Genomic DNA, 55,657 nt, shown 5'->3' with positions numbered 1-55,657 from the left:
AGCGGCGATCTCCATCATCTCATCGAACTTGCCGTTGCAATGAAGCACGACGTCGCAGCCCGCGGCATAGGCGGCGCGCGCGCGCTCCCCCAGGGAGCCGGCCAGCGCGTTCATCGACAGGTCGTCGGTCATCACCAGCCCGTCATAGCCGATCAGGCCGCGCACCACCTCCTGCATCACTATGCGCGACGTGGTCGCCGGGCGGCGAGGGTCGATCGCGGTGTAGACCACGTGCGCGGTCATCGCGAGCGGCATGTCGGTCAGAGTCCGGAACGGCAGGAAGTCCGATGCCGCCAATGCCTCCATGGGCGCATCGACGACGGGCAGATCCTTGTGGCTGTCGGCCCCTGCCCGGCCGTGGCCGGGAATGTGCTTCACCACCGGCAGGACACCGCCTGCAAGAAGCCCTTCAGCGGCGGCGCGACCGTGGTTCGCAACCTCCCGCGGGTCGAGCGAAAAGGCGCGGTCGCCGATGACGTCATGGGCGCCCGCGACGGGCACGTCGAGCACCGGCGCGCAGTCCACGGTGATACCGAGCGCGCGCAGGTCGTGAGCCATCAGGCGCGCCCCAAGCCGCGCCATCTCACGGCCGACGAAGGGGTCGTTGGCAGCGATCTGCGAGAAAGCCCGGGCGGGAGGATATTTCGGCCAGTTCGGCGGACCGAGGCGCTGCACGCGTCCGCCCTCCTGGTCGATCAGCACCGGGGCGTCCGACCGTCCGACAGACGAGCGGAAATCGCCGGTGAGCCTGCGGACCTGATCGGCGTCCAGGCAGTTGCGCCGGAACAGGATCAGCCCCCAGGGATCCAGGTCGCGGAAGAAGGCCGTCTCGTCAGCCGTCAGCTGCGCGCCAGCGCAGCCGAGGATCAGCGCCTGAACGCCCATCGGTCAGTTGAGGACGCAGGAACCGCCGGCCGTCTTCAGCCGCTGGCAGAAGCTCTGGGCCTCCTCGCGCGAGAAGGGGCCAACCCTGAGGCGATGCCAGGTGCCACGCCCCGGGATCTCCGCGATGCGGATATTCGGCGCCTGACCCTGCAGCATTGGGAAGCGACGCTGCGCCGACGAGAAGGCCGAGCGCGCCTCGGCATCGGTCTGATGCGACGAAATCTGCACGAAGGTGCCGCCGGTTGCGCTGGCAGCGCCTCGCACCGAGGCGGTGCGCTGCGGACCGAGGTCGAGCGGCTGCGGCGCGGTGGCGCCACGTGAAGCCGGCCGCGCCGGCTCGGCGGCGGGCTCGGCGCGCGCCACGCGCAGGGTCGGGGCGGGACGGGGGGCGGGAACGGGAGCAGCGCGCGACTCGGCAGCGGCGAGAGCGGCGGGCGGCGCCGAGGCGGCCGGAGCTGGTGTCGCCGGAACCACGGAAAGCGGGGACTGCGACGACACGGCCGGAGCCGGCATGAGGGGTGCGGGAGCCGAAAGCGGCGCGCCATCCGGACCGACCTGGACGGTGCGAACCCAGCGCGGCTCCTCCACCACCCTCGCCGGCGCGGCTGCCTGGACAGGTGCGCGAGACGCCTGAGGCGCGAGCGGCAGGCCGCCGCCGGCTGCCACCGGAATTGTGCTGACGGTACGCACCGGCGGCTGGCCGGGATCGGTAACGACGCCCGCCGGGGCCGTCGGCGCCGGAATCAGGGGAATGACGCGCGCCGGCGTTGGCGGTACCTGAACCTGGGCCGCCTGTTCGCGCAGACTGACGGGCCGCTCCTCACGGGAGACGACACGGTCGCCGCCGGGGACGCGGTCGGTCACCGGCTTGGCGTCCTGCGCCTGCTGGACAGCCACCCGCACGGGAGACGTGTCGGCACGAACCACCCGCGGCTCGCCGCCTGCTCCCGCCGTTCCGTTCAGCGAGCGATAGGCGTAGACACCACCGCCACCGAGTACGGCCAACCCGAGGACGGCCGCAATGGCGGTCACGCCCCCGCGGCGCCGACGCGGCGGTGCCTCTTCGGCATAGTCGTCGAGGAAAGACGGGTCCGCCGCCGGATAGGTCTCGGCGCCAGCGGAGCGGGCGTGGTCGCCGCGCTCACCACCGGCTCCCTGACGGGACCTCATCGCCCACGTCGCGGCTGCGCCGGCCGCAGCGGCGGCCACGGCAGCGCCGTAGGCCCCGGTCGGATCGGAACTGTCACGCGATCCCGTCGCATCACGGCTGTCACCGTAAGACCGCTCGAACTCTGCCGCAAACTGGCGCTCCAGATCGTCATCGCGCGAACCCGAGGCATCCCAGTCGTGATGACCGTCCCGCAATTCGTCGGCATGCGCCAAATCTTCGGCCTCGGCGCCGTCGGCAGTTTGCCGGTAGTGCGCGAGCTCGGCCTCAAGATCGTCCCAGTCCACGCCGTCGGCGTGCAAACCTGCACGCAGGTTCATCGCGGGGATGTCGATATGCTCGTCCTCGTGACGATCGGCCAGTTCGGGCTCCTGCGGGGCCGCGTCACCCCGGGTCCGCGCCACCGTCTTCAGCAGATCGGCATAGGTCTCGTCCTGCCCCATGATGCGGGCCAGATCGGCAAGCGGGTTGCCCTCGCCGTGACCGCGCACGACGGGCTCCGCCTCGCGGGCGTCCCGGTCGTAAGCGTCGTAGTCACGGTAGCTACGCAGACTGTTGTCGTTGGCCATGGGCCCCGCCGTCGGTGGGCGCCGCTAACGATACGCGCGGCGCGATCAACGCATTTCTTCGACGGCCTCGACACCGAGGATCGCAAGACCCGATCTGAGAACGGTCACGATACCCTGGACCAGCGCAAGGCGCGCCGACGTCATTTGTCGATCATTTTCCATAATGAAGCGTAAATGCGGCGAATCTTTCCCCCGATTCCACTGCGAATGGAAGTCGGATGCAAGCTCGTACAGGAAGAAGGCGACGCGGTGCGGCTCATGGGCCTGGGCGGCTGCCTCGATCAGGCGCGGATACTGGGCGAGCCGCTGGATGATCGCGCGTTCGCCCTCGTCGTCGAGCCGGTCCATCGGCGCCGACAACAGGGCGGCGGACGACAGGTCGAGGTCCGACATCGCCGCCTGCGCATTCCGCAGGATCGACCGGCAACGAGCATGGGCATACTGGACGTAGAAGACGGGGTTGTCCTTCGACTGCTCCTTCACCTTCGCCAGATCGAAGTCGAGCGTCGCGTCGTTCTTGCGGTAGAGCATCATGAAGCGGACGGCATCGGGCCCGACCTCGTCGACGACCTCTCGCAGGGTGACGAAATCGCCGGAGCGCTTCGACATGCGCACAGGCTCGCCGTCGCGGAACAGCCGCACGAGTTGCACGAGCTTCACATCCAGCGCCGCGCGGCCGCCGGTGATCGCCTTCAGCGCGGCCTGCATGCGCTTGACGTAGCCGCCGTGATCGGCGCCCCAGACGTCGATCTGCTCGAGGAAGCCGCGGTCGGCCTTGTCCTTGTGGTAGGCGATGTCGGAGGCGAAGTAGGTATAGCTGCCGTCCGACTTCATCAGGGGACGGTCCACGTCATCCCCGAAGGCGGTGGAGCGGAACAGCGTCTGCTCGCGCTCCTCCCACTCGTCGTCATCGGCCCCCTTCGGCCGCTCCAGAACGCCCTCGTAGATGTTGCCCTGCGCCCGCAGGGTCTCGATTGCCGCCCGCACCTTGTCGACCGGCGCCTGCAGCGTCCTCTCCGAGAAGAAAACCGCGTGCCTGACATTCAGCGCCGCGAGATCGCCGCGGATCTCCTCCATCATGGCGTCGATGGCGGCGTCGCGGCAGATCGCCAGGCGCTCGGCCTCCGGCGCGCTGCGCAGGCCCGGACCATACTTTGCCGCCAGCGCCTGCCCGACCGGCTTCAGGTAGTCGCCAGGATAGAGCCCCTCGGGGATGACGATCGTCTCGCCGAGCGCCTCGCAGTAGCGAAGGTAAGCCGAGCGCCCCAGCACCTGCACCTGCGCGCCGGCATCGTTGATATAATATTCACGCGTGACGTCGTAGCCGGCGACATCGAGCAGGTTGGCTAGCGCGTCGCCGAAAACGGCCCCGCGGCAATGGCCGACATGCATGGGGCCGGTCGGATTGGCCGAAACATATTCGACGTTCACCTTGGCGCCGCCGCCCATGGCAGCCCGGCCGAAGGCGTCCCCTTCGGCGACGGCAGCATTCAGCACCTTGGGCCAGATCGAGGCCGCGACCGCAAGATTGATGAAGCCGGGGCCGGCAATATCCACGCGCACGACATCGTCGAGGCGCGATAGTTGCGCAGCGATCTTCTCGGCGAGATCGCGCGGCTTCAGTCCGGCATCCTTCGACAGGACCATGGCGGCGTTGGTGGCGAGGTCGCCGTGCGTCGGATCGCGCGGCGCCTCGACCACGATGCGGTCGAGCGAGGCCTCCGGCAGGACGATGCCGTCCGAGGCGAGCGCGGAGACCGCCGCGCGCACATGCTGGGTGAAGACTGCGAAAATGTTCATGCCGATGACCTGACCAGAAGCGGTCGCCTCTAGCGCAGATCGGGAGTGTGGGCAAACAGGCGGCGGTGCTCGTCAAGGGCGAAACGGTCGGTCATGCCGGCGATGTAGTCAGCGACGCGCCGGGCGCGCCGGGCCTCGTCGAGTTGGGCGACGCCCGCCGACCATTGCGGCGGCATGGCCTCGGGGTTTACGAAAAGGGCAGCGAACAGGTCGCGGACGACGGCGGCGGCATTGGCCCGGATCGGCACCACCTCCGCGTGGCGATAGACGTTTGTGAAGAGGAAGGCCTTGATGCCTGCGTCATAGGCCTGCATGGCCGGGGAGAACTGGATCAGCGTCCGACCGCAGCGACGAATGGCATCGGCATCGGCCGGGGCCACCTCGCCGATGGCCCGCGAGGCCTCGGCGATCACGTCCTCGACGAGGCGCGTGATGACACGGCGCGTCAGTTCGTTGATCTCGCGCCCCTTCTCCAGCGTCGGATAGCGGCGGCGGATTTCGGCGAGGAACTCGCGCGCCATTGGCACCGCGTCGCCGAGATCGTCGAGGGTGAAGAGCCCTGCCCTCAGGCCGTCGTCGATGTCGGCGGCGTCATAGGCGATGTCGTCGGAGATGGCGGCGGCCTGTGCCTCGGCGCTGGCATGGGTGGCGAGGTCGAGCGGTTGCAACGCGTCATATTCGAGAATGGCGACCGGGATGCCGCGGGTACTGTAGCGCGCCGTGGGGCTGCCGTCGGATTCGAGCAGCGGGCCGTTGTGCTTGACCAGCCCCTCGAGCGTCTCCCAGCAGAGATTAAGGCCGTCGAAGCCGGCATAGCGCCTCTCCAGCCGGGTGACGATGCGCAGCGACTGGGCATTATGGTCGAAGCCGCCATAGGGCCGCATCACCTCGTCGAGGGCGTCCTCGCCGGTATGTCCGAACGGGGTGTGGCCAAGGTCGTGGGCGAGCGCCAGCGTCTCGGCCAGATCCTCGTCGAGCCCGAGCGCACGCGCGAGAGACCGGGCGATCTGTGCGACCTCGATCGTGTGGGTCAGGCGAGTGCGGTAGTGATCGCCCTCGGGCGAGACGAAGACCTGCGTCTTGTGCTTCAGGCGCCGGAAGGCCGTGGCATGGACGATACGGTCGCGGTCGCGGTGGAACTCGGTGCGGGTCGGCGAGGCCGGCTCGGGCACGAGACGGCCGCGGCTGAGGCGGGCATCGCAGGCAAAGGGCGCCAGCGGCGGATAGAAATAGCTCGCGACCGCCATGCCGGCCCCCGATCGCCACGCCGGCCGGCGAATGCGACCGCGCGAGGCTCATTCAAGAAAACGTCGGGCCTCGGCCGATTGACCGGGCCCCATGGCGCACATACCTATGGGGCAAGCCTGCCGCAAGGCGACGCCCTTCCCCATTTGTGTGTTTCCGGCCTTGAACCGGGGAGACATCCAGCATGACCGCAGACACAGACACCCTCGCACCCCCCGTCGGCATCACCGACAGGGCGGCAGCCCGCATCGCCAGGGTCATGGCGACCGAGCCCCCCGGCTCCATGCTGCGCATTTCGGTCGAGGGCGGGGGCTGTTCCGGCTTCCAGTACCGCTTCGGCTTCACGACGGAACGCAATGCCGACGACTTCGCCATCGAGAAGGCCGGCGCCACCGTTCTCATCGACGAGGTGTCCCTGCCCTACATGACCGGTACGCAGCTCGACTGGGTCGACGACCTTATTGGATCGTCCTTCAAGCTCAGCAATCCTAACGCAGTCGCCAACTGCGGCTGCGGGACGAGCTTCTCGATCTGATCAGTAGAGCGTCGCGGCGAGCCGCGCCGGCAGCGCCTTGTCGTAGGCCTCGGCGTCGAGGCCCGCCTTGGCGCCTTTCAGCATCTGGCCGGGGGTCGGCAGTTCCGAGCGGTCGCGCTGCGCCGCCGGATCCCACAGCCGCGAACGCACCAGCGCCTTGGCGCACTGGAAATAGACGCTCTCGACGGTGATGACGAGGCCGGTGACCGGCACCTTGCCGTCCATGGCCGCCGGCATCAGCAGCGCCGGGTCGGTGGTGATGCGGCCGCGGCCGTTGGCCCGCAGCGTCTCCGACACCCCCGGCACCAGGATCAGGAGCGCGACGCGCGGGTCCCGCACGATGTTAAGGAGGCTATCGATGCGGTTGTTGCCGCGCCGGTCCGGGATCACCAGCGTCTTGTCGTCGAGTACGCGGTGAAACCCGGCGGATCGCCGCGGGGCGTGGCATCGAGCCCCCCGGGCCCGGAGGTGGCGAGGACGCAGAAGGGTGAAGCTTCGATCAGTGCGCGATACTGCGGCGTCAGCGCCGGAACCTCCTTTGCGAGCGAGGCTTCGCCGGCCGGGCCGTAGAGCGCCCTCAGCGCCTCTTCGCTTTCGATCCACATGAGACCCGTCTCCCGTCGGCTGCTGTCGTGTTGGGGGCGACCGCGTGGCAGGCTGACGCTAGATTGCACCCGGCCAGAATCGCAGGACCCGTCATGATCGTCGCCACGTGGAACGTCAATTCCGTCAAGATCAGGGTGGAGAACACGCTCGCCTGGCTGAAGGAGCGCGATCCCGACGTCGTCTGCCTGCAGGAGCTGAAATGCGTCGACGAGGCCTTCCCGCGCGAGGTCTTCGAGAGCGCCGGCTACAATGTCGCGACCCACGGCCAGAAGACCTACAACGGCGTCGCCATCCTGTCGAAACTGCCGCTGGAGGATGTCACGGCCCGCCTTCCCGGCGACGAGACGGACGAACAGGCGCGCTATCTGGAAGCCGTCGTGTCGACTGCCAGCGGCGCCGTCCGGATCGCCAGCCTCTATCTGCCCAACGGCAATCCGATCGGTACCGAGAAATTCACCTACAAGCTCGCCTGGATAGACCGGCTGATCCGCCACGCAAGGGACCGCCTCGCGCTGGAGGAGCCCTTCCTGCTCTGCGGCGACTATAACGTCATCCCCATGCCGGAGGACGCGAAGAACCCGAAAGACTGGGTGAACGACGCGCTGTTCCAGCCGGAGTCGCGGGGCAAGCTGCGCGAGCTCGCAGCCCTCGGCTTCACCGACGCGCTCCGGGCCTGCGACGATTCAACCGGCCTCTACTCGTTCTGGGACTACCAGGCCGGTGCCTGGCCGCGGAGCAACGGCATCCGCATCGACCACCTGATGCTCTCGCCGCAGGCGACGGACAGGCTGGTGACGGCCGGCATCGACAGGCATGTGCGCGGCTGGGAGAAGCCGAGCGATCACGTGCCGGTATGGTGCGAGATCCGCGTCTGACGCGGCTCGACCGTCATCGGCATTCCGCCGTCCGGCCTGAGCGTAAGGCGCACGTTCGGCATCGGCCGGTGTCCGGGCAGCGGAACGAACCGGACATCGCGGATGACAGTTGCGAGAATCGCGGCAGCCTCGGCGAGGGCGAAAGCCGCACCGATGCAGATGCGCGGGCCGGCCCCAAAAGGCAGATAGGCGCCGCGGTGCATTGTCCGGGCGCGCTCTGGTGCGAAGCGATCGGGGTCGAAGGCGTCCGGAGCCTGCCAGATCAACTGGTGGCGGTGGACCGCATAGACCGGGACATAGACCGGCGTGCCTTTGCGGATGGTCTCGCCGCCGAGTTGCACGTCCTCGGCGGCGATGCGGGGAATGAGCGGCGCTGGCGGATAGAGGCGCATCGCCTCCTGAACCACCTGTTTTGCATAGACGAGCTGGTCGATGTGGCCGGCTTCCACAGGCCCGTCGCCGACGACGCGCGTCACTTCGTCCAGAAGCCGCGCCTCGACGTCCGGAGCATTGGCGACCAGCCAGAAGGCCCAGGTCAGCGCGAGGGCGGTCGTCTCGTGGCCGGCGACCACGAAGGTGAGGAGATTGTCCGCGAGTTCGGCATCGGTCATCGCCCTGCCCGTCTCCGGATCGCTGGCAGCGATGAGGAAGTCGAGGAGATCAGGCACGTCGCCCGGTCGCGCCCGTCGTTCGGCGATGACGCGCGCCATTTCCTGCCGGAGGAAGCGATTGCCGGCCATGGCGCCGCGCCGGCCGGGATAGGGCAGCCAGGCCGGCAGCCTGAGCGTCGCCCATGCCGCCATCCACCCGACGGTGTCGAAATAGCGCGATATTTCCCGGCCGAACCGGCGGGTGTCGAAGCTCGCATGCCCGGAGAGCATGGTCTCGACGATCACGTCGAAGGTCGTCTCCATCATGACCTCGGAGACGTCGACTGTCTCGCCGGCCTGGTGGGTGAGGCGCGCCACGGTGCGCCCGGCTGCGGCGGAGAAGGTCGGCACGAAACCGAGGATGGTGCCGTGCCGGAAGGATGGCGCGGCGGCGCGTCGCTGCCAGCGCCAGGCTGCACCTTCGGCCGTGAAGATTGAATCGTTACCCACCGCCGGCCCGATCGTGCGGCGGATGATGGGCGCCTTGGGAAAGACAGCGGCCTTGCCGACGAGAACCTCGTCGATGAGGGCCGGATCCATGACGAAGAGCAGGGGCCGGCCTGCGAAGGAGAGCCAGCAGGTCGGATCCTCGAAGACCGCCTGCGGCCAGGTCGCAAGCGGATTGCGGACCAGCGTGCGGAGGAAGGCGAGCGTCCCCAACGGTTCGGCGGGTTGAGCGAGGACTGCTGGCGTGAACAGGGCGCTGTCGACCATGGTCATCGCCGCGGCCCCGTCATCGGCGGACCGTCTTGATCCAGTTCTCGACCATGCGCAGCGCGACGCCGCGCTCGTCGTCGGAGGCCTGCCGCATCGCCTCCTCGTACATTTCGCTGATCCAGGCCTCGTTGTCGCTGGCGGCTTCCTTGGCCAGCGTCAGGAACATCAGGCCGCGGGGCGCGGCGCGCGGCACGTCACGCCCGGTGAACAGCATATGGCCGAGAACCGCCTGCGCCTGGTGGTGGCTCTTCTGCGCTGCAAGCTGCAGCCAACGGGCGGCCTGCCGCGGATCGCGCGGGGCGCCCTTGCCTTCCAGCAGCATACGGCCGAGCCGGAACTGGCCATCCGCGTCGCCGAAGGTGGAGGCCGCGTAGAAATAGAGTTCGACCGCCTTGCCCGGGTCGGGGCGTACATAGCTGTTGGGAATGCCCTCGACGAGGTAGTTGCCCATGGCGACGAAGGCGGAGGAGATGAAACGCGCGTCGGGTGAGTTGGGACCCTCTTCGCGCCGCGTGATGGTGATCTGGCGGAACGTCTCGAAGGCCTTCAGATCCGACCGGGCGACCCCCTCGCCTTCCATGTACATGCGGCCGAGCCGCCAGGCGGAAGCGGCGTGGCCACCGCTCGCCGCATATTGCAACGCGGAGACGGCCTCGTCGGTCCGGCCGTCGCGCAGCGCGCGGCCGTAGGCGCGGAAGGCGTCGAGCGCCGAACGGGCGTCCCCCGCCGGCTGGCCGTCGAGCGCCACGGCGCCGCCCGCCGGCAGGACCGCCGTCAGAACCAGCGCAACGAATGCGACACGCACCCTCATGACATCAGATATCCGCATAGACGTGCTTTTCCCCAGCACCGCCCGGATGGGTCACGGCACCGTCAACCGCAGGTCCGACCTGCTGGGCGTATTTCCAGATGGCGCCCGAACCGAACTCGGTAGGCTTCGGGCCTTTCCAGTCCTTCTTACGCGCCCGCAATTCGGCGGCCGTAAGGCGAACTTTGAGCGTTCCCTTGACGGCGTCGATCTCGATTATGTCCCCATCGCGAACATGGGCGATGGGGCCGCCGACCTGGGCTTCCGGTCCGACATGGCCGATGCAGAAGCCGCGCGTGGCGCCCGAGAAGCGGCCGTCGGTGATCAGGGCCACCTTATCGCCCATGCCCTGACCGTAGAGCGCGGCGGTGGTCGCCAGCATCTCGCGCATGCCGGGGCCGCCCTTGGGCCCCTCGTAGCGGATGACGATGACCTCGCCGTCCCGGATGGTGCGCTCGGTAACGGCCTTGAAGCACTCTTCCTCGCGGTCGAAACAGCGGGCCGGTCCCTTGAACTTCAGCGTCTTCATGCCGGCGACCTTCACGATCGCCCCGTCCGGGGCCAGATTGCCCCTGAGACCGACGACACCGCCGGTCTTGGTGATCGGCCTGGAGGTCGGATAAACGACATCCTGGTCGGGGTTCCAGCGCACCTTCTCGAGGTTCTCCGCCATCGTGCGGCTGGTCACGGTCATGCAGTCGCCGTGCAGGTAGCCGCCGTCGAGCAGCGCCTTCATAAGGAGCGGGATCCCCCCGGCCTCGAACATGTCCTTGGCGACATATTTCCCGCCGGGCTTCAGGTCGGCGATGTAGGGCGTCTTCTTGAAGATCTCGGCGACATCGAACAGGTCGAACTTGATGCCGCATTCATGCGCCATGGCCGGCAGATGAAGGGCCGCATTGGTGGAGCCACCCGACGCGGCGACCACTGTCGCGGCATTCTCCAGCGCCTTGCGGGTGACGATGTCGCGCGGGCGGATGCCCTTCGCGATCAGTTCCATCACCTTCTCGCCGGCGGCGTAGCAGAAGGCGTCGCGGATGTCGTAGGGCGCCGGGGCGCCGGCCGAATAAGGCAGCGCCAGGCCGATGGCCTCAGACACGGTCGCCATGGTGTTGGCGGTGAACTGGGCGCCACAGGCGCCGGCAGAGGGCGCCCCCACCCGCTCCAACTCGTCAAGGTCCTCGTCGCTCATCGCGCCGACCGAATGCTGACCGACCGCCTCGAACAGGTCCTGAACCGTCACCTGCCGGCCGCGGAACGTGCCCGGCAGGATCGAGCCGCCATAGATGAAGATGGACGGCACGTTGAGACGCACCATGGCCATCATCATGCCGGGCAGCGACTTGTCGCAGCCGGCGAGGCCGACCAGCGCGTCATAGGCGTGGCCGCGCATGGACAGCTCGACGGAGTCGGCGATGATCTCGCGCGACGGCAGCGAGGACTTCATGCCGGCATGGCCCATGGCGATGCCGTCGGTGACCGTAATGGTGCAGAATTCGCGCGGGGTCCCTTGAGCCGACTCCACGCCCTTCTTGACCGCCTGGGCCTGACGCATCAGCGCGATGTTGCAGGGGGCGGCCTCGTTCCAGCAGGTGGCGACACCGACGAAGGGCTGGTGGATCTGCTTCGTCGTCAGACCCATCGCATAGAGATAGGAGCGATGCGGGGCGCGGGACGGCCCTTCGGTGACGTGACGGCTCGGCAGCCTGGACTTGTCGAAGGTGGCCCCGCTCATGTCGCTGCTCCGATACGGCTATCCGCGCCCTGATCGAAGGCAGGGCGACACGCAACCGAATGAAACGAACAACGGGACAGCATGAACGCGGCGGCCATTCGAGCGGATCGCAGATCATTTGACCTGCAAGAAGGAAATTTGTCGGTAGATTTCTGCGCTTGGGGCTGTGGCGGGATTGCGGCGAAAAATGGTGAACGGATCGTGCCGATGCGAGCCGTTCCAGGCTGTTGCGGAAATGACACGAAAACACCGGCGGGCTGGCGCCACGCCGGTGTCAAAGCATGAGACAGATGAGGACGCTGCGCCTCTGGCGCGGGCTCACACGAGAGCGGCGAGCCTCGCCAGTGCCGCCTCGATACTCGCCTTGCGCTCGACCGCCTCGGCGCGCTTCTCGTGCTGCTCGGCGACGACGTCCTCGGCGGCGCGGGCCATGAAGTTGGGGTTGCCGAGCTTGGCGTCGCATCGGGCGATGTCGGCCTCGGCTTCCTTCAGCGCCTTGGCGAGACGGGTGCGCTCGGCGGCGACATCGATCAGGCCGGCCATGGGAAGCGCCAGCGTCTCACCGCGGACGACGATCTGCACCGATCCTGTCGGCGCCCCGGACGCCGCCGTGATCCCCGCCAACCTCGCAAGCCGGTTGAGAAGATCGCCGTATTGTTCTGCAAGTGCTTTTGTTTTGTCGGAAACACCCAGAAGCACGAGCGGCACCTGCGTGCCCGGAGCGACGTTCATCTCGGCGCGAACGGACCGGATCGCCGTGATGGCATCGACCAGCCAGCCGATCTCGGCTTCCGCAGACCCGTCGCCGAGCCCGTCGAGCTTCGGCCAGGAGCTGAGCGCCAGCACGCCCGCGCGCGCGGGACCGGTCTCTCCTGTCACCGTCCACAGCTCCTCGGTGATGAAGGGCATGAACGGATGCAGGAGCTTCAGGATCTGGTCCAGCGTCCAGGCGGTCGCGGCGCGCACCTCGGCCTTCGCCGCCTCGTCGGAGCCGGTGAAGATGGGCTTGGCGAACTCGAGGAACCAGTCGCAGAAGATGTTCCACACGAAGCGATAGGCCGCGCCGGCCGCGTCGTTGTATCTGTAGGCCTGAATGGCGGCCTCGATGTCGGCCGCGGCCCTCGCCGTCTCGCCGACGATCCACTTGGCCAGCGTCGTCTTCACGGCGGCCGGGTCGAACTCGGCGGTCCGGCGGCACTCGTTCATCTCAGCGAAGCGGGCGGCGTTCCACAGCTTGGTCGCGAAGTTGCGATAGCCCTCGACGCGCGAGCGGGCGAACTTCACGTCCGAGCCCTGGCTCGCCTGCGCCACCAGCGCGAAGCGCAGCGCGTCGGCGCCGAACTCGTCGATGAGGCCGAGCGGATCGACGACGTTGCCAAGCGTCTTCGACATCTTGCGACCCTTGTCGTCGCGCACGAGGCCATGGATGACGACGTCGGAAAAGGGCTTCTCCTCCATGAAGTGCAGGCCCAGCATCATCATGCGGGCGACCCAGAAGAAGATGATGTCGAAGCCGGTGACGAGGGTCGAGGTCGGGTAGAAGCGCTTCAGCTCGGCCGTGTCGTCCGGCCAGCCGAGAGTCGAGAACGGCCAGAGACCGGACGAGAACCAGGTGTCGAGCACGTCGGGATCGCGGGTGAGCGGCACCCCTGCCCGGTCGAAATGCGCATCGGCGAGGACCTGCGCCTCGGCCTCGCTGGCCGCAACGAAGACCTCGCCATCCTCGGCGTACCAGGCCGGGATCTGGTGACCCCACCAGAGCTGGCGCGAGATGCACCAGGGCTGGATGTTCTCCAGCCAACGGAAGTAGTCACCGGCGAAGCGCTCCGGCACGAAGCGCGTCTCGCCCTTGCGGACCGCTTCGAGAGCGGGCTTCGCCAGCGTCGCGGCGTCGACATACCATTGCTCGGTGAGCCAGGGCTCGACGACGGCGCCGCCGCGCTGGGCATGCGGCACCATGTGGGTGTGCGGTTCGATCTTGTCGACGAGGCCAAGGGCCTCTAGGTCGGCGACAACCTTCTTGCGCGCCTCGAAGCGGGGCAGGCCACGATAGGCCTCCGGAGCGTTCTCGTTCACCACCGCAGAGGCGTCGAAGATGTTGATGAGCTCGAGGTTGTGCCGCTTGCCGACCTCGAAGTCGTTGAAGTCGTGGGCAGGCGTGATCTTCACCGCGCCCGAGCCCTTCTCGGGATCGGAATAGGTGTCGCCGACGATCGGAATATCGCGACCCACCAGCGGCAGCACCACCGTCTTGCCGATCAGATGCCGGTAGCGCTCGTCCTCCGGATGGACGGCGACGGCCGTATCGCCCAGCATCGTCTCCGGGCGCGTCGTCGCGACGACGATGTACTCGCCGGGATTGTCCTTCAGCGGATACTTGAAGTGCCAGAGGTTGCCCCGAACCTCGAGGCTGTCGACCTCGAGGTCGGAGATCGCCGACTGGAACTCCGGATCCCAGTTCACCAGCCGCTTGTCGCGATAGATCAGGCCAGCCCTGTGCAGATCGACGAAGACCTTGGTGACGGCGCGGACCATCTGGTCGGAGGCCTCGCCCCTCGCGCCCATGGTGAAACGCTCGCGCGACCAGTCGCAGGAGGCGCCGAGGCGCTTCAGCTGGTTGAAGATCGTGCCGCCGCTCTCCGCCTTCCATTCCCAGACCTTGTCGATGAATTTCTCGCGGCCGAGGTCGCGCATCTGGATCTGCTTCTCGGCGAGTTGGCGCGAGACGACGAGTTGCGTCGCGATGCCGGCGTGGTCGGTGCCCGGCTGCCAGAGCACATCCTTGCCGAGCATGCGCTGGTAGCGGCACAGGACGTCCTGCAGCGTGTTGTTGAGGGCGTGGCCCATGTGCAGCGATCCCGTGACGTTCGGCGGCGGGATCATGATGGAATAGGTTTCGGCGCTCGCGCGCTCGGGCCGTCCGGCGCGGAAGGCGCCGGCCTCGTCCCATGCGGCCGCGATGCGGGCCTCGATATCCTTGGGCGAATAGGTCTTCTCGAGCATGACAGTCCGGCGGCTGAGCGGCAGTGGGAGCGCACCAAAGCCGCGCCCGGACCGAGAAGTCAACATTTCTGCCATGCGAAGCCGTGACTTGCCGCAGTGCGGGAACAGGGCACATAGGCTGTTGATGAGTTCTCCCGCCGACGACGCCCTGCCTCCCGACGCCGTCCCATGGCGGGCGCTGTTCATCCTCGGCTTGGCGAGCTTCGCCTCCTCGGCAGCTCTACGCTTCTGCGACCCGCTGCTGCCGAAGCTCGCCAATGCCTTCGGGACAACGCCGGGTGCCGCCGCTATCGTGGTGACGACCTATTCCGTCGCCTATGGCGGCTTCCAGCTCATCACCGGCCCCCTCGGGGACCGCTACGGCAAGGTGCGGATGGTGGCGCTGGGCGCGACGCTCTGCGGGCTTTTCACGCTGGCCTGCGCCTTCGCCACCAGCATCGACCAGATCGCCATCCTGCGCCTGCTGGCCGGGCTCACCGGCGCGGCGATCATCCCCAACTGCCTCGCCTTCATCGGCGACACCATTCCGATGGGCCAGCGCCAGGCGGTCCTTGCCCGCTACATGATCTTCATGAGCGCCGGTGCGGTCAGCGGTCAGGCGATCGGCGGCATCCTCGCCGACGCCTTCGGCTGGCAGGCCGTCTTCGTTATGGTAGGGGCCTTCCTCATTGCCGCGGGCACGACCCTGTCAGTGCAGTTGCGGACCAATGCGGTGCTGTCGCGGCGCTCGGCGATTCCGGAGGGCGGGCTGATCGGCTCGTTCCGCCAGATCGCGGCCAGCGGGCGCTCGCCCCTCGGCCGGCTGGTGCTGGCCACTGTCTTTCTGGAGGCCGCCATCTTCTTCGGGGCCTTCACCTTTGTGGGAGCCTATCTGCACACGGCCTTTCGCATCAGCTTCACGGCCATCGGCGCCCTGACGGCGCTCAGCGCCCTCGGCGCGGTCGGTTATTCGTGGTTCGCACCGACGCTGCTCGCGCGCTTCTCGCAGGGCACCCTGATCATCTTTTCGACGACTGCCTTCCTGCTCTGTTTTGCGCTGATTGCAGTCTCGCCATGGCTCTGGCTCGTCGCCATCGCCATTGCCATCGGCGGCGGCGGCTTCGCGCTGTTCCACAATTCGCTGCAGATCCTGGCAACGCAGATCAACCCCGAGGCCAGAGGTGCCGCCATCGCCACCTTCGCCTGCTGCTTCTTCGCGGGTCAGACGGTCGGCGTCTTCGCCACCAGCCTCGTCTACGACGCCTTCGGCGCCCAGCCGCTGTTCATCGCGGCGGCGGTCCTGATGCCGATCATGACATTGTGGTTCCGCGCCCGGCTCGACCGCCTCAGTGCGCAATAGTCCGGGGTCAGCGTCCGGGACCGCGCGAGACCCGTTCGATCTCGGCGCGAACGAGCCTCTCCACCAGTTGCGGCAGGTTGTCGTCGAGCCATGTCTTGAGCATGGGACGCAGCATGTCCTTCAACAGGTCCTCGATCGTCCGGTTTCCCACCAGCATCGAGCTGGCAAGCGAACCGAAGGCTGCACCCACGGCGGCATGGGCTTCCGCCGACAGAAGCGCCGGAGCGGCTGCAGCCGGCGGCGCAGGATGAGGCATCCGCACCGGCTCCGGAGCCGACACCATCTCCATGAACTCGATATCGGCGCGCTGGTTGATCGGCTTGATCAGGCCCATGCGTTCCGGGACGGCGTCGGCCTTGCTGAGATCGAAGATGTCGGGCTCGGGCGCCGTCACTTTCGGGGCGGGCGGAGGTGGAGGCGGCGGAGGCTCGGGCTCCGCATCCATCTCGTCGAAACCGGCGAGCAGCGCGTCGATGTCGTCCTGGGACTTCGGCGCTTCCTCGGCCTTCGGCTCGGGAGCCGGGGGCGGTTCGGGGGCCGGCGCAGGCGCCTTTGCGGCCGGCTTGGCGGGCTCGTCGTCGGCGATGATCCGGCGAATCGACGCGAGGATTTCCTCCATCGACGGTTCGTTGGCCTTGGCCGCCTGTGACATCCCCACGAATCCCCAGCGTGGCACGCATCGAAAGCGCAGGTTCTGCAGATCAGCAGGGGACCGAATCGCTTCCGAATCAACTCCGCCGACTATGCACTGTGGCGGCCCGGGTGGCCAACCTGAGGTTCAGCGATCCACAGCCTTCGTCCGCCCGGCAAGACCGGGCGGATGCCCCTCACCGACCATCCGGAGTGCGGACGCCGATCCACTGATCCCGCACCTGGTTGTAGTGGGTGGTCGGGTCGAAGATCTCGGTGCGCAGGGCAAGCCGGCTTCCGTTGAGGCGCCCCATGGCCGCAAGGACCGAATAGGACAGCACCACGCGATCCCGCTGCGCCCGCACGAGCGCAACGCGCGCCTCGGTCAGGGTCTGGGTCGCATTGAGCACGTCGATGATGGTGCGCTGGCCGACCTTGTACTCCTCGCGGATGCCGTTAACGGCGATTTCCTGCGCCCGCACCTGGACCTCGGCTGCCTGGATCTGCGCGCGAGAAGCCTCCAGCGCCGCCCAGGACTGGGTCACCGCCTGCCGGACGCTGGCAGCGGCCGTCTCGATCTGGATGCGCCGCTGGCCGTAGCCCTCCTTCGCCGCGCGGATGGTGGCGTAGTCGCGGCCGCCGTTGGCAAAGATCGGAATGGTCAGTGTGGCGCCGACAGCTGCCGAGAAGGTCTGCGAGGCCTGCACGGTCTGCTCGGCGGCGCGCGTGACAGAAGCGGAAAGAGACAGCGTCGGATAGAGCGCCGATTCGGCGATGCGGACCTGTAGCAGCTGAGCGTCGGCTCCATGCCGGGCGCCCTTGATGGCCGGGTGTTCGGACTGGCCCGCGATGATGGCGCCGTCGAGATTGCGCGGCAGAAGTCGCTCCATCGTCCGCGCCGGCACGAGACGGCCGGGAGCAACGCCCACCTGCTGCATGTAGACCGACCGCGCATTGGCCAGATCCGATTCGGCGCCGCTCGCGACGGCCAGGGCCGCCTGCAGGGCCGATTCGGCGAGGGCGACGTCGGTGCGGGTCACCTCGCCGACATTGAAACGGTCGCGCGTGGCGCGGAGCTGCTCGCGGAGCACTTCCACATTGCGGCGGCGCAGGTCGAGTACGGCCTGCTCGCGCAGCACGTTCATGTGGGCGGTGGCGGAAGCGAGCAGCACGGTCTGCTCGGTATTGCGCAGGGTCTCACGCGCCAGCAGCACGTTCTGATCGGCCTGCCGCACGGAGTTGGTCGTGCGGTTGCCGTCGAAGAGCATCTGCGTCGCGGACAACGTCGCCGACCGCGGCAGGGTGCGAAGCGCCCGGTCGGTTCCGACCGCGCCCAGCGTCGAACCGGTCGCCGATTCGCTGTACTGGCCGGCGGCAGACACCGTGGCGTTGACTGAGGGACGATAGCCCGAGAGTGCGGCGGGGACGCCCTCGTTCGCCACGCGGACGCCGGCGCGGGCGGCGTTGAGATCTGGATTGTTGCGGTAGGCCTGGACGAGCGTCTGCTCGATGGACTGCGCGCGGGCGGACGATGCGGTCAGGACGACGGCGAGGATCGCGACGGAAATTGCCGTCGCGGAGCCGGCACGAGACCTCGTGGCTCCGGTCATTGCGAACACCTACATTGTTGGCGCCGCCCCGGAGCGATCCGCCGAAACTCCCGGGCAATAGGGGATTGGTTAAAGAAATTGTCCAGCGGAGAAAACCCCCGCGTGCGGTCTAGGCCACCATTCGGCCGGCAGGTGGGGCACGACAGCAACACCCGCGCCGACGATCAGAAGACAAAGGCCTTGGGGGCCTCGAAGCCGGGAAGAGCGGGAATGGCAGCGTCAAACACAGGACGCATGCTCACCTCGTCGTCGCGCAGGGTATGCACCATGCACTTGGCCGCACGCCCCCGGCCGACGACCGCAACGAGGCGCCCCCCTTGCCGCAACTGCTTCAGGAGGTTTGCCGGAACAACCTCGACCGCGCCCTCCAGAACGATCACATCGAAAGGTCCGCGCTGCGAGGCGCCATCGACAAGAGGTCCCTCGACAACAGCGACATTCGCCTGCGGCGCCAGCAGGCTGCGGGCGGTCGCCGCGAGCGCAGTGTCCTCCTCGAGGGCGACGACGTGGGCGGCGAGATGGGCCAATATAGCGGCGGAATAGCCCGTGGCGACGCCGACATCGAGAACGGTCTCGTCTGGCCTGATCGCCGCGGCATGAAGCATCTTGGCGAGGACCATGGGCTCGATGAGATGGCGGGCCGGGCCTTCGCCGCTCTCGTTCACCGGCAGATCGTCATCGAGATAGGCCAGCGCGCGCCGTGAGTCGGGCACAAAGTTCTCGCGCGGCACGTCCATCAGGGCATCGATGATCCGCGAATCGGTCACGTCGTTCACGCGAATCTGGGTGTCCACCATCGTGCGGCGCGCCCGGGCGAAATCCATCATGGGCAAGATCCTTCGGTCGCGGCATGTCGGTTGCCGACACGCTGTCTTTAGCGGTCATGATCACGCGAGCGCAAGACGACTTGCGATGCCTGTCGGTTGTTGCGGCCCTCCGGACACCATGCTAGAGCGAGCCCTCTCCGCGCCGGCTCGTCCGGCGAGTTTTGGATGGCCTCGTGGCGGAGTGGTTACGCAGAGGACTGCAAATCCTTGCACCCCGGTTCGATTCCGGGCGAGGCCTCCACCCCTTCCCTGTTCATTTCCGCCGCGGCATCATGGCCGCATTCAGTCTCGGCCACCGGCGGCCGATGGCGATGGTCATGCGCCGGCGCGACCGGCGCATGCGCGGGCTGTCCACGGACAGGATCACGAACCCCACCGGGAACATCCAGGGCCCGAGGACAGGAAGAAAGCTGAACACGCCGCCGGCGATGAACGACCAGCCGACGACGCGGCGCTTCAGGCGGGTCGCCGGCACGGCATAGCGACGACCGAAGACAATCATGGTCGCGGCGCCCGCCGGCCCGTCGGGGGCGCCAGGTACGGGGCGCAGGTCACTGGCGGCCTGTGGTTTGTTCATGCGGGCGACGCTAGCCGCCCTGCCCTACCCGCGGCAATCTCGCCGGAGACGACGATTGGGCCTTGGCAACGGTGAAGGTCCTGTGTTATTCGCGCCGCTCTCACGACTTGAGCGTGATCCTCGGTAGCTCAGTGGTAGAGCAACCGGCTGTTAACCGGTTGGTCGCTGGTTCGAATCCGGCCCGGGGAGCCAAATCCGAAACCCTCGAAGCGCGTCGGCGTTTCGGGGGTTTCGTTTTTTCCGGCACAGTTCTCGGGACGGTCGGGAGGCGCTGGGAAGCGAGGTCGAGCCGGGCCACCTCAGCGCCATGTCCGATGAACCGACGGGTCCTGCGATCCGTATTTACTCCATGTCCCAGAAGCCCGTCCTCGCCTGGTTCCGAGACGACCTCCGCCTGTCCGACCATCCCGCCCTGAACGCGGCCTGTGAAACAGGCGCTCCGATAGTCTGCCTGTACGTCTTCGAGGACGGCACGCCCGGCCGTCGGAACACTGGCGGTGCAGCGCGCTGGTGGCTAGCGCAGAGCCTGCGGTCGCTCGATGCCGGGCTCAGAGCGCGCGGCAACCGGCTGATCCTGCGCGCCGGCCGCGCCACCGAGGTGTTGCCGGCCATGCTGGCCGAGACTGGCGCGGCGCGCGTCGTCTGGAACCGCCGCTACGATGCCGGCGGCATCGCAGTCGATTCCGCTATCAAGGCGGGCCTGAAGGAGCGCGGAGTCGTCGTATCGAGCTTTCCCGGCAACCTGTTGCGCGAACCCTGGGAGGTGAAGTCGGCGGCTGGCGATCCGATGCGCGTGTTCTCTCCGTTCTGGCGCGCGCATCAGAAACTCGGTGACCTGCGAGGGCCGCTCAGGGCACCTGATTCCGTTCCCGCGCCGACCATGTCGGTCGATAGCGAGACTCTCGACGCCTGGGGGCTGGAGCCGCGTAACCCGAACTGGGCTACCGGTTTTCCCGACGAATGGACCCCCGGCGAGGCAGGCGCGCAGGCGGCTCTGGACACCTTCATCGATGGGCCGCTGGCGGGCTATTCGGACGATCGCAACCGGCCCGACTTGGCATCGACCTCGCGGCTGTCGCCCCATCTGCGCTTCGGCGAGATCTCTCCGCTCCAGATCTGGCATCGCGTCCAGATGGCAGCCGGCATGGACGGCGGGAGGGACGTCGCCAAGTTTCTTGCCGAAGTGGGCTGGCGGGAATTCTCCTATCATTTGCTGTTCCACTGGCCAGACCTCGCCGAACGCAATTTCCAGAGCCGCTTCGACGCCTTCCCCTGGCATGATGACGCAGCGATGCTCTCCGCCTGGCAGCGCGGGCAGACCGGCTACCCGATCGTCGATGCCGGCATGCGGCAATTGTGGCGGACAGGCTGGATGCACAACCGCGTGCGCATGGTTGTCGCCTCCTTCCTGGTCAAGCACCTGCGCATCGACTGGCGCGCCGGCGAGCGCTGGTTCTGGGACACGCTGGTCGATGCCGATCCGGCCAACAATCCCGCGAGCTGGCAGTGGGTCGCCGGATCGGGAGCCGATGCCGCCCCCTATTTCAGGATTTTCAATCCAATGCTTCAGGGCACGAAATTCGATCCGCAGGGCGCCTATGTACGTCGCTGGGTCCCCGAGCTCGCCGGCCTGCCGGACGAGGCCATTCACGCGCCATGGCAGGCGTCGAGGCCGGTTCTCGACCGAGCGGGCGTGCGGCTGGGCGAGACCTATCCGCACCCCATCGTCGACCACGACGCCGCAAGGAGCGCGGCGCTTGCCGCTCTGGCGGCGACGCGCGAGCCGACCCATGCATAGTCAGACGAGGCACGAAGGGTCGGGTACATCCTCCCGGCATGGAACCACGAAAGCGTTGAACGATTATTCGTTTTGCCGCATCTTTCGGGGGCACCAGACGTCGAAGTCGATTGCGGTTACCCGTCCGAGTTCTCCTGATGCATCTGGGACGGTCCGCGAATCGCAAGATTCCCGGTGCGACCGATTCATTCCGCCCTATCGGAAGGCTTCGTTCCGCCCATGACCATCACCCAACAGCAGACCCGTCCCTTCGCCGACACCATCGAAGTCACGAAAGAAACACTGCGACGCGCGACGCGGGGCCTGCCCTCCGTCCTCAGGCTGGCCCTCGGCTATCCGCTCGGCATTCGCTACGGCGTCCTGACCATGCGCCTGCCGGACGGCCGCCGGCTTCTGTTCCGGGGGAAGGAACCCGGCCCCAGCGCCGAAATGATCGTCCACGACCTTGCCTTTGCGCGCCGTCTGATCCTCGACGGTGATCTCGGTTTTGCCGAGGCCTTCATCCGTCGCGAGTGGGACACTCCGGACCTGTCCGGGTTCCTGCACTTCTTCGCCGTGAACATGCACGCCGTCCGCAACCTGACGCGGTTCAACCCCCTCGCGCGGCTCCTGCACCGCTACCGGCACTGGCGCAACCGCAACACGAAGACCCAGGCGCGGCGCAATATCGCGGCCCATTACGACCTCGGCAACGCCTTCTATCGCGCCTGGCTCGACCCCTCCATGACCTACTCCTCGGCGCTGTTCGAGACGGGCGCCGAAACGCTCCACGAGGCCCAACTGGCCAAGTACCGCAGGCTCGCCCGGGAGCTTCATCTCAAGCCAGGCGACCACGTGCTCGAGATCGGCTGCGGCTGGGGCGGCTTCGCCGAAGTCGCAGCCCGCGAGTTCGGCGCGAGGATCACGGGTCTGACGCTTTCGCAGGAACAGTTCGACCATGCCACCCGTCGCATGGCGGAAGCCGGACTTGCGGATCGGGTGACGATCAAACTGCAGGACTACCGCGACGAGCGCGGCGTCTATGACGCGGTCGCCTCCATCGAGATGTTCGAGGCGGTGGGCAAGGAGTACTGGCAGACCTATTTCGACAAGGTCGCCGCCTGCCTGGCGTCCGGCGGCCGCGCCGGCATTCAGGCGATCACGATCGACGAGGCCTATTTCAGCGACTACGTCCGCGAGATCGACTTCATCCGCGCCTATATCTTCCCGGGCGGCATGTTGCCGACCCCGACCCATATGCGCGACCTGCCGCGTGGCAGCGGCCTCGCCGTAGAGAACGACATGGGATTCGGACAGGACTATGCCCGCACCCTGCACGCCTGGGCCGACCGCTTCAACGAGACGTGGAACACCATTGTTCCACTCGGTTTCGACGACCGCTTCCGCCGCATGTGGCTCTACTATCTCTTCTATTGCGAGGCGGGTTTCCGGACCGGCGGCATCGATGTGCGGCAGATGGTCTATCGCCGCGACTGAGCCTCTGTCGGCCTGGCGGCGGGGTTGAGCCAGCGGCGGCGCTCAGATAGCGTCCCGCTGCCTGTCCAGGCCCGGCCCGGAGCCCTTGAATGTCGCTTGCCGCCAACGTCGTCGATGTCATCGGCAACACGCCGCTGATCCGTCTCAACAGGGCGAGCGAGGCGACCGGCTGCACCATTCTCGGCAAGGCCGAATTCATGAATCCCGGCCAGTCCGTCAAGGACAGGGCGGCGCTCTACCTGGTGCGCGACGCCATTGCGAAGGGCCTCGTGCGCCCGGGCGGCACCATTGTCGAGGGCACCGCCGGCAACACCGGCATCGGCCTCGCCATGGTCGGCCGCGCCCTCGGCCTCGACTGCGTGATTGTCATCCCGGAAACCCAGTCGCAGGAGAAGAAGGACACGCTGCGCCAGCTCGGCGCCCGCCTCATCGAGGTGCCCGCCGTGCCCTATGCCAACCCCAACAACTTCGTGAAGGTCTCGGCACGGACGGCCGAACGTCTGGCGCGCGAGAACCCCAGCGGCGCCTTCTGGGCGAACCAGTTCGACAATGTCGCCAACCGCCAGGCCCATATCGAGACCACCGGCCCGGAAATCTGGCGCGATACGGACGGGAAGATCGACGGCTTCGTCTGCGCCATCGGCTCGGGCGGCACGCTCGCCGGCATCGCCATGGCCTTGAAGGACAGGTCGCCGGGGATCACCATCGGCTGCGCCGATCCCATGGGCGCGGCGATGTACGAGTGGTTCACCAACGGCGTGCTCAAGGCCAGCGGATCCTCGATCACCGAGGGCATCGGGCAGGGACGGGTGACGAAGAATATCGAGGGCGCGCCGGTCGATGTCGCCTTCCAGATTCCGGACGAGGAGGCGATCCCGGTCATGTTCGACCTGCTCGAGCATGAGGGGCTCTGCGTAGGGCCGTCCAGCGGAATCAATGTCGCCGGCGCGATGCGGCTTGCCCGCCACCTGGGGCCCGGCCATACCGTCGTGACCATTCTGTGCGACTACGGCTTCCGTTATGCGTCCAGGATCTACGATCCCGCCTTCCTGCGAGGCAAAGGGCTCGCGGTTCCGGCCTGGCTGGAACAGCCGCCGCTTCCTCTCGTGGATCTCCTGCCGGTGACCTGATGCCGACCCAGTTCCTGTTTCGCGACGACGCCTATCTGACGGAATGCAAGGCCACTGTCGTCGCAGTGACCGAGACAAATGGTGCTGTCAGCGTCGAACTCGATCGATCGGTCTTCTACCCTACTGGCGGCGGCCAGGCCGGCGATGCAGGTGTGCTCATCCTCGAAGGTGCCGAGTTGCCCGTCGCGACAGCCGTCTATGGCGAGACCAAGGCTGACATCATTCACGTCCTCACGCCCGGAACGGCGGCGCCCGTGGTCGGCGCGAAGGTCATCGCACGGATCGACTGGCCGTCCCGCTACGCGCGCATGCGCATGCACACGGGGCTTCACCTCCTTTCGGTGGTGCTGCCTTACCCCGTCACAGGTGGGTCGGTGGGCACGAAGGAAAGCCGGCTCGACTTCGACATTCCCGAATCCGGCCTCGACAAGGACGACATCACTGCTCGCCTCAACGACCTCATCGGCAAGGATGCAGCCGTGACCGAACGCTGGATCACCGATGCGGAGCTGGAAGCCAATCCGGGCCTCGTCAAGACCATGTCGGTGAAGCCGCCGATGGGATCCGGCAAGGTCCGACTTGTCGACATCGCCGGCCTCGACCTACAGCCCTGCGGCGGCACCCATGTGCGCCGGACCGGCGAGATCGGAAGCCTGGCGATTTCCGCTATCGAGAAAAAAGGCAAGCAGAACCGACGCGTCCGCGTCGTGTTCGCCTGAGGAGAACCCAAGTGACCACCCTGCCCTCACCCTGGCTGCGCTCGACCGAGTGGCTCACCGACCATCTCGACTTTCCCGACCTCATCATCCTCGACGCGTCCTACTATCTGTCGACGATGGGGCGCGATGCGGAAGCCGAGTTCCTCGCCGGGCACATTCCCGGCGCCCAGCGCTTCGACATCGACACGGTGAAGGACACCTCCTCCGACCTGCCGCACATGATGCCGTCCGCGGTTGTCTTCTCGGCCGCCTGCCGCAAGCTCGGTATCGGCGACGGCAAGTCGGTGCTGATCTATGACGGCGCCGGTCTGTTTGCCGCCCCGCGCGTCTGGTGGATGTTCCGCAATTTCGGCGTCGAACGGGTCTTCATCCTGGACGGCGGCCTGCCGAAGTGGGTGGCCGAAGGCCGCCCGCTGGAGACCGGCCCGGCCCGCGCCCGCGAGGCGCGCCACCTCACAGCCCGCCAGAATCATGGCGCCGTCGCCGATCTCGGCGACGTCAAGAAGGCCCTTGCGGGTGGCAAGGCGCAGGTCGTCGACGCCCGCCCGGCCGACCGGTTCCGCGGCGAGACGCCCGAGCCGCGCGCCGGCCTGAAATCCGGCCACATGCCGGGTAGTCTGAACGTGCCGTTCAACGGGCTGATAGAGAACGGCCGCCTCGTCTCGCAGGAGCGCATCCGGCAGGTCTTCGAGCAGAATGGCGTCGACCTCGATCGCCCGATCATCACGAGTTGCGGCTCGGGCGTCTCGGCCGCCATTCTCTGGCTCGCCATCGACGCGCTCGGCAAGCAGCCGGCCGGCCTCTACGACGGCTCCTGGGCCGAGTGGGGCGCCCGCGAGGACTGCCCGGTGGCGACCGGACAAGAGACGTGAGCCAAGCGTTCCGGCGGCACTTCGCGGACTTCCTGTCAGGCGACAAGGGTCACGAGCGATAGGACGAAGGAAGACACACAAGCAACAACGCGTGCCCGGTGCCAGGTCGCCCAACGCGCCAGGGCCGACGGCAGGTCTGCGTCAGCCACGGCGCGCCGCACGAAGGCTTCGTTGGCCGACTTGAAATACAGAAGGTAAATGGCAACCAGGCTGCAGGCCAGAACAGCAGCTGCGATCGCGGTAAGGCTACGCAGCGCAAGGCTTCCAGACTGCAGAGCGACCTGCACAGCCGCCAGCACGGCGGCTGGCGGCGCTGCCATGGTCAGCGGTGCGAAGAAGCGATAGAGGAGCGGTCCATAGGTCGGGTGCAGCGCATAGAATGTCTCCGCCGAAAGCGTGCGCCAGTAGGGCACCAGCAGCCGGTCTTCGGCCAGCAACGCACCAGCGAGAAGGCCAAGGCTGGAAGCCGCCAGCAAAGGCAGCAGTTGGCTCGCGAGGGTGGCCACGAGCGACCCTCCCACTCGTCCCCGATCAGTGCAGGATCTGTGACAGGAACAGCCTGGTGCGCTCGTGCTGCGGGTTGGAGAAGAACTGGTTCGGCTCGTTCATCTCGATGATCTGCCCGTAGTCCATGAAGATGACGCGGTTGGCGACCTGCCGGGCGAAGCCCATCTCGTGGGTGACGCACATCATGGTCATGCCCTCCTCCGCCAGACCCACCATGGTATCGAGCACCTCCTTGACCATTTCTGGATCGAGGGCCGAGGTCGGCTCGTCGAACAGCATGATCTTGGGGCTCATGCACAGCGCCCGCGCGATGGCCACGCGCTGCTGCTGGCCGCCGGAGAGTTGGCCGGGATATTTCAGCGCCTGCTCCGGAATGCGCACGCGCGTGAGGTAGTGCATCGCGACTTCCTCGGCCTCCTTCTTGGGCATCTTCTTCACCCAGATCGGCGCCAGCGTGCAGTTCTCGAGGATGGTCAGGTGCGGGAACAGGTTGAAATGCTGGAACACCATGCCGACCTCGCGGCGGATCTCGTCGATCTTCTTCAGGTCGTTGGTGAGTTCGATCCCGTCGACGATGATCGTGCCCTGCTGGTGCTCCTCGAGCCGGTTGATGCAGCGGATCATGGTCGACTTGCCCGACCCGGACGGGCCGCAAATGACGATGCGCTCGCCGCGATGGACCGTCAGGTTGATGTCCTTGAGCACATGGAACTCGCCGTACCACTTGTGCATCCCGGTGATGGAGACGGCGAGTTCGTTCTTCGTCGTCGGCATCTTGGCGATGGAAGAATTGGCCATTCGGAACTCCTGGAAGTCTGGCGGGTGCCGCTCTTAGCGGCGGCGTCCGGTGTTGAGACGGTTCTCGACGAAGATCGAGTAGCGGGACATGAAGTAGCAGAAGGCGAAATAGATGATCCCGGCGAAGGCGAAGCCCGTGTAGAGCGTCACCGGGGTCGCCCACTGCGGATCGGTGAACCCGGCCCTGATGCCGCCGAGAAGATCGAAGATCGCCACGATCGAGACGAGCGTCGTGTCCTTGAACAGGCCGATGAAGGAATTGACGATGCCAGGGATGACGAGCTTCAGCGCCTGCGGCATGACGATCAGGCTCATCATGCGCGGATAGTTCAGGCCGAGCGCCATGGCGCCCTCGAACTGCCCCTTCGGGATGGCCTGGAGGCCGCCGCGGATCGTCTCCGCCATGTAGGCGCCGGAGAAGATCGACACGCCGACCAGCACGCGAACCATGGCGTCCGGCGAGCGCTCGAGGAACAGCGGCAGCATGTAGGTCGCGAAGAACAGGACGGTGATCAGCGGCACGCCGCGCACCATCTCGATCAGCGCCACCGACAGAAAGCGGATGATCGGCATCTTCGAACGCCGGCCGAGCGCCAGCGCGACGCCGATTGGCAGGGCTGCGACGATCCCCGTGGTGGCGACGACCAGCGTGACGAGCAGGCCGCCCCACTGGCGCGTCTCGACGATTGGCAGGGCGGGGTTGGCGAAGATGTCCGTGCGGACGATGAGAAGCAGGGCGATCCCGGTTGCCAGCGCCACCAGCCCGTATTGCAGGTAAAACTGGTTCGGCGGCCCCTCGACGCGGCTCATGACGTAGGCGACGAGCAGGCCGATGGCGGCCAGAATGGCCAGCCAGCCGATGAACGACAGCCACGGATTGATGATCGACCCGCCGTAGAGAAGATTGAAGGCGAGGATGGGGAAGGCGCCGAAGAACAGGATCGCGTTCAACGCCTTGTGGGGGAGCGAGGGGATGAGCAGCGGGACCAGCAGGATGATGGCGGAGAGATAGGTCAGGTTCACGCGCCAGCGTTCCTCGACCGGATAGAAGCCGTACATGAACTGGCCGAACTTCGCCCAGACGAAGGGCCAGCAGGCCCCCACCGAGCGGCCCACCTTGTCGTCGAGGCAGGCATCGCGATCCTCGCCGGTCCAAACGGCACGGATGATGGTGAAATCGACGAAGGTCCAGACCAGCGTATAGGCGATATAGGCGCCGACAAGGGTCAGAATGGCCTGCAGCGGGCTGGAGAACAGGTTGGCGCGCATCCAGCCGATCGGGCCCACCAGACTGGCCGGCGGCGGCGCGGGCTGGAGCAGTTCGGTTCGCGTGAAGGACGTGGTCATAACCTCAGCCCTCACCGTTCCACCAGCGCGATGCGCTGGTTGTACCAGTTCATGAAGATCGACGTGACGATGGAGATCGTCAGGTAGCACCCCATCCACATGGCGATGATCTCGATGGCCTGGCCCGTCTGGTTGAGGATCGTGCCGCCGACCGACACCATGTCGGGATAGCCGATGCCGACGGCGAGCGAGGAGTTCTTCGCCAGGTTGAGATACTGGCTCGTCAGCGGCGGAATGATCACCCGCAGCGCCTGTGGAATGACGATGAGGTTGAGGATGCGCCCCTCGGGGAGCCCGAGCGAGCGGCCGGCCTCCGTCTGGCCGTGGCTGACGGCCTGGATGCCGGCGCGGACGATCTCGCCGATGAAAGCGGCGGTGTAGGCGACCAGCGCAACCGTCAGGGCGACGAATTCAGGAATCAGCGTCATGCCGCCGGAGAGATTGAAGCGGCCCTGCTGGGCATAGTCGAAGGAGACCGGCATTCCCGTGATGACATAGGCCACCAGCGGCAGGCCGACGATGAGGCCGATCATGCTGGCGACGACCGGAAACTGCTGGCCCGTTTCAGCCTGTCTCTTGCGCGCCCAGGACCGCACGGCGAAGGCCGCGATCACCCCGAGAATGAGGGCGATTCCGATATAGCCGGAACCCGGCTCGAAGATGGGCTTGGGGGCCGTGATGCCGCGCTGGTTGGCGAAGAAAATGCCGAAGAGCGAGTGGGAATTGCGCGGAGTCGGCATGGCGGCCAGCACCGCGAGGTACCAGAACAGGATCTGGAACAGCAGCGGCAGGTTGCGGATGATCTCGACATACCAGTAGGCGATCTTGGCAATCACCCAGTTGGGCGACAGGCGCGCGACGCCGACGATGAAGCCGAGGATCGTCGCCAGGAAGATGCCGACGACCGCCACGAGCAGCGTGTTCAAGAGGCCGACGACGAAGGCCCGGCCATAGGACATGGCCTCGCCCCAGGGGATCAGCGTCTGGGAGATGCCGAACCCGGCGGTCTGTTGCAGGAAGCCGAAGCCTCCGGCGATATTCTGGTTGCGCAGGTTGGTGACGGCGTTCGAGACCGCCGTGAAGATCACGAAGACAAGAAGCGCCAGAGCCAGTCCCTGGAAGATCAGGCTTCTCGTCTTGGGATCATTGAAGAACGCCACTTTGGGCGCACTCGTCCCGCGAGCCGGCAACGCGCCGTCCGTCATTATCGCCATCCCCTGCTCTGGCCCGGTGAGTGCCCCCTCAATGGAGAGCCGTTGTCTTCACCGGATGGTCGTCCCGGATCGTGGACCCGGGACGATGATCATGTCTAGTCGGTTGCGCCGGTTTTTTGGGCGCGCTCAGCGAATGGGCGGAGCGTATTGCAGGCCGCCCTTGGTCCACAGCGCATTGAGACCGCGAGCGATGCCAAGGCGGGTGGAAGGACCGACGTTGCGGTCGAACGTCTCGGCGTAGTTGCCGACATGGCGGACGATGCGGACGACCCAGTCCTTGGTGAGGCCCAGGGCCTCGCCGGCATTGCCCTCTACGCCGAGCACGCGGCGAATCTCCGGGTTGGTCGACTGCAGCATCTGGTCGAGATTGGCCTTGGAGATGTTGAGTTCCTCGGCCGTGATCATGGCGAAGTGGGTCCACTTGACGATATCGAACCACTGGTCGTCACCGTGGCGGACCACGGGGCCGAGCGGCTCTTTCGAGATGATCTCCGGCAGCACCATGTGGTCGTCGGGCTTCGCCAGCTTCACGCGCTCGGCATAGAGGCCGGATGCGTCGGTGGTGAACACATCGCAGCGGCCGGCATCATAAGCCTTCACGGTTTCGTCGGCCGTGGAGAACACCACCGGCTCGTACTTCAGATTGTTGGCGCGGAAGAAGTCCGCGACGTTGAGCTCGGTCGTCGTGCCGGTCTGGACGCAGACCGACGCTCCCGAGAGTTCGCGCGCGCTTTTCACGTTGAGCGACTTGCGGACCATGAAGCCCTGGCCGTCATAGTAGTTGACTCCGGCAAAGTTCAGGCCGAGCGAGGTGTCACGCTGGAGCGTCCAGGTCGTGTTGCGCGACAGGACGTCGATCTCGCCCGACTGCAGGGCCGTGAAGCGGTCCTTGGCCGACAGCGGCGAGAAGCGCACCTTGGTCGGATCGTTGAAGATGGCGGCGGCGAGCGCCCGGCACAGGTCAACGTCGAGACCCGTCCAGTTGCCGGCGCTGTCCGGCGTCGAGAAGCCCGCCAGGCCCTGGGTCACGCCACACTGGACGAAGCCCTTGTTCTGGATGTTGCGCAGGGTGTTCGGCGCCTGAGCCAGCGCCGCCGTCGCGCCGAGGCCGAGAGCGGCTCCGAGCGCGAGGGTCGATACGATACGTTTCATGGTGGCAGCCTTTCCCACTCTGATTGTGGCTTGTTTTTCCCAGCGGGCGCCTGGAAGGCTTGTTCGTCCCGGTCTGACATCCCGGAGACCCCGCATATACGCATCACAGGCCATCTTCGAACGGGGGTCAAGGGCTTGACGTTGACCTGTCGGGCCGCGGAAATGCGGCGCGCATCGCGTTCGGCGCACTCCTTTTCGACCGCACTCCCAACACTTCGAGGCAGGCATGGCTGGCCCTTCCGATCCCAAGCGCCTTTCCGAGCGCACGCGCCTCGTCCTCGGCGGCCGCCATCCGGCGGATCAATTCGGCTTCGTCAACACACCGATCTACCGGGGATCGACTGTCCTCTACCCGACCTACGAGGAACTGAAGACCCGCCGGCAGAAATTCGTTTATGGCACCAAGGGAACCCCCACGACGCGGGCGCTCGAAGAGGCCTGGACCGACATTTCCGGAGCGGCGGGCACCGTGCTTGTGCCCTCGGGCCTCGCCGCCATCGCCATCGCGCTGCAGTCGTGCCTCAAGGCCGGCGATCACATGCTGGTGACCGATTCCGTCTACCGGCCAACGCGCCAATATGCCGACAGCGTGCTGAAGCGCTTCGGCGTCGAGACGACCTATTACGACCCGCTCATCGGCGCGGGAATCGCCGCCCTGATGCGACCAAATACCACGGTCGTTTTCACCGAGGCGCCGGGATCGCAATCCTTCGAGATGCAGGACATTCCGGCGATCGCCGAGGCCGCCCATGCGAAGGGCGCGCTCATTGTCATGGACAACACCTGGGCGACGCCCCTCTACTTCCCGCCGCACGAGCGCGGTGCCGACATCGCCATCGAGGCGGGCACGAAGTATCTCGGCGGCCATTCCGACCTGCTGATGGGTCTGGTCACGGCGAACGAGAGGGCCTGGCCCGCCCTGAAGGAGACCTTCGACCTCACGGCCATCGGCGCCGGCCCGGAGGACTGCTTCCTGGCGCTCCGCGGTCTCCGAACCATGAAGCTGCGCCTCGACGAGGCCGGCCGCCAGGCGATGGCCATGGCCGAATGGCTCTCCGGGCGTCCCGAGGTGAAGACTGTCCTGCATCCCGCCTTCCCCTCCCATCCGGGCCACGCAATCTGGAAGCGCGACTTCAAAGGCGCGTCCGGCCTTTTCTCGGTCATCCTGCACCCCGTCTCCGAAAAGGCGCTGGCGGCTTTCCTGGACGGCCTGGAGCTCTTCGGCATGGGCTATTCGTGGGGCGGCTACGAGAGCCTCGTCGTACCGTTCGACTGCGCCCCCTACCGCACGGTCACGACCTGGAACCCGGGCGGCACGGCGTTGCGCTTCCAGATCGGCCTCGAGGACGTCGCCGATCTGCAGGCGGATCTTGCGGCGGGCTTCGACCGGATGAAGGCGGCGGGCGGATGATCAGGGCCGCAGGCGCCGGGCAATCTGTCCGAGCGCCTGCCGGACCCGTCGCCAGGGCATGGGAAACGGCCGCCGATCGGGGCCGGGGGCGAAGACGAGACCGCGGCGCGCGAACCAGTCGCGCGTCATGATGGTGAACCAGGCCCCCCAGAGCGAGCCGGCGACGATGTCGGTGAAATAGTGCGCGTCCACCGCGACGCGGCTGGTGGCCACGACGAGGGCCGCGGCGATCAACGGCTTTCGCCAGCGCGGAAACAGCGCCGCGAAGGCGAGCGCGATGGCGAAGGCCGTCTGGGAATGGCCCGACGGGAAGCTCGCATAGGACGCCTGCCAGCTCGGAAACTGGAAGTGCAGCGAACCGAACTCTTCGAAATAGCGCGGGCGGCCGCGAGCGATGATGCGCTTCACCGTCGTGACGATGAGACCCGAGCCGCCGACGGCAATGAAGACGAAGGCGAGACGCGCGACGAGCGACAGCATCAGCCGGTCGGCGAAGCTGCGCACCGGCGGCGCGACAGCGAGAATCACCAGGATCATCACGCCGCTCGGGATGAGCACCCAGCCGGACCTGCCGACATCGGTCACCATTTCCCAGAAGACTGCGGTGGATCCCGACAGGGAGCCGCGAAGCCCCTGGAGGACCGGGTCGACGTAGGCCATGCCCGCCAGAACAAGCGCCAAACCGATCAACGCCGCGCTGAACCTCTCGGCCCAGTTGTCGAACAGCCTGAGGCCGGGAGCGGCATTGGGGCGGACCGGCCGGCCGAGCCTCGCGATGGCTGCGGAGACGATGCGGCCGAAGGCATCGAGCCAGCCGCGCAACGCCGGCGGCCGGTCGGTCGACACGGAGGGTTCGGTCGAGGGAGTCATGGCCTCCCTCTAGGACATTCCCGCCGACCGGTCACGCCCCATGCCGAAAAGGGCGTGACCCGACGCGTCCCAGCGTCTAGACAGCCGCCTCCCTGCCTTTGCGAACGACAAGTCCATGCTGCGCTTCATGTCTCTTCTCGCCTTCGTCGCCACCATTCCGACGGCCAACTGGCTCATCGGCAATCTCGGCACGACCTGCGTACCGGGAGGCCCGTGCCTCATCCCCGTGGGCTTCGGACTGATGGCGCCGAGCGGGGTTCTCATGATCGGTCTTGCACTGGTGCTGCGTGATGTCGTCCAGCGCCAGCTCGGCCTCGCCTGGGCCCTGGCAGGTATCGCCGTGGGAGCGGGCCTGTCGTGGTTCGTCGCGCCCCCTGCCCTCGCCCTGGCCTCGGCGGCCGCCTTCCTGTTCTCCGAACTCGCAGACACCGCCGTCTATACGCCGCTGGCGCGCCGGCGCCTGATCTCCGCCGTCCTCGCCTCGAGCCTGGTCGGGACCATCATCGACAGTACGCTATTCCTCTGGCTCGCCTTTGGTTCGGTCTCGCTGCTGCCCGGCATGGTTCTCGGCAAGGTCTGGATGGTGGCGATGGCGACTGCGGTGCTGTGGATCCTCCGCCGTCGCGACGAGACCGTACCGAACAGGGTTTGACCTCCGGGTGGCCCATCGTGCGCGCCTCTCTCGCACGACGGAATTGACGACACCGCCCGCCGGCGGGTCGGATGGACCTCCGCGAGAAGCGACAGCGAGGACCCTCCATGCCCGACCTTTTCGATCTCTCCGGCCGCGTGGCCATCGTCACCGGCGGCAATGGCGGCATCGGGCTCGGCATGGCGGAGGCGCTTGCCGGCGCCGGCTGCACTGTCTCGGTCTGGGGTCGCAACGTCGCGAAGAACGAAGGGGCCGTGGCGCGTCTGCGGGCCCTCGGCGCCACGGCGTCCGCTCAGGTCTGCGACGTGGCGGACCGATCGTCCGTCGAGGCGGCCTTCGCCGCGACACTCAAGGACCACGGGCGGGTCGATGGCGTCTTCGCCAATGCCGGCATCACGGGACAGAACAAGGGTCCCTTCGTCGACCGCGACATGGATGACTGGCGGCGCGTCATGACCGCCAACGTCGAGGGTGTCGCGCACTGCTTCCAGGTTGCCGCAAGGCACATGGTCGAACGGGCGAAAGCAGGAGATCCCTTCGGCCGGCTGGTGGCGACATCGAGCGTCGCCTCGATCGAGGGCGCCGCCTACAACGAGCACTACGGGGCCTCCAAGGGTGCTGTGAACTCCTTTGTCCGCGCCATCGCGGTGGAACTCGCCCGCCACGGGATCACAGCGAACACCGTTCTCCCCGGCTGGATCGCGACCGACATGACGGCGAAGGCGCTTGGCGACGAGAAATTCGTCAAGGCCGTCGCGCCACGCATCCCGGCGCGGCGATTCGGTGCACCGGCGGATTTCGGCGGCATCGCGGTCTATCTGATGAGCGGCGCGTCCAGCTACCAGACCGGCCAGACACTCGTGATCGACGGCGGCTACAGCATCTTCTGACGGGGTGCGTCCCTGCCACCCGGACTCGACCTGCCGCATCGTCAGGTGGTCTTGCCGCCCGGTGCCTTGTCGCAGCACACTGGCGTCGAATGCTGCGGGACGGATATCGCCATGCAACTCACGACGCGCTTCAGACCCCGGATCGGCGGATGGATCGGCATCGGCATTGTCCTGCTGCTGCCGCCCGCCATCGGCGCCGCCTATGTCGGCGCCTTCAACGCCACGAGCTTCGAGGACCGCAACCTGCTGTGGCAGGTGACAATCGCTCTCAGCCTGCTCATTCCGGTGGGACCCCTGCTGATCCTGTTCGGTGGGGAATTCGTGACACGGCCGGATCCCGAGGCCTTGGCCCGGGTCGACAAGATCATTTCGGAACTCGAATTCGCCAACCAGCAGGCCGGGGAACTCGATCGCAGCCTGTCGCCGGTCCGGGACGTGGCCGATCACATGCGCCGGCGCATCGAGGAGGCCGCCCATGCGCCTCCACCGCCACCCCAGCCGTCGTGGCGCCGGTAGGGCGTCAGCGCCCGTCGAAGGCTTCGTCGAGACGCTTGCGGCACTCAAGGAGTTCGTAGAGGGCCGCCTGGAGCCGACGGACGTCGTCGATGGCGAGCCCCCTGACGACGGGAGCCGCCGGGTCGGCTGCCACCGGTGCGACGCCGCGCCCGCGCGCCGACGGCATGGCGTCATGCGCCTCGATCACCGGCTGGACGGGCCGCACAGCAGCGGCGGGAACGGGAAACGGCGCGCCCTTCGGTTGGGAATGGAACGAGACCTCGGCGCGGGCAGCGGGCCCGGCCGCCGGAATCACCGGCCCGGATGATGCGCCGGCCAGATGCCTCACCGCCGGGAGATCGAGAGGTTCGTCCTCGTCGTCGGCCTCGTCCACCTCGGTGACATGCTGATGCGGGCCGACGGCCGGCTCATGCTGTCGGACGGCCTGAGAGGCCGGAAACGCCGGATGACCGGCCTGGGGCGCCGCCAGCGACACGACGGCGCCGCCCTCGTGCGCCAGCGGAGGCGCACGGTCCAGCGGGTCGATGATCTCGGGACCCCTGGGCTTCTGGAGGCCTGCAGCCCCATCGCCGCGTCCGAGGGCCTGGATGGCCTTGACGCCGCTTTCCTTGATGATCCGCTGCACGCCGCGGATCGTGTAGCCCTCGCCATAGAGAAGATGGCGGATCCCCTTCAGGAGATCGATGTCTTCCGGGCGGTAGTAGCGACGCCCGCCGCCACGCTTCAGCGGCCTGATCTGCCCGAAGCGCGTCTCCCAGAAGCGGAGAACGTGCTGCGGCAGATCGAGGTCGTCGGCAACCTCGCTGATCGTGCGATATGCGTCGGGGGCCTTGTCCACCATCAATCCGGTTCGTGTGAGGGAGCCCGCAGGTCGCGCCATCGGGCCGCGAGACGGTGGCGGATTCGTGGCAGACCTGCAATGGCGTTTGACCCAACGTCAGCGGATTGAAGCCCTCGCCCGCTTCAGTCCTTCAGGCCTTCGTGGCTCTGGCCGTTGATCTTGGCCTTCAGGATATTGGACGGCTTGAACACCATCACCCGGCGCGGGGCGATGGGCACTTCCTGTCCCGTCTTCGGGTTGCGCCCGATGCGCTCGCCCTTCGAGCGGACGATGAACGAGCCGAAGGAGGACAGCTTCACCGTCTCGCCGTCGGCGAGGCAATCCGTCATTTCCTTCAGCACCAGTTCGACGAGCTGGGCGGACTCGGTCCGCGACAGCCCCACCTTCTGGTAGACGGCTTCGCAAAGATCAGCGCGCGTGACGGTTTTGCCCGCCATGTCGACCCCCAACACATCCCCTGGACACGGCGGCATTCTCCGGTCCGCATCCCCCGACAACCGCTCTTATCACTCTGATTTTGCTATCACTATGGGCTTGCCAAGCATCGGTCAACCCATTCGAGGCCGAACTTCGCCGATCACCAGCGGATCAGCGCGGACCCCCAGGTGAATCCGCCGCCCATCGCCTCCAGCATCACCAGATGGCCCCGCTGGATCCGGCCGTCCCGAACCGCGACGTCGAGGGCGAGCGGAATCGAGGCGGCAGAGGTGTTGCCATGCCTGTCGACGGTGATGACGACCTTGCCGGGGGTGATCTTCAGCTTCTCGGCGGAAGCGTCGATGATCCGCTTGTTCGCCTGGTGCGGCACGAACCAGTCGAGATCCTCAGACGTGGTGCCGGTGGCGGCATAGGCGTCGTTCATGACGTCGGTGATCATGCCGACCGCATGCTTGAAGACCTCGCGGCCCTCCATGCGCAGATGACCCGTGGTCTGGGTCAGCGAGGGGCCGCCATCGACGTAGAGCTTGTTGGTGTGGCGGCCATCGGAGCGCAGATGCGCCGTCAGCAAGCCTCTCCCGGCCAGCCCGTCCGGCTGCTCCTGCGCCTCCAGAACGATGGCGCCGGCGCCATCGCCGAAGAGCACGCAGGTGGTGCGGTCGGTCCAGTCGAGAATCCGCGAGAACGTCTCCGCGCCGATGACGAGCGCCCGCTTGTGGCTGCCGGACATGAGGAACTTGTCGGCCGTCGACAAGGCGAAGATGAAGCCCGAGCAGACCGCCTGCAGATCGAAGGCGCAGCCATGGTGGATGCCGAGTCGGTCCTGGATCGCTGTGGCGCTTGCTGGAAAGGTGCGGTCGGGCGTCGATGTCGCCAGGATGATGAGGTCGATGTCCTGAGCGTCGAGACCGGCGGATGCGAGCGCGGCCTGCGCCGCGTTCAGACCAAGGTCGGACGTGGTTTCACCCTCGGCGGCGATGTGCCGCTGGCGAATTCCGGAACGCTGCACGATCCACTCGTCGGAGGTATCGACGAGGGTCGAAAGCTCGGCATTGGTCATGACGCGTGCGGGCAGATAGCTGCCCACCCCGCGCACCACGGAACGAAGTGTCACGATGCGGCCTCAAGGGGAGCGACCGGGGGGAGCGGCCGCGCTGCGTGGTAGGCGTCGAGCATGGAGCGGATCTTCGACTGGAGGTCGTATCGCGCCATGTCATAGGCAAGGTCGACGGCGCTGGCGAAGCCGAGGGGATCGGTGCCGCCATGGCTCTTGATAACGACTCCGTTGAGGCCGAGGAAGACGGCTCCGTTGCTCTTGCGCGGATCCATCTTCTCACGGAGCGTGGAGAAGGCGTTGCGGGCCAGGAGATAGCCGAGCCTGGCGCGCCACGTCCGGGACATGGCCGAACGGAGATACTCGCCGATCTGCTTGGCGGTTCCCTCGCCGGTCTTCAGCGCGATATTCCCGGTGAAGCCCTCGGTGACGATGACGTCCGTCACGCCCTTGCCGATGTCGTCGCCCTCGACGAAGCCGCGGTAATCGAGGCCGGCGAGGTCGGCCTCACGCAGGATCTGCCCAGCCTCGCGAATGAACTCGAGACCCTTCACCTCCTCGACCCCGATGTTCAACAGGCCGACGGTCGGCCGCTCGAGATCGAAGACGACGCGCGCCATCGCCGCGCCCATCAGGGCCATGTCGACCAGTGCATTGGCATCGGCGCCGATCGAGGCGCCCATGTCGAGGACGATGGATTCGCCGCGCAATGTCGGCCACAGGGCCGCAAGCGCCGGTCGCCCGACCCCGTCCATGGTCTTCAGGTTGAAGGCCGCCATGGCCATCAGCGCGCCGGTATTGCCAGCCGAGACGGCAGCCGCGGCACGGCCGAACTTCACCTCGTCCATGGCCTTCCACATCGACGAGACGCGGCGGCCATAGCGCAGCGCCTTCGACGGCTTGTCGTCCATGCGGATCGCGACATCGGCGTGAACGACCTGCGAATGCGCCCTGACCCGCGGATTGGCGGCCAGCAGCGGCGTGATCTGGCGTTCGTCGCCCACCAGCACGAACTCGATGTCGCCGTGCCGCGAGAGGGCGATCTCTGCACCCGGAACGACGACGGAGGGACCGAAGTCGCCCCCCATCACATCGAGCGCCAGCCTGACCTTCTCGGACATGCACCAATCCGTAAGAGGGGCGCCGTGCGCCTCGAACCATGGGTGGCTCATCGACGGACAGCGCGGGGAGCGGGGACAATAGCGTCTGGCACCGCCTGCACAAGAGGCAGGCCCGCTGGAACGATTGCGGCGACTGTTTAGGTGTCGCGCTTCAGTTTGGAAAGCCCTGCCAACTTGGAAAGCCCTGCGAACGGCGAGGCCTCCGCCCCGGCGGAGGGCGCATCGAAGCTGCTGTCGGGCTTGCGTGGATAGGGATCGACGCCGAGTGCGAGGAATTCGGCCGCGATCGCGGCGGCATCGATCACCCCGCCCACCAGCGGGTCATCGGCGGCGACCGAGGCGTCGATCGACAGGCCATCCTCCTCGTCGTGCACGAGATGCGGTTTGAGCTTCTCCTCGGGTCGGAACGTCGCCTCGACCTCTTCATCGATGCTGCTGGTCATCGGCTCGAGCGTGACGACGCAGGTCTGCCCGACCTCGGCGCGCACGCGTCCGCTCACCGCCAGACCATCGCCGCGATAGGGTTTCACGTGAAGGTCGACATCCATGGCCGCGATGGCCTCCACGCCGATGAACAGGGCGAAGGCCGCCAGATCAGCGGCCGAAAGGTCGTGGCGGCGGATGTGCAGGCCCGACGGCGGTACGTCGGCCAGGCGCACCGGCCAGCGCGGCAGCCCGGCCGGCGAGCCCAATCCACCCTGTGCATCGCTTCGGCTCATGATCCTTCTCCCTTCGGGACGGTCGGGAATGGGAGGTTGCCGGCAAGGAACGATTCGTAGGGGCTCGCGGCAAAGGCCGCGGCCGCCTGACGAACATAGGCTGCGAGCGCCGATGCATCCCGGCCCGGATCGGCGAGGACGTTGCGGGCCAGCGCATCCCGCAATGCGCCCCCCTCACCCGACGCCAGCCCCTCGTCATAGGCCTGCACCCGTCCGTAGAACGCTTCGCCCATCTGACGGATCTTCCTCGGCACCTTGGTGTCCGCGACCCCGAGCTCGCGCAGGCCGCGGTCGAAATCGAGAAACAGGAGGTCGAAGAGCGCCTGCCCGAGTTCCCGGCGTTCCTCGCTCTCCTCCTTCAGTCGGTAGAGCACCAGGAAGGCGTGTAGCACCACCATCTCGAAGCGGCCCTGCATCGTATCCGGCACGCCGTGATCGCTGTAGAAGAGCGGATTGCGCGCCTGCGCCACGATGGCGCCGTAAAGCGTGCCAATGGTCTCGTCGTTCTTCTTCCGCCGAAACAGGCCCAGAATCATCGGGCTCCCCGCCTTCGGGTTGAAATGGTTGCGGACGGGAGTTAAGTCATCGCGCCGCCGCGTTCAAGCGATCGGCGCCCGCCCTCTCCGGCGGCATCGGGATTGAGAAGGTCGGCCACGAATGATCCGCGTCATGTCACCTCCCGCCAAGGCCGTGCTGGTCGCTGGATTTGCGACTCTCCTGGCGGCCTGTTCGCAGGGTCCCTCCGTGTCGTCGCTGACGCCGAGCCTGCCGACCCCGACGCAGTTCCGGCTGGGCGACACCTTCAACCGGGGTTACGTCATCTCGGATGAGGCGCTGGCCCAGGTCAAGGAAGGCAACAGCCAGGACCAGGTGATGATCGCCCTCGGCACGCCGACGACGATCTCGACCATCAACGGCGACGTCTTCTACTACATCTCCGAGAAGCAGACCCGCACCTTCACCTTCCAGCAGCCGCGGACGGTGGAGCGCAACGTCATGGCGATCTATTTCAACGCCCAGCGCAAGGTCGAGCGGGTCGCCAACTACGGCCTGCAGGACGGCAAGGTGTTCGACTTCATCTCGCGCTCGACCGTCACGGGTGGCGAGGAATCGAACCTTCTGCGCCAGATCATCCAGGGTCCGCGTACCTGATCCGGCAGCCGTTGCGGCCGTGACGACAGCCCCGCTCCGGCGGGGCTTTTTCGTTCGGGGCCAGGGACCGGTGCCTCTTGATCGTCGGTCGTCCAGCGCCGCTCCCCGCTTCATTCATCCAGCCGCGCATGGCTGAAAAAGAAAAACCCCGCGGGAGCGATCCCGCGGGGCTTCTCGTTTCCGGTGAGTTGGGTCTCAGTGGGCGAGGATCGCCAGCAGCAGCAGCGCCACGATGTTGCAGATCTTGATGGCCGGGTTCACGGCGGGTCCCGCCGTGTCCTTGTAGGGGTCGCCGACGGTATCGCCGGTGACCGAGGCCTTGTGGGCCTCCGAGCCCTTCAGGTGGGTGACGCCGTCCTTGTCGACGAAGCCGTCCTCGAAGCTCTTCTTGGCGTTGTCCCAGGCGCCGCCGCCCGAAGTCATCGAGATGGCGACGAAGAGGCCGTTGACGATGACGCCGAGCAGCGAGGCGCCGAGCGCCGCGAAGGCAGACGACTTCGAGCCCGAGATGGCCAGCACGGAGAAGTAGGCGACCAGCGGTGCGAGCACCGGCAGCAGCGAGGGGATGATCATCTCCTTGATCGCCGCCTTGGTCAGCATGTCGACGGCGCGGGCATAATCCGGCTTGTCGGTGCCGGCCATGATGCCGGGCTTCTCCTTGAACTGGCGGCGGACCTCTTCCACGACCGAGCCGGCGGCGCGGCCGACGGCGGTCATGGCGATGCCGCCGAACAGGTAGGGAATGAGGCCGCCGAAGATCAGACCGGCGACGACATAGGGGTCCGACAGGTCGAAGGTGACCGGCGTCATGCCCTTGAAGTAGCCATAGACGGTCGAGCCCGCCTTGTTGGCCTCGGTGATGAAGTAGTTGAGGTCGTAGCTGTAGGCCGCGAAGAGCACGAGGGCGCCGAGACCGGCCGAACCGATGGCGTAGCCCTTGGTGACCGCCTTGGTGGTGTTGCCGACGGCGTCGAGGGCGTCCGTCGAGTGACGGACTTCCTTCGGCAGGCCCGCCATCTCGGCGATGCCGCCGGCATTGTCGGTGACGGGGCCGAAGGCGTCGAGCGCGACGATCATGCCGGCGAGGCCCAGCATGGTGGTGACCGCGATCGCGGTGCCGAACAGGCCGGCGAGCTGGAAGGTGGAGATGATGCCGCCGACGATGACGAGAGCCGGAAGCGCCGTCGATTCCAGCGAGACCGCGAGGCCCTGGATGACGTTGGTGCCGTGGCCGGTGACCGAAGCCTGGGCGATCGACACCACCGGGCGCTTGCCCGTGGCGGTGTAGTATTCGGTGATCCAGACGATGAGGCCGGTGACGACGAGACCGATGAGGCCGCAGGCGAACAGCGCCGAGCCGGTGATGGCCTTGCCGCCCACCGTGCCGATGACACCCCAGCCGGTGACCAACTGCGTCGCGATGGCGAGGCCACCGATCGACAGGACGCCGGTGACGATGAGGCCCTTGTACAGCGCGCCCATGATCGAGTTGTTGGCGCCGAGCTTCACGAAGAAGGTGCCGGCGATGGAGGTGACGATGCAGACCGCGCAGATGGCGAGCGGATAGATCAGGGCGGACTCCAGCGCCGGCGTGCCGGCGAAGAAGATGGCGGCGAGGACCATGGTGGCCACAACCGTCACAGCATAGGTCTCGAACAGGTCGGCGGCCATGCCGGCGCAGTCGCCGACATTGTCACCCACGTTGTCGGCGATGGTCGCCGGGTTGCGCGGATCATCCTCCGGGATGCCGGCCTCGACCTTGCCGACGAGGTCGGCGCCGACGTCGGCGCCCTTGGTGAAGATGCCGCCGCCGAGACGGGCGAAGATGGAGATCAGCGAGGCGCCGAAACCGAGGGCCACGAGGCCGTCGATCACCGTGCGGCTGGTCGGGGCAAGGCCGCCGGGACCGGTCAGGGCCCAGAAATAGACGGCGACGCCGAGGAGCGCGAGGCCGGCGACGAGCAGGCCGGTGACCGCGCCCGCCTTGAAGGCGATGTCGAGACCGGCCGCAAGCGACTTGGAGGCAGCCTGCGCCGTGCGCACATTGGCGCGCACCGAGACGTTCATGCCGATGAAGCCGGCAGCACCCGAGAGGACAGCGCCGATCAGGAAGCCGATCGCCACCGTCGTACCGAGCAGGTAGCCGACGAGCAGGAGGATGACAGCGCCCACGATGGCAATGGTGATGTACTGGCGCTTCAGATAGGCGGAGGCGCCCTCTGCGATCGCTCCGGCGATCTCCTGCATGCGGGCGGAACCCGCATCGGCCGCCAGCAGCGACTTGGTCGCCCACGCTCCATAGACCACGGACAGAAGTCCGCAGCCGATGATGACCCATAGCGCTGTATTCATGGACACGTTCCTCTTGCCCGTCGGTCCGCAGGGACCGGCGCCCGGCTCATGACCGGTTCTTGTTGCCTTGCTCGGAGCGGCTGGAACGGACGGAGGTCCATTCAGCCACGAGTCGGACGCTTTTCTGCCAAAGTCCCGGCCCCGAAGCAACGGATGGGTGGCCTGCCGCGCTCGGTCTTTAGACGGTCATGCCGCTTTTTCGCGCCTTTTCGGGCAACAAGGCGCTCAGGCCGTCGCGATCCTCTTGCGCGAGCCCATCGCCAGCGCGACCGCGGCGATCGCGACGATGGGGAACACCACCCAGTTGACCATGTCCCAGCCATAGGTCGTGACGATCTGCCCGGACGAGAACGAGCCGATGGCCATCACGCCGAAGACGCAGAAATCGTTGACCGACTGGACGCGCGTGCGCTCCTCGGGCCGGGCGGTGTCGGCCACCATCGCGCTGGCGCCGATGTAGCCGAAGTTCCACCCCAGCCCGAGCAAGATGAGAGCGGCGTAGAAGTGCGGCACGGTGATGCCGAGGAGCGCGACGACGGCAGAAACCGCGGTGAGCGCGAGCCCAAGCGCCACGACCCGCGGGGCGCCGTAACGCGTGATGAGGCTGCCAGTGAAGAAGCTCGGCGCATACATCGCGATGACGTGCCACTGGATGCCGTAGGCGGCATCGTCGATCGAGTGGTTGCACCCGATCATGGCCAGCGGCGCCGCGGTCATGACGAAGTTCATCAGCATGTAGGTCGCCGCGCCGCAGATGACGGCGGTGACGAAGGCGCGGTCTCGGAAATAGGCGGAGGTCGGTCGCGCGATGGTGCCGGCGGGCGGCGCCTTCGGCTTCGGGATGTCGATGAAGGAAATGATGACGCCGGCAATCAGCGCCACCACGGCCTGGCCGATATAGGTGCCGGCGAAGAGGACCGGCGGCAGCGCCTCCTTGGTCCAGACGACGAGCTGCGGTCCGACGACGCCGGCGATGACGCCGCCCGTCATGACCCACGCGATCGCCTTGGGGCGGAAGGCATCGGTGGCGGTGTCGGCGGCGGCAAAGCGATAGCTCTGCGCCGCCGAGGCGTAGAAGCCGGCCGAGAAGGTCGCGAGGCAGAAGATGGGAAAACTGGCGAGGGTGACGCCGAGATAGCCGAACAGGCCGGTCAGCATGCCGGCGCCGGTGGCGATCTGGTAGGCCGTGCGGCGGCCGTAGCGGCGCACCAGCATGCCGACGGGCAGCGATGCCGCGGCAAGGCCCACCACGAAGATCGAGATCGGCAGGGTCGCCAGCGACCGGACGGGGGCGAGCTGAGCGCCGACGATGGCGCCGGTGGCGAACATCACTGTCGTGTTGGCGCCGGCCAGCGCGGTGGCGAGGGCCAGGATGAAGGCGTTGCGCCTTGCGAGACGGTCGCCGCTGGACAGGACGTCGGGGGTGGTGCTGGTCATGGCGGCGCTATCATCGGGACCGGAGAAGGACCTCTCCGTCCGGGCGCCGGCTGGAGGTGAGACGTCTCCCGATCCGGCCGCCGGGAGAACGGGCGCTTCCATTAGCCGCATTTGCTCACATTCGCCACCGGCGATATGCGCCGAGGCCTGCGCCGGGCTCATGCGCACCATGCGAAGCGCTGGTCGGGCCTTGGCAGACGAGACCTGCGCGCCAGGTGCTTGCAGCGGCACGTCTGCCCGGGTCCCCTGCCATCCTGTCCTTTCACGAGATCCTCATGAGCCAGCTCTTCTCTCCCTTCGCCATCGGCCCCGTGACCCTGCCGAACCGGATCGTCGTGGCGCCGATGTGCCAGTACTCGGCCGATGACGGGTGCATGAACGACTGGCACCTCCAGCATCTGATGAGCCTCGCCATGTCGGGGGCTGGCCTCGTCGTGGTCGAGGCGACGGCGGTCGAGCGTCTCGGACGGATCACCCATGGCTGCGTCGGGCTCTACAACGATGCCAACGAGCGGGCGCTGAAGCGCGTGCTCGACGCGGCGCGTGCCGTGGCCCTGCCCGGCACGAAGTTCGGCATCCAGATTGGCCACGCCGGCCGCAAGGCTTCGTCGGAGCGCCCCTGGGAGGGCGGGCTCGCGCTGAAGGACAATGCCGACCCCTGGCCGACCGTCGCGGCCTCCGCCATCCCCTTTGACGAGGGCTGGCACATGCCGCGCGAAATGACCGGTCAGGACATGATGCGCATCGCGGCCGCCTTCGTGCAGACGGCGGAGCGAGCCGTTCGCATCGGTTTCGACGCCGTCGAACTGCACATGGCCCATGGATACCTGCTGCACAACGTCATGAGCCCGCTCTCCAACACCCGCACCGACGGGTTCGGTGGCAGCCGTGACAACCGCTTCGCCTGGCCATTGTCCATCGCTACCGCCGTGAAGGCGGCGCTGCCCGCCTCCATTGCCCTGGGCGCGCGGATCACCGGCCAGGACTGGACGGAGGACGGACTGCAGGTTGCGGACGCCGTGGCGCTGGCGAGCGACCTGAAGTCTGTCGGCCTCGACTTCGTCTGCGTGTCGTCGGGCGGCATCACCCCGCGCGTGCGCGTGCAGGTGAAGCCGGGCTACCAGGTGCCCTTCGCCGAGGCGGTGAAGACGGGGTCGGGGATCGCGACGCGTGCCGTCGGGCTGATCAACACGGCGCGACAGGCCGAGGACATCATCGCCGGCGGTGCTGCCGACATGGTGGCCATCGGCCGCGGCCTGCTCGACAACCCACGCTGGGGCTGGCACGCGGCCGAGGAACTCGGCGCCGAAATCCCCTACCCACCGCAATACGCCCGCGTGGTGAAGAGGCTCTGGCCGGGAGCGGCGCTGGCGCGGCCGAAATAGACGCCGACTCCCGCCGTCCACACCCGTCTCTTTGCTTCCGGCGCGCATGCGCCTATAAGGGCGCGCCCGTGAGGTCTTCCGGCCTGACGGGACGCAGCCGATTCTGTGGTCCGGCGGACCCTGATCGCGACACGGACCCTTGAAACGGATCCAAGACCCCGGCGCATGAGCACCGTCCTCATCCTCAACGGCCCCAATCTGAACCTTCTCGGCACCCGCGAGCCGGCGATCTACGGATCGACGACGCTGGCCGATGTGGAGGGGCTGTGCCGCGACGAGGCCGCCAAGCACGGTTTGACCTCCGATTTCCGTCAATCCAATCACGAGGGCGTCCTCGTCGACTGGATTCACGAGGCGGGTCGCGCCCATGCCGCGGACACGCTGAAGGGCGTGGTGTTCAACGCGGGCGCCTACACACACACCTCTCTCGCCCTCGCCGATGCCGTTCGCGGCACCGGCGTGCCGATGATCGAGGTGCACATCACCAATGTCCACGCCCGCGAGGCGTTCCGGCATCATTCCTTCCTGTCACCCGTCGCGCGCGGCATCATCGTGGGGCTCGGCCCCATGGGTTATGCGCTCGCCATCGCCGCCGTTGCGGCGTTTCCGGCCAGGGCGTGAGCGGTCCCCGCCACGCCAAGCCCCACGAGGCCCCCATGAACAGAGCCAAATCCGCAATCGATACGGCGATGATCCGCGAACTGGCGCAGGTCCTGGCCGACACCGATCTCACCGAGATCGAAATCGAGCTCGAGGCGCTGAAGATCCGCGTCGCGCGTCAGGTCACCGTGCATGCGACTGTTGCGGCGCCTCTCGCCCATGCGCCTGCCCCGGTCGCCGCGCCCGCACCGGCTGCTGCGGCCCTGGCGCCGGTTGCGGCCGCCTCGGACGATCCGCGCAAGCATCCTGGCGTGGTGCCCTCGCCGATGGTCGGCACCGCCTATCGCCGCCCCTCGCCGGACGCCAAGCCCCTCGTCGAGGTCGGCCAGAGCGTCAAGGAAGGCGAGCGCCTTTGCCTGATCGAGGCGATGAAGACTTTCAACGACATCGTCGCGCCCCGCTCCGGCACCGTGACGCGCATCCTTTTCGAGGACGGCCGGCCGGTGGAATACGGCGAGCCCCTCATGATCATCGAGTGAGCGCAGCGCCATGTTCAACAAGGTGCTGATCGCCAATCGCGGTGAGATCGCGCTCCGGGTGCTGCGCGCCTGCAAGGAGCTCGACATCGCCACTGTCGCCGTCCATTCGACGGCGGACGCCGATTCCATGCACGTGAAGCTCGCCGACGAGAGCGTCTGCATCGGACCGCCCTCGGCGCGCGAGAGCTACCTGAACGTGCCGCAGTTGCTCGCCGCCTGCGAGATCACCGGCGCGGACGCGGTTCACCCCGGCTACGGCTTCCTGTCCGAGAACGCCCGCTTCGCGGAGATTCTCGAGAGCCACGGCATTACCTTCATCGGCCCCAAGGCCGAACACATCCGCATCATGGGCGACAAGATCGAGGCCAAGCGCACCGCCAAGCGCCTCGGCATCCCGACCGTCCCCGGTTCGGAAGGCGGCATCTCCGACGACGAGGAGGCCCGCAAGGTCGCGGCCGAGGTCGGCTTTCCCGTCATCATCAAGGCGGCGGCGGGTGGCGGCGGACGCGGCATGAAGGTCGCGCGCTCGGCCGACGAGCTCGAGGTTGCCCTGCAGACGGCGAAGACCGAGGCCAAGGCCGCCTTCGGCGATGACGCCGTCTATATCGAGCGCTATCTGGGCCATCCCCGTCACATCGAGATCCAGATCCTCGGCGACGGCCAGGGCAACGCCATCCATCTCGGCGAGCGCGACTGTTCGCTGCAGCGGCGCCACCAGAAGGTCTGGGAGGAAGGCCCCTCGCCGGTCATCACGGCCGCGCAGCGCGCCGAAATCGGCGGGGTCTGCGCCCGGGCCATGGCCGACATGGGCTACACGGGTGCCGGCACGATCGAATTTCTCTACGAGGACGGCGAGTTCTTCTTCATCGAGATGAACACCCGCATCCAGGTGGAGCATCCGGTCACCGAGATGATCACCGGCGTCGATCTCGTCAACGAGCAGATCCGCATCGCCTCGGGCCAGAAGCTGTCGCTGAAGCAGTCGGACATCGTCCTCGATGGCCATGCCATCGAGTGCCGGGTCAATGCCGAGAACCCCGCGACCTTCCGTCCCTCGCCCGGCAAGCTGAACCTGTTTCATCCGCCCGGCGGCATCGGCGTGCGCGTCGATAGCCACGCCTACCAGGGCTACACGATCCCGCCGAACTACGACTCACTGGTCGGCAAGCTCATCGTCCATGGCCGGACCCGCACCGAGTGCATGGCGCGCCTGCGCCGCGCCCTCGACGAGTTCGTGGTCGACGGCATCGAGACGACGCTACCGCTGTTCCGCACCCTGGTGAGGAACCCGTCGATTATCGCCGGCGAATACGACATCCACTGGCTTGAGAAGTTCCTGGCCGGGGAAGCGGCGAAGACGGTCTGAGGCCTTCAGCGCCGCCACAGACCCTTCAGCACCAGCGGCACCTCGCCATAGGTGCCGACCAGGGCGTGCGGGCGCGAGCGCAGCAGGGCCTGCGGCGCATGGTAGCCCCATGAGACGGCAATCGCTGCGACGCCGGCCGCATGGGCCATATCGATGTCGTAGGTGGTGTCGCCGATCATCACCGTGTCTTCGGGATTGGCGCCGACGGCGGCCATCGCCTGGTCGATCATGCCCGGATGCGGCTTGGACGGCGCGTCATCCGCCGTCTGGATCGTGGCGAAGCGGTCGAGAAGGCCGTGATGGGTCATGACGATGCGCACGCCGCGCTGCGACTTGCCGGTGGCGATGCCGAGCGCGACCGCCTCATCCGCCAGCCATTCCACCACCTCCCGCGCGCCCTCATAGAGCGGCTCGGCATTGTCCGGCTTGAGACGCTGGGCGTGGAAGGCGCTCTTGTAGGCATCGACGAGGACGGGGATGTCCGCGTCGTCGGGGCTCGTCAGCGTGGCGAAGGCCTCGAACAGCGACAGGCCGACGATGGACAGCGTCGCCTCGCGCGAGGGCGCGGGCCGCCCCAGCGAGGCGAAGGCCTCGTCCATGCAGGCGACGATAAGGTGCTGGCTGTCGACGAGCGTGCCGTCGCAGTCGAAGATGACGAGCTTCACGACAAAGGCGCTCCGCGGACCGGAGCGCCTTGTGGGTCATCCGGCGCCCGAGTTCAAGCGCCGAAACGGCAGGCCCTGACCGCCATGCGGAACGGCGGCGTGCGCGGGACATAGCCGTGCATGCGGGCGTTCTGCCGGCACTCGACGATGCGGGCGAGGTCGGGGCGGCGCGCACGCAGGCATTCGATCACCGCGCCACGGACATGGGGACGGCGAAAGCCGCGGGCCAGCGCCTCCTGGCGGCAGGCGAAGCGGTTGGCGCGCAGGTCGGGATTGCCGCGCCTCATGCCGGGACCCGGTCCATATCCGGGGCCGGCGCCGTATCCGGGCGGCGGCCCGTAGCCATGGGGCTGGGCGGAGGCCGGGGACGCGCCGACCGGCGAAAGGAGGACGAGCCCGGCGACGGCTGCAAACAGCGACGCCGCGATCAGGGAGCGGTTCATCGTGGTCTCCATGGCGATGATGCGATGGAGACAGATTGGCCGTCGCCCGACTGAACCGCCGCTGAACTCCGGCTTCAGCCGCGGTTGGGATGGACCTGCCGTTCGAGAGATTCAATGCGCGCCTCCAGGGCGGCGATGCGTCTCTCGGCGAGATCGTTGGCGCGGCGCAGTTCCGCCACGAGATCGCCCATGGCCCGGCTGTCGCTGCCCGGCACCGTGCGGATCACCCGGCGGGTGACCATGACGATCGCCGCGAGGATCGCCGCGAGCGCCGCGGCCGTGACGTAGATCCAGCCGGTCAGCGACATCACTCCTCCGGCGCCTCGACGATCGGATCGTAACGCGACACGTCCCAGCCGAGGAGGTTGAACGTCTGCTCCATGTGCGGCGGCAGCGGCGCGGACACGTCGATCGTGCCTTTGCCGCGCGGGTGTGGCACGACGATGCGCCGCGCGTGCAGATGCAGCTTGTGCTGGATGCCGCCGGGGATCTCCCAGTTCTCGACCTGGAAATATTTCGGGTCGCCGAGGATGGGATGGCCGATCTCGGCGGCGTGGACGCGGAGCTGATGGGTTCGTCCGGTCACCGGCTTCATCGACAGCCACGACATCTTGGTCGCCATGGTGTCGATCACGGCGTAGTAGCTGACCGCATGGCTTGCGCCCTTCTCGCCGTGCTTGGCGATGCGCATGAAGCTCTCGTCCTCGCGCTCTTCCTTGGCGAGATAGGTCGAAACGCGGCCCTGGCGCGGCTTCGGCACGCCGGCGACGACCGCCCAGTAGATCTTGCGAGCCGCGCGGGTGCGGAAGGTCTTGGCGAGCGCCGCGGCCGCGAAGCGCGACTTGGCGACGAGCAGGCAGCCCGACGTGTCCTTGTCGAGGCGGTGGACGAGACGCGGGCGCTGGCCGTCCTCGTCGGTCAGGACCGCCAGCATGCCGTCGAGATGCTTCTTGGTGCCCGAGCCGCCCTGCACGGCGAGCCCGGCGGGCTTCGACAGCACCATGACGTCGGCGTCCTCGTAGAGCGTGATCGAGGCGAGGAAGCCGGCGACGTCCTCGCCGACCTTGGCCGACATGGGCCTCACCTGGTCGAGCTTCAGCGGCGGCACGCGCACCGCCTGCCCGGCCTCCAGCCGGTCCTTGGTCTCGACCCGGCGACCGTTCACGCGCAGTTCGCCCTTGCGGACGATGCGCTGGATGTAGCTGAACGAGAGCTGCGGGAAGCGCGCCGCGAGAAAGCGGTCGACGCGCATGTCGTTTTCGTCCTCGGTGACGGTCAGCGTCTGGACGCCGGTCTGCAGCGTATCGGTGGCGGCGGCCTTCAGCTCGGCGCGGGTCGGACCGGCCGGGGGTGGCGCTGGCGGCACACGACGGGGAGTGCGCTCGTCAGAACGGGGGGCATCCCGCCGGGGCGCGTCCCCGCGGGGGCTGTCCTCGCGGGGGGCGCCCTGACGAGACGGGCGGGCGCGGGCGGGACGATCGGCCGACCGCGCCGGGCGGGGCTCCCCGGCCGGCTCGCGACGGGAGCTGCGTGGTTCCTGGATCGCATCGATGTCGAGATCGGCTTCCGGCGACCAGGCGGCATCGGCGATGTCCCAGTCATCGGAACGGCCGCGACGCGGCGAGCCGTCGAAGGAACGCAGTTCGGTCGGCTCGCGCCGGACGCGCTCGCGGCGCGGACGCTCGGACCGGCGCTCTTCGAAACCGCGGTCATCGGGGCGGCGGTCGTCGGAGCGGCGATCATCCGGGCGCTCGAGGGGCCTCTGGCTGCGCACGGGGCCGCGCGGCGCGCGTTCAGCCTCGTCAGCAAAGGGCGGACGTCTGGCCGGCGCGCGGACACCCGATCGAGGACCCACGCCTTTCGGACCTTCCCCGCTCGGACCGGCGCCGCGGGCGCGCGGCTTCCCCGGCCCCCTGGCGGGACCTTTGGCGGGCCCCTTGGCCGCACCCTTGCCGCCGGACCGTTTGGCGCCGCGGTCCACCGGTCCGCGACCGGGCGGCTTGCCCCTGCCCTTCATGAGAAACTCCTGATGACGGCAAGGCCGACCGCCGGAGCCGCGATCGAAAGAACCACCGAAGTCACCACATAGAGGGCGGCGGTCGCATAGTCACCCCGCTCGATCAGCGCCATCGCATCGAGCGAGAAGGCGGAGAAGGTGGTGAAGCCGCCGAGCAGGCCGGTGGTGAGGAACACTCTCAGTTCCTGGCTCCAGGGCATCTCCACGCGGAAGGCGAGCCAGCCGGCGATCAGCCCCATGGCCAGCCCACCCACCACGTTGACGATGAAGGTGCCGGCCGGAAACTGCGGACCGAAGGCCTTCAGCGACCAGACGTTGACGCCGTAGCGCGCCGCGCCGCCGATGCCGGAGCCGAGGAAGACGAGGAGGGCCTTGGTCATGGCCTCAAGGGTTAGACGAGTTCGGCGCGCGATTGAACTGGCGATCGCAGTGCCTCCGCAGAATTCGCGGCCTGCCTGGCCGCGTTCTCCGTGTCCCACCAGCCGGCAAGCGCATCGATAAGCGGCAGCAGGCGGCGGCCGGCTGGCGTCAGGTCGTAGTCGACCCTGAGCGGATAGCCTGCGAAGGCCGTGCGCCGCACGATGCCCGCGGCCTCCAGCTTGCGCAGTTCTAGCGTCAGGATGCGGTGGGAGACGGTCGGATTGTCGCGCCTGAGTTCGTTGAACCGCCTGGTCCCGTCCTTGAGATAGTAGATCAGCAGCGTCGGCCAGCGGCCGGAGAGGACGCGCATGACCTCCTCGATGGGGCATTGCGAAACGACATCCTTCACGGACCGCTCCTGGTTACAAAATTGTGCGTCATTTACTTAGGCGCCACGGTTCCTAAGTTCCAGCCTCGCTGCGCAGCGATCCCTTCAATCACCTGGAACTACATCAATGGAACCGATCCTTGTCTATGGCTTCCCGCTGGGAAGTTCGATGGGGCTTGTCGCCGCGCTGGAATGGCTCGGCCAACCGTACCGCCTATGCCGAGTCGACATGCTCGGCGAGATGAAGACCGAGGCCTTCGCCCGCCTCAACGGCCGGCAGGAGACGCCGGCGCTGATCACCGCAGACGGCCTGGTGCTAACCGAGACCATGGCCATCGCCGGCCATCTGGCGGCGCGCGATACGCAGCGGCGCATCAGCTTCGCGCTCGGCACGCTGGAAGCCGACCGCATGGCGCAGTTCATGGCATATGTGAATACCGGCTTCACCGGCGCCTTCTCGCCGCTCTGGGTCGCCATGGAAAGCGACGCCCTGTCGGCCGACGAGCTGAAGGTCCTGCGCCGCTATGGCCTCATGGCGGTGGCCGACCGGCACGGCAAGCTCGAGGCCATGATCGGCGACGGTCCCTATCTTGTCGGGGATCGGCCCAGCCTCGCCGACGCCATTTTCGTCGGCGTTGCCCGCTGGGCGGAGTTCCACGAGGCGGTGGACGCTACGGCCTACCCAAAACTGTCGGCGCTCAAGGCGCGTCTGGGGTCTGACCCGGCCGTGCAGTTCGCGGTCGCGATCGAGAATGGCGAGCAACCTGAGGGGTCGGGCGCCTGCCGCGGCCATGTCGGCCTGGGGGAGATCATCGCGCGGTTTGGCAGGCATCCGCTCGCGGCGTGACCGGAGGGGCGGCTGGCCTACATTCTCCGGTCTCAGCCGCCCCGCTCGTTCCGGAGTTTCGCCCACCATTCCATCCGCTTGCCGATCTTGCGCTCGAAGCCGCGCTCCACGGGCTTGTAGAACGACTGCCGGCCGAGCGCCTCGGGCCAGTAGTCCTGACCGGAGAAGGCGTCGGGCGCGTCATGGTCGTAGGCATAGCCCTCGCCATAGCCTTCCGACTTCATCAGCTTCGTCGGGGCGTTGAGGATGGTCTTCGGAGGCGTCAGGCTGCCGCGCTCCTTGGCCAGCGCCAGGGCCGCCTTCCACGCCGTATAGGCGGCGTTCGATTTCGGCGCGGTCGCGACATAGAGAACGGCATTGGCCAGCGCCAGTTCGCCCTCGGGACTGCCGAGGAAGTCGTAGGCGTCCTTGGCGGCATTGGCGACGACGAGGGCCTGGGGATCGGCGAGGCCGATGTCCTCCACCGCCATGCGCACGACGCGCCGGGCGATGAAGAGCGGGTTCTCGCCGGCATCGAGCATGCGGGCGAGGTAATAGAGGGCGGCATCGGGATCGGAGCCGCGCACCGTCTTGTGGAGCGCGGAAATGAGGTTGTAGTGGCCCTCCTGCGCCTTGTCATAGATCGGCGCCCGGCGCTGAACGATCTCGGAGAGGCCGGCGGTGTCGAAGACCTCGCCCTCGCCGGCGGCCCGCCAGACCTCTTCCCCGAGGGTGAGCACGGCGCGCCCGTCGCCATCGGCCATGCGAACGAGCGCGAGCCGGGCATCGGCGTCGAGCGGCAGCGGCCTCTCCTCCAGCGCCTCGGCGCGGGCCAGCAGCTTCTCCAGCGCGTCGTCGTCGAGCGCACGGAAGGTCAGCACGCGCGCGCGGGAGAGCAGCGCCGCATTCAGCTCGAAGGAGGGGTTTTCCGTGGTCGCACCGACGAGCGTCACCGTGCCGTCCTCGACCACCGGCAGGAAAGCGTCCTGCTGCGAGCGGTTGAAGCGGTGAATCTCGTCGACGAAGAGCAGCGTGCCCCTGCCCTGCACCCGGCGCGCTCTCGCCTGCTCGAAGACCTTCTTGAGGTCGGCGACGCCGGTGAAGATGGCCGAGACCTGCTCGAAAGCGAGGTCGGTCTCGCCGGCAAGCAAGCGGGCGACCGTCGTCTTGCCGGTGCCCGGAGGCCCCCAGAAGATCAGCGAGCCGAGCGAGCGGGTGCGCAGGAGCCGCGTCAGCGCACCGTCAGGTCCGGTCAGGTGATCCTGCCCGGCGACCTCGGCCAGCGTCTTCGGCCGGAGCCGGTCGGCGAGCGGGCGCGGCGCCTTGGGGTCCGGGCCGGCGGCCTCGAAAAGGTCCACGGGCCTCAGCCGCCCAGCATGGAATTGATGATCTGGCCGCCGCGATCGATCTGGAAACGCCAGAGGCGCGAACGCTGCGCGGTCGCCTCGCGCAGGTCCTCCGGTGACCGGATCTCGCGGCCATTGACCCCGAGAACGATGTCGCCGGGCTGAAGGCCAACCTGTCCTGCGGCCGAGGACGGCTCGACCGCCATGATGACCACACCCTCGGTGCGATGGGAGACGCGCAGTTCATCCGCAAGACCGGGGGCGAGTGTCGCGACCTTCGCACCCGCGAAGGGGGACGGACCGGTCAGGGTAATGGCGTCCTGTCCGCCCGGCGGCGCCGGCTCCAGCGCGACCGGCACGACGAGGTTGCGGCCGCTGCGGGTGACAGCGATGCTCGCCATGCCTCCGATGGGCTTGACGCCGAAGCGGTAGCCGAAACCGTCGGGGTCCTCGACCACCTGGCCGTCCACGGCGGTGATGAGGTCGCCGGCGCGCATGCCGGCCCTGGCGGCCGGGGAATTCGGGACCACGGAGACGACCAGGGCGCCGGTCGGCCGGGCCAGCCTCAGGCTCTCGGCGACATCGGCGGTCACGGTTTGCAACCGGCCGCCGAACCAGGGGCGCTGGACGGTCTGGCTCCCCGCCTTCGCTGATTCCACGACGAGGCGCACGAGCGCGGTGGGAATGGCGAAGCCGATGCCATGGCTGCCGCCGGAGCGTGAGAAGATGGCGGTGTTCACGCCGACGAGGCGGCCGGTCATGTCCACAAGCGCGCCGCCGGAATTGCCGGGATTGATGGCGGCGTCCGTCTGGACGAAGGATTGGTAGTCGGCGACGCCGACCTGGGTGCGGGCGAGAGCCGAGATGATGCCCTGCGTCACCGTCTGGCCGACGCCGAAGGGATTGCCGATGGCGAGAACGATGTCGCCCACCTCAAGCCCGTCGGAATCGCCGATATCGAGGACGGCGAGGTCGGTGGGCGGGCTCTTCAACTTCAGGATGGCGAGATCGGTGCGCGGGTCGCGCAGCACGATGTCCACCTCGAACTCGCGCCGGTCGGCAAGCGCGATCTTCACCTCCGTCATGTTCTGGATGACGTGGTTGTTGGTGATCACGAGACCCGAACGATCGACGATGACGCCGGAACCGAGCGAGCGCGCGACCTCGGCCCGACCCGGCCCCTGCGGTCCGCCCTGCCCGCCCCGGTCGCCGAAGAAGCGGCGGAAGATCGGGTCGTCGAAGAAGGGATGGTTCTGCACCTGCTCGACGCGCGCGCCATAGACGTTGACGACGGCAGGCGCGGCCCGCTTCACGACGGGCGCGAAGGAGAGTTGCACCTCGGCGCGCGTCTGGGGCGCCTGGCGCTGGGCATGGGCGCTGCCAGGAACAAGGGCCGACAGCGCGGCGGCGAGGATAACGGGTGCGAGTCTGATCATGCCTGCAATATAGCGATGGCCTGGCGGTCCCGGAAGGGAATGCAGGCGGCCGATGCATTCCCGCCGATTGACCGGTTCCGGCTCAGCGACCACGCTCGCACCCGAGGAAACGCGGAGACCGCCATGACATCGACCGACTTTGCCGCCGGCAACTACCGCTACGTGCCGAGCGTGTTCCAGTACTCCGCCGGCGCGGCGGCCATGCCCGGCTATCACGTCCAGCGCGTCATGTTCCGCCAGC

At 67.4% G+C, this 55,657-nt stretch carries 53 protein-coding genes, 2 tRNA genes and 1 pseudogene (2 of these 56 only partly in view); 21 read left to right on the top strand and 35 right to left on the bottom strand.

All coding sequences use genetic code 11. The annotated features are described in order from the left end of the window. The 4 genes in view from nagZ to ACJ4V0_RS10385 are tightly spaced (at most 45 nt apart) and all read right to left on the bottom strand, a layout consistent with a single transcriptional unit that may run on beyond the window. On the bottom strand, window positions 1-885 hold the 5' portion of the coding sequence (gene nagZ / locus ACJ4V0_RS10400) for a beta-N-acetylhexosaminidase (protein WP_448299495.1). 180 nt of this gene lie to the left of the window's left edge; 885 of the gene's 1,065 nt are visible here — the first part of the coding sequence; the start codon lies at window positions 883-885; its stop codon lies beyond the left edge, outside the window. 3 nt (window positions 886-888) lie between these two features. Continuing rightward, window positions 889-2,622 carry an SPOR domain-containing protein gene (locus ACJ4V0_RS10395; protein ID WP_448299494.1) on the bottom strand — a complete coding sequence of 578 codons (1,734 nt, stop codon included), beginning with the start codon at window positions 2,620-2,622 and terminating at the stop codon, window positions 889-891. 45 nt (window positions 2,623-2,667) lie between these two features. Next, the gene (argS, locus tag ACJ4V0_RS10390) at window positions 2,668-4,422 is read right to left on the bottom strand and encodes an arginine--tRNA ligase (RefSeq protein WP_448299493.1); all 1,755 of its coding nucleotides are present in this window, start codon (window positions 4,420-4,422) and stop codon (window positions 2,668-2,670) included. Between the two features lie 29 nt (window positions 4,423-4,451). Then, entirely contained in the window at window positions 4,452-5,669 is a 1,218-nt protein-coding gene (locus ACJ4V0_RS10385; RefSeq protein ID WP_448299492.1) for a deoxyguanosinetriphosphate triphosphohydrolase, read from the bottom strand. 182 nt (window positions 5,670-5,851) lie between these two features. On the opposite strand from ACJ4V0_RS10385, the gene ACJ4V0_RS10380 reads away from it, so the two are divergent. After that, window positions 5,852-6,202: a HesB/IscA family protein gene (locus tag ACJ4V0_RS10380; protein ID WP_448299491.1), complete on the top strand. Its 351-nt coding sequence runs from the start codon at window positions 5,852-5,854 to the stop codon at window positions 6,200-6,202. Here the strand turns inward: ACJ4V0_RS10380 and ACJ4V0_RS10375 are convergent. Continuing rightward, window positions 6,203-6,807: pseudogene (locus tag ACJ4V0_RS10375) on the bottom strand (pyridoxamine 5'-phosphate oxidase family protein). A gap of 93 nt (window positions 6,808-6,900) precedes the next feature. On the opposite strand from ACJ4V0_RS10375, the gene xth reads away from it, so the two are divergent. Continuing rightward, window positions 6,901-7,683 (top strand): exodeoxyribonuclease III, encoded by a 783-nt coding sequence (gene xth, locus ACJ4V0_RS10370; RefSeq protein WP_448299490.1) that lies wholly within the window; start codon window positions 6,901-6,903, stop codon window positions 7,681-7,683. Here xth and ACJ4V0_RS10365 read toward each other — a convergent pair. From ACJ4V0_RS10365 to ACJ4V0_RS10350, 4 genes are all read right to left on the bottom strand, one after another. Continuing rightward, window positions 7,650-9,053, bottom strand: a complete 1,404-nt coding sequence (locus ACJ4V0_RS10365) for a cytochrome P450 (protein ID WP_448299489.1) — start codon at window positions 9,051-9,053, stop codon at window positions 7,650-7,652. The genes xth and ACJ4V0_RS10365 overlap by 34 nt on opposite strands. 13 nt (window positions 9,054-9,066) lie before the next feature. After that, window positions 9,067-9,861, bottom strand: coding sequence for a tetratricopeptide repeat protein (locus tag ACJ4V0_RS10360; protein ID WP_448299488.1), 795 nt, complete (start codon window positions 9,859-9,861; stop codon window positions 9,067-9,069). Window positions 9,862-9,865: 4 nt separating this feature from the next. Next, window positions 9,866-11,593 (bottom strand): dihydroxy-acid dehydratase, encoded by a 1,728-nt coding sequence (gene ilvD, locus ACJ4V0_RS10355; protein WP_448299487.1) that lies wholly within the window; start codon window positions 11,591-11,593, stop codon window positions 9,866-9,868. A 318-nt stretch (window positions 11,594-11,911) separates the two neighbouring features. Further along, window positions 11,912-14,596 (bottom strand): valine--tRNA ligase, encoded by a 2,685-nt coding sequence (locus ACJ4V0_RS10350; RefSeq protein WP_448299486.1) that lies wholly within the window; start codon window positions 14,594-14,596, stop codon window positions 11,912-11,914. Between the two features lie 124 nt (window positions 14,597-14,720). Here ACJ4V0_RS10350 and ACJ4V0_RS10345 point away from each other — a divergent pair, with 124 nt between their 5' ends. After that, window positions 14,721-15,935: an MFS transporter gene (locus ACJ4V0_RS10345; RefSeq protein WP_448299485.1), complete on the top strand. Its 1,215-nt coding sequence runs from the start codon at window positions 14,721-14,723 to the stop codon at window positions 15,933-15,935. Window positions 15,936-15,942: 7 nt separating this feature from the next. On the opposite strand, the gene ACJ4V0_RS10340 is transcribed toward ACJ4V0_RS10345, so the two are convergent. The 3 genes from ACJ4V0_RS10340 to ACJ4V0_RS10330 form a co-directional block, all read right to left on the bottom strand. Then, window positions 15,943-16,587 (bottom strand): DUF2497 domain-containing protein, encoded by a 645-nt coding sequence (locus tag ACJ4V0_RS10340; protein ID WP_448299484.1) that lies wholly within the window; start codon window positions 16,585-16,587, stop codon window positions 15,943-15,945. A gap of 175 nt (window positions 16,588-16,762) precedes the next feature. Continuing rightward, on the bottom strand, window positions 16,763-18,175 hold the full coding sequence (locus ACJ4V0_RS10335) for a TolC family outer membrane protein (RefSeq protein WP_448299483.1): 1,413 nt from the start codon (window positions 18,173-18,175) through the stop codon (window positions 16,763-16,765). Window positions 18,176-18,339: 164 nt separating this feature from the next. Then, window positions 18,340-19,002: a protein-L-isoaspartate O-methyltransferase family protein gene (locus ACJ4V0_RS10330; protein ID WP_448299482.1), complete on the bottom strand. Its 663-nt coding sequence runs from the start codon at window positions 19,000-19,002 to the stop codon at window positions 18,340-18,342. 167 nt (window positions 19,003-19,169) lie between these two features. On the opposite strand from ACJ4V0_RS10330, the gene ACJ4V0_RS10325 reads away from it, so the two are divergent. Next, window positions 19,170-19,243 (top strand) — tRNA-Cys (locus ACJ4V0_RS10325). Window positions 19,244-19,255: 12 nt separating this feature from the next. On the opposite strand, the gene ACJ4V0_RS10320 is transcribed toward ACJ4V0_RS10325, so the two are convergent. After that, on the bottom strand, window positions 19,256-19,579 hold the full coding sequence (locus ACJ4V0_RS10320) for a hypothetical protein (protein WP_448299481.1): 324 nt from the start codon (window positions 19,577-19,579) through the stop codon (window positions 19,256-19,258). A gap of 117 nt (window positions 19,580-19,696) precedes the next feature. Between ACJ4V0_RS10320 and ACJ4V0_RS10315 the strand changes: the two genes are divergently transcribed. The 6 genes from ACJ4V0_RS10315 (at window position 19,697) to sseA (ending at window position 25,574) form a co-directional block, all read left to right on the top strand. Continuing rightward, window positions 19,697-19,771 (top strand) — tRNA-Asn (locus tag ACJ4V0_RS10315). A 157-nt stretch (window positions 19,772-19,928) separates the two neighbouring features. After that, window positions 19,929-21,377, top strand: coding sequence for a cryptochrome/photolyase family protein (locus ACJ4V0_RS10310; RefSeq protein WP_448299480.1), 1,449 nt, complete (start codon window positions 19,929-19,931; stop codon window positions 21,375-21,377). A 219-nt stretch (window positions 21,378-21,596) separates the two neighbouring features. Further along, complete coding sequence (locus tag ACJ4V0_RS10305; RefSeq protein WP_448299479.1) at window positions 21,597-22,853, top strand: class I SAM-dependent methyltransferase; 1,257 nt, start codon at window positions 21,597-21,599, stop codon at window positions 22,851-22,853. 89 nt (window positions 22,854-22,942) lie between these two features. Beyond that, the gene (locus ACJ4V0_RS10300; protein ID WP_448299478.1) at window positions 22,943-23,983 is read left to right on the top strand and encodes a cysteine synthase A; all 1,041 of its coding nucleotides are present in this window, start codon (window positions 22,943-22,945) and stop codon (window positions 23,981-23,983) included. Beyond that, the gene (locus tag ACJ4V0_RS10295; RefSeq protein WP_448299477.1) at window positions 23,983-24,702 is read left to right on the top strand and encodes an alanyl-tRNA editing protein; all 720 of its coding nucleotides are present in this window, start codon (window positions 23,983-23,985) and stop codon (window positions 24,700-24,702) included. Before ACJ4V0_RS10300 ends, ACJ4V0_RS10295 begins: the two co-directional genes overlap by 1 nt. Before the next feature lie 20 nt (window positions 24,703-24,722). Next, a complete protein-coding gene (sseA, locus tag ACJ4V0_RS10290; protein ID WP_448299527.1) occupies window positions 24,723-25,574 on the top strand; it encodes a 3-mercaptopyruvate sulfurtransferase in 852 nt (283 codons plus the stop codon). A gap of 35 nt (window positions 25,575-25,609) precedes the next feature. On the opposite strand, the gene ACJ4V0_RS10285 is transcribed toward sseA, so the two are convergent. From ACJ4V0_RS10285 to ACJ4V0_RS10265, 5 genes are all read right to left on the bottom strand, one after another. Next, entirely contained in the window at window positions 25,610-26,080 is a 471-nt protein-coding gene (locus ACJ4V0_RS10285; RefSeq protein WP_448299476.1) for a hypothetical protein, read from the bottom strand. 25 nt (window positions 26,081-26,105) lie between these two features. Then, window positions 26,106-26,879: an amino acid ABC transporter ATP-binding protein gene (locus tag ACJ4V0_RS10280; protein ID WP_448299475.1), complete on the bottom strand. Its 774-nt coding sequence runs from the start codon at window positions 26,877-26,879 to the stop codon at window positions 26,106-26,108. 33 nt (window positions 26,880-26,912) lie between these two features. Beyond that, window positions 26,913-28,226 (bottom strand): amino acid ABC transporter permease, encoded by a 1,314-nt coding sequence (locus tag ACJ4V0_RS10275; protein ID WP_448299474.1) that lies wholly within the window; start codon window positions 28,224-28,226, stop codon window positions 26,913-26,915. A gap of 11 nt (window positions 28,227-28,237) precedes the next feature. Beyond that, on the bottom strand, window positions 28,238-29,431 hold the full coding sequence (locus tag ACJ4V0_RS10270; RefSeq protein ID WP_448299526.1) for an amino acid ABC transporter permease: 1,194 nt from the start codon (window positions 29,429-29,431) through the stop codon (window positions 28,238-28,240). Between the two features lie 135 nt (window positions 29,432-29,566). Further along, a complete protein-coding gene (locus ACJ4V0_RS10265) occupies window positions 29,567-30,592 on the bottom strand; it encodes an amino acid ABC transporter substrate-binding protein (protein ID WP_448299473.1) in 1,026 nt (341 codons plus the stop codon). A 226-nt stretch (window positions 30,593-30,818) separates the two neighbouring features. Here ACJ4V0_RS10265 and metC point away from each other — a divergent pair, with 226 nt between their 5' ends. Next, complete coding sequence (metC, locus tag ACJ4V0_RS10260) at window positions 30,819-32,003, top strand: cystathionine beta-lyase (RefSeq protein ID WP_448299472.1); 1,185 nt, start codon at window positions 30,819-30,821, stop codon at window positions 32,001-32,003. Here the strand turns inward: metC and ACJ4V0_RS10255 are convergent, their stop codons facing one another. Beyond that, window positions 32,004-32,873 (bottom strand): phosphatase PAP2 family protein, encoded by an 870-nt coding sequence (locus tag ACJ4V0_RS10255; protein ID WP_448299471.1) that lies wholly within the window; start codon window positions 32,871-32,873, stop codon window positions 32,004-32,006. A gap of 115 nt (window positions 32,874-32,988) precedes the next feature. Here ACJ4V0_RS10255 and ACJ4V0_RS10250 point away from each other — a divergent pair, with 115 nt between their 5' ends. From ACJ4V0_RS10250 to ACJ4V0_RS10240, 3 genes are all read left to right on the top strand, one after another. Further along, window positions 32,989-33,525: a VUT family protein gene (locus tag ACJ4V0_RS10250; RefSeq protein WP_448299470.1), complete on the top strand. Its 537-nt coding sequence runs from the start codon at window positions 32,989-32,991 to the stop codon at window positions 33,523-33,525. Between the two features lie 107 nt (window positions 33,526-33,632). Further along, window positions 33,633-34,415: an SDR family NAD(P)-dependent oxidoreductase gene (locus tag ACJ4V0_RS10245; protein ID WP_448299469.1), complete on the top strand. Its 783-nt coding sequence runs from the start codon at window positions 33,633-33,635 to the stop codon at window positions 34,413-34,415. A 111-nt stretch (window positions 34,416-34,526) separates the two neighbouring features. Beyond that, window positions 34,527-34,931 carry a hypothetical protein gene (locus ACJ4V0_RS10240; RefSeq protein ID WP_448299468.1) on the top strand — a complete coding sequence of 135 codons (405 nt, stop codon included), beginning with the start codon at window positions 34,527-34,529 and terminating at the stop codon, window positions 34,929-34,931. A 4-nt stretch (window positions 34,932-34,935) separates the two neighbouring features. On the opposite strand, the gene ACJ4V0_RS10235 is transcribed toward ACJ4V0_RS10240, so the two are convergent. The 6 genes from ACJ4V0_RS10235 to ACJ4V0_RS10210 form a co-directional block, all read right to left on the bottom strand. Then, on the bottom strand, window positions 34,936-35,769 hold the full coding sequence (locus ACJ4V0_RS10235) for a MerR family transcriptional regulator (RefSeq protein WP_448299525.1): 834 nt from the start codon (window positions 35,767-35,769) through the stop codon (window positions 34,936-34,938). Between the two features lie 125 nt (window positions 35,770-35,894). Continuing rightward, a complete protein-coding gene (locus ACJ4V0_RS10230) occupies window positions 35,895-36,209 on the bottom strand; it encodes an integration host factor subunit alpha (RefSeq protein WP_448299467.1) in 315 nt (104 codons plus the stop codon). A 140-nt stretch (window positions 36,210-36,349) separates the two neighbouring features. Next, the gene (locus ACJ4V0_RS10225) at window positions 36,350-37,327 is read right to left on the bottom strand and encodes a beta-ketoacyl-ACP synthase III (protein ID WP_448299524.1); all 978 of its coding nucleotides are present in this window, start codon (window positions 37,325-37,327) and stop codon (window positions 36,350-36,352) included. Further along, window positions 37,321-38,385: a phosphate acyltransferase PlsX gene (plsX, locus tag ACJ4V0_RS10220; RefSeq protein WP_448299466.1), complete on the bottom strand. Its 1,065-nt coding sequence runs from the start codon at window positions 38,383-38,385 to the stop codon at window positions 37,321-37,323. Before plsX ends, ACJ4V0_RS10225 begins: the two co-directional genes overlap by 7 nt. 137 nt (window positions 38,386-38,522) lie before the next feature. Beyond that, window positions 38,523-39,077: a YceD family protein gene (locus ACJ4V0_RS10215; protein ID WP_448299465.1), complete on the bottom strand. Its 555-nt coding sequence runs from the start codon at window positions 39,075-39,077 to the stop codon at window positions 38,523-38,525. 23 nt (window positions 39,078-39,100) lie between these two features. Then, complete coding sequence (locus ACJ4V0_RS10210; protein WP_448299464.1) at window positions 39,101-39,640, bottom strand: ubiquinol-cytochrome C chaperone family protein; 540 nt, start codon at window positions 39,638-39,640, stop codon at window positions 39,101-39,103. 133 nt (window positions 39,641-39,773) lie between these two features. On the opposite strand from ACJ4V0_RS10210, the gene ACJ4V0_RS10205 reads away from it, so the two are divergent. Further along, window positions 39,774-40,256 (top strand): outer membrane protein assembly factor BamE, encoded by a 483-nt coding sequence (locus ACJ4V0_RS10205; RefSeq protein WP_448299463.1) that lies wholly within the window; start codon window positions 39,774-39,776, stop codon window positions 40,254-40,256. A 195-nt stretch (window positions 40,257-40,451) separates the two neighbouring features. Here the strand turns inward: ACJ4V0_RS10205 and ACJ4V0_RS10200 are convergent, their stop codons facing one another. Both ACJ4V0_RS10200 and ACJ4V0_RS10195 read right to left on the bottom strand, forming a co-directional pair. After that, entirely contained in the window at window positions 40,452-42,608 is a 2,157-nt protein-coding gene (locus tag ACJ4V0_RS10200; RefSeq protein ID WP_448299462.1) for a sodium-translocating pyrophosphatase, read from the bottom strand. Between the two features lie 225 nt (window positions 42,609-42,833). Beyond that, on the bottom strand, window positions 42,834-44,045 hold the full coding sequence (locus ACJ4V0_RS10195; protein WP_448299461.1) for an MFS transporter: 1,212 nt from the start codon (window positions 44,043-44,045) through the stop codon (window positions 42,834-42,836). Window positions 44,046-44,320: 275 nt separating this feature from the next. Between ACJ4V0_RS10195 and ACJ4V0_RS10190 the strand changes: the two genes are divergently transcribed. The 4 genes from ACJ4V0_RS10190 (at window position 44,321) to accC (ending at window position 47,935) form a co-directional block, all read left to right on the top strand. Then, entirely contained in the window at window positions 44,321-45,430 is a 1,110-nt protein-coding gene (locus ACJ4V0_RS10190) for an NADH:flavin oxidoreductase/NADH oxidase (RefSeq protein WP_448299460.1), read from the top strand. Between the two features lie 165 nt (window positions 45,431-45,595). Further along, window positions 45,596-46,051: a type II 3-dehydroquinate dehydratase gene (aroQ, locus tag ACJ4V0_RS10185; protein ID WP_448299459.1), complete on the top strand. Its 456-nt coding sequence runs from the start codon at window positions 45,596-45,598 to the stop codon at window positions 46,049-46,051. Window positions 46,052-46,086: 35 nt separating this feature from the next. After that, window positions 46,087-46,569, top strand: a complete 483-nt coding sequence (accB, locus tag ACJ4V0_RS10180) for an acetyl-CoA carboxylase biotin carboxyl carrier protein (RefSeq protein ID WP_448299458.1) — start codon at window positions 46,087-46,089, stop codon at window positions 46,567-46,569. Window positions 46,570-46,579: 10 nt separating this feature from the next. Continuing rightward, on the top strand, window positions 46,580-47,935 hold the full coding sequence (gene accC / locus ACJ4V0_RS10175) for an acetyl-CoA carboxylase biotin carboxylase subunit (RefSeq protein ID WP_448299457.1): 1,356 nt from the start codon (window positions 46,580-46,582) through the stop codon (window positions 47,933-47,935). Between the two features lie 5 nt (window positions 47,936-47,940). Here accC and ACJ4V0_RS10170 read toward each other — a convergent pair whose 3' ends face one another. From ACJ4V0_RS10170 to ACJ4V0_RS10145, 6 genes are all read right to left on the bottom strand, one after another. Continuing rightward, on the bottom strand, window positions 47,941-48,600 hold the full coding sequence (locus tag ACJ4V0_RS10170) for an HAD-IA family hydrolase (RefSeq protein WP_448299456.1): 660 nt from the start codon (window positions 48,598-48,600) through the stop codon (window positions 47,941-47,943). 53 nt (window positions 48,601-48,653) lie between these two features. Beyond that, a complete protein-coding gene (locus ACJ4V0_RS10165) occupies window positions 48,654-49,043 on the bottom strand; it encodes a hypothetical protein (protein ID WP_448299455.1) in 390 nt (129 codons plus the stop codon). A gap of 74 nt (window positions 49,044-49,117) precedes the next feature. Next, window positions 49,118-49,351: a hypothetical protein gene (locus ACJ4V0_RS10160; protein ID WP_448299454.1), complete on the bottom strand. Its 234-nt coding sequence runs from the start codon at window positions 49,349-49,351 to the stop codon at window positions 49,118-49,120. Further along, a complete protein-coding gene (locus ACJ4V0_RS10155) occupies window positions 49,351-50,595 on the bottom strand; it encodes an RluA family pseudouridine synthase (RefSeq protein WP_448299523.1) in 1,245 nt (414 codons plus the stop codon). The genes ACJ4V0_RS10160 and ACJ4V0_RS10155 overlap by 1 nt, the downstream gene beginning before the upstream one ends. A gap of 461 nt (window positions 50,596-51,056) precedes the next feature. Next, window positions 51,057-51,440 carry a fluoride efflux transporter CrcB gene (crcB, locus tag ACJ4V0_RS10150; protein ID WP_448299453.1) on the bottom strand — a complete coding sequence of 128 codons (384 nt, stop codon included), beginning with the start codon at window positions 51,438-51,440 and terminating at the stop codon, window positions 51,057-51,059. 11 nt (window positions 51,441-51,451) lie between these two features. Then, the gene (locus ACJ4V0_RS10145; protein ID WP_448299452.1) at window positions 51,452-51,829 is read right to left on the bottom strand and encodes a winged helix-turn-helix transcriptional regulator; all 378 of its coding nucleotides are present in this window, start codon (window positions 51,827-51,829) and stop codon (window positions 51,452-51,454) included. 106 nt (window positions 51,830-51,935) lie between these two features. Here ACJ4V0_RS10145 and ACJ4V0_RS10140 point away from each other — a divergent pair, with 106 nt between their 5' ends. Further along, window positions 51,936-52,655, top strand: coding sequence for a glutathione S-transferase family protein (locus tag ACJ4V0_RS10140; protein ID WP_448299451.1), 720 nt, complete (start codon window positions 51,936-51,938; stop codon window positions 52,653-52,655). Window positions 52,656-52,687: 32 nt separating this feature from the next. Here the strand turns inward: ACJ4V0_RS10140 and ACJ4V0_RS10135 are convergent, their stop codons facing one another. Beyond that, complete coding sequence (locus ACJ4V0_RS10135; protein ID WP_448299450.1) at window positions 52,688-53,992, bottom strand: replication-associated recombination protein A; 1,305 nt, start codon at window positions 53,990-53,992, stop codon at window positions 52,688-52,690. 5 nt (window positions 53,993-53,997) lie between these two features. Further along, window positions 53,998-55,416, bottom strand: a complete 1,419-nt coding sequence (locus ACJ4V0_RS10130; RefSeq protein ID WP_448299449.1) for a Do family serine endopeptidase — start codon at window positions 55,414-55,416, stop codon at window positions 53,998-54,000. A gap of 123 nt (window positions 55,417-55,539) precedes the next feature. On the opposite strand from ACJ4V0_RS10130, the gene cnbZ reads away from it, so the two are divergent. Then, window positions 55,540-55,657, top strand: partial view of a 2-amino-5-chloromuconate deaminase CnbZ gene (gene cnbZ, locus ACJ4V0_RS10125; RefSeq protein ID WP_448299448.1) — the beginning only. Its footprint extends 635 nt past the window's final position; only the first 118 of its 753 coding nucleotides appear in the window; it begins with the start codon at window positions 55,540-55,542; its stop codon lies beyond the right edge, outside the window.

It is taken from the genome of Phreatobacter aquiterrae (genome assembly GCF_053471285.1).
Note: the sequence above shows the minus strand (reverse complement) of the source record. Positions and strands in the feature narration are given on the sequence as shown.

Bases quoted from the DNA above. Each gene is read 5' to 3' on its own strand.
- ACJ4V0_RS10245 (WP_448299469.1), top strand. From the start codon at position 33,633: ATGCCCGACCTTTTCGATCTCTCCGGCCGCGTGGCCATCGTCACCGGC.
- crcB (WP_448299453.1), bottom strand. From the start codon at position 51,440: ATGACCAAGGCCCTCCTCGTCTTCCTCGGCTCCGGCATCGGCGGCGCG.
- ACJ4V0_RS10250 (WP_448299470.1), top strand. From the start codon at position 32,989: ATGCTGCGCTTCATGTCTCTTCTCGCCTTCGTCGCCACCATTCCGACG.
- ACJ4V0_RS10360 (WP_448299488.1), bottom strand. From the start codon at position 9,861: ATGAGGGTGCGTGTCGCATTCGTTGCGCTGGTTCTGACGGCGGTCCTG.
- ACJ4V0_RS10340 (WP_448299484.1), bottom strand. From the start codon at position 16,587: ATGTCACAGGCGGCCAAGGCCAACGAACCGTCGATGGAGGAAATCCTC.
- plsX (WP_448299466.1), bottom strand. From the start codon at position 38,385: ATGTCCGAGAAGGTCAGGCTGGCGCTCGATGTGATGGGGGGCGACTTC.
- ACJ4V0_RS10200 (WP_448299462.1), bottom strand. From the start codon at position 42,608: ATGAATACAGCGCTATGGGTCATCATCGGCTGCGGACTTCTGTCCGTG.
- ACJ4V0_RS10385 (WP_448299492.1), bottom strand. From the start codon at position 5,669: ATGGCGGTCGCGAGCTATTTCTATCCGCCGCTGGCGCCCTTTGCCTGC.
- ACJ4V0_RS10160 (WP_448299454.1), bottom strand. From the start codon at position 49,351: ATGTCGCTGACCGGCTGGATCTACGTCACGGCCGCGGCGCTCGCGGCG.
- ACJ4V0_RS10165 (WP_448299455.1), bottom strand. From the start codon at position 49,043: ATGAACCGCTCCCTGATCGCGGCGTCGCTGTTTGCAGCCGTCGCCGGG.
- ACJ4V0_RS10230 (WP_448299467.1), bottom strand. From the start codon at position 36,209: ATGGCGGGCAAAACCGTCACGCGCGCTGATCTTTGCGAAGCCGTCTAC.
- ACJ4V0_RS10265 (WP_448299473.1), bottom strand. From the start codon at position 30,592: ATGAAACGTATCGTATCGACCCTCGCGCTCGGAGCCGCTCTCGGCCTC.
- accB (WP_448299458.1), top strand. From the start codon at position 46,087: ATGAACAGAGCCAAATCCGCAATCGATACGGCGATGATCCGCGAACTG.
- ACJ4V0_RS10395 (WP_448299494.1), bottom strand. From the start codon at position 2,622: ATGGCCAACGACAACAGTCTGCGTAGCTACCGTGACTACGACGCTTAC.
- ACJ4V0_RS10255 (WP_448299471.1), bottom strand. From the start codon at position 32,873: ATGACTCCCTCGACCGAACCCTCCGTGTCGACCGACCGGCCGCCGGCG.
- ACJ4V0_RS10140 (WP_448299451.1), top strand. From the start codon at position 51,936: ATGGAACCGATCCTTGTCTATGGCTTCCCGCTGGGAAGTTCGATGGGG.
- ACJ4V0_RS10295 (WP_448299477.1), top strand. From the start codon at position 23,983: ATGCCGACCCAGTTCCTGTTTCGCGACGACGCCTATCTGACGGAATGC.
- ACJ4V0_RS10275 (WP_448299474.1), bottom strand. From the start codon at position 28,226: ATGACCACGTCCTTCACGCGAACCGAACTGCTCCAGCCCGCGCCGCCG.
- ACJ4V0_RS10310 (WP_448299480.1), top strand. From the start codon at position 19,929: ATGTCCCAGAAGCCCGTCCTCGCCTGGTTCCGAGACGACCTCCGCCTG.
- ACJ4V0_RS10350 (WP_448299486.1), bottom strand. From the start codon at position 14,596: ATGCTCGAGAAGACCTATTCGCCCAAGGATATCGAGGCCCGCATCGCG.
- aroQ (WP_448299459.1), top strand. From the start codon at position 45,596: ATGAGCACCGTCCTCATCCTCAACGGCCCCAATCTGAACCTTCTCGGC.
- ACJ4V0_RS10305 (WP_448299479.1), top strand. From the start codon at position 21,597: ATGACCATCACCCAACAGCAGACCCGTCCCTTCGCCGACACCATCGAA.
- ACJ4V0_RS10280 (WP_448299475.1), bottom strand. From the start codon at position 26,879: ATGGCCAATTCTTCCATCGCCAAGATGCCGACGACGAAGAACGAACTC.
- ACJ4V0_RS10205 (WP_448299463.1), top strand. From the start codon at position 39,774: ATGTCACCTCCCGCCAAGGCCGTGCTGGTCGCTGGATTTGCGACTCTC.
- ACJ4V0_RS10380 (WP_448299491.1), top strand. From the start codon at position 5,852: ATGACCGCAGACACAGACACCCTCGCACCCCCCGTCGGCATCACCGAC.
- ilvD (WP_448299487.1), bottom strand. From the start codon at position 11,593: ATGAGCGGGGCCACCTTCGACAAGTCCAGGCTGCCGAGCCGTCACGTC.
- ACJ4V0_RS10190 (WP_448299460.1), top strand. From the start codon at position 44,321: ATGAGCCAGCTCTTCTCTCCCTTCGCCATCGGCCCCGTGACCCTGCCG.
- xth (WP_448299490.1), top strand. From the start codon at position 6,901: ATGATCGTCGCCACGTGGAACGTCAATTCCGTCAAGATCAGGGTGGAG.
- ACJ4V0_RS10330 (WP_448299482.1), bottom strand. From the start codon at position 19,002: ATGATGGATTTCGCCCGGGCGCGCCGCACGATGGTGGACACCCAGATT.
- ACJ4V0_RS10335 (WP_448299483.1), bottom strand. From the start codon at position 18,175: ATGACCGGAGCCACGAGGTCTCGTGCCGGCTCCGCGACGGCAATTTCC.
- ACJ4V0_RS10210 (WP_448299464.1), bottom strand. From the start codon at position 39,640: ATGATTCTGGGCCTGTTTCGGCGGAAGAAGAACGACGAGACCATTGGC.
- ACJ4V0_RS10300 (WP_448299478.1), top strand. From the start codon at position 22,943: ATGTCGCTTGCCGCCAACGTCGTCGATGTCATCGGCAACACGCCGCTG.
- ACJ4V0_RS10195 (WP_448299461.1), bottom strand. From the start codon at position 44,045: ATGACCAGCACCACCCCCGACGTCCTGTCCAGCGGCGACCGTCTCGCA.
- metC (WP_448299472.1), top strand. From the start codon at position 30,819: ATGGCTGGCCCTTCCGATCCCAAGCGCCTTTCCGAGCGCACGCGCCTC.
- ACJ4V0_RS10240 (WP_448299468.1), top strand. From the start codon at position 34,527: ATGCAACTCACGACGCGCTTCAGACCCCGGATCGGCGGATGGATCGGC.
- accC (WP_448299457.1), top strand. From the start codon at position 46,580: ATGTTCAACAAGGTGCTGATCGCCAATCGCGGTGAGATCGCGCTCCGG.
- argS (WP_448299493.1), bottom strand. From the start codon at position 4,422: ATGAACATTTTCGCAGTCTTCACCCAGCATGTGCGCGCGGCGGTCTCC.
- ACJ4V0_RS10270 (WP_448299526.1), bottom strand. From the start codon at position 29,431: ATGACGGACGGCGCGTTGCCGGCTCGCGGGACGAGTGCGCCCAAAGTG.
- ACJ4V0_RS10130 (WP_448299449.1), bottom strand. From the start codon at position 55,416: ATGATCAGACTCGCACCCGTTATCCTCGCCGCCGCGCTGTCGGCCCTT.
- ACJ4V0_RS10320 (WP_448299481.1), bottom strand. From the start codon at position 19,579: ATGAACAAACCACAGGCCGCCAGTGACCTGCGCCCCGTACCTGGCGCC.
- ACJ4V0_RS10345 (WP_448299485.1), top strand. From the start codon at position 14,721: ATGAGTTCTCCCGCCGACGACGCCCTGCCTCCCGACGCCGTCCCATGG.
- ACJ4V0_RS10365 (WP_448299489.1), bottom strand. From the start codon at position 9,053: ATGACCATGGTCGACAGCGCCCTGTTCACGCCAGCAGTCCTCGCTCAA.